Below are 57,671 nucleotides of genomic sequence, written 5' to 3'. Positions count from 1 at the left end.
CACTGACCCTGTAGAAGCCTCCCATCAATCCTCCCATTTCCATTGTGGTTACTCCTCCTTTTGTGCCAAGTGGGCAATGACTTCGATAGCCTCATCATAGTAATCACTAAATATAGGAACTATGGCAATTAAAGGCTCTTCAAGTTCCACTCCTAACTCACGTAGGAATAAGGAGTCATTCTCTAATGGAATCGCATACACATGCTGCTCTCCTGTTTCCTCATTCACATCCTTATAACGGGATGAAATTTGAGAAAAAAATGCCTCATCAATCGCGGCATCTAAAGGAATTAGACCCTCTGAATCAAATGCCATTGACATGAGTTCTTCTCTTAGTATCAAAAGATCCCCTTCATGGGTAGCTAAATCCACTATTAGTCTCTCATACATTCCTGGATGTAGTTCTATGGTCGGTTCCTCTACCATTTCACCCAAGCCATTTCCTACCATCACTTCTATATCATCAGCCAAATCATGGGATAAACCTGAATAAAAAGCGATTTTAATTGTCTCAACCTCGTCCCCACCACATGCCGTCAAACCTAATGCAACAGTAATTAAAGCAAACCATCTCAACACTTGTTTCATAACTCCACCTACTCTTCTTTTTCTCTACTATATGCTACCACAATTATAATACCTTAATAGACGGAAAATCTAGGATTCTTGTCTATTAAGGCATTTTAGAAGAAAGGTTTTTTGGATTACGCTTTAAAGTGAATAAAAGGTTTGACAACGGTTCCCTTTGTTTCACTCATTGCTTGAGGCTTTTTAAAAAAAGGGAGGAGAACCCTCTTACTGGCTCTACTGGCTCTTTAATTGATGCATTTGCATGCTAGCAAGAATAAATGCCCCGACACCATGTAAATCATTTTCACTCGTATCACGAGCAACATAATAGTCATAAGTCCCAATTGAGGTACCAATACAAATACCAGTTAATGATAGACTCCCATCCTCATGCTCTTCAATCTTATGATTGATTATTCCCTCATAACCCTTTTGGGCTGTTTCGACGTATGAGGCATCAATGTACCCTTTATTTACTGCTTTTGCAATGGTATAGACATATAAGCTTGAACATGAGCTTTCGAGCCAATTGTCTTCTAAATGTCCTTTGTTAACTATTTGATACCATAACCCTGACTTTTCATCCTGATAACGGACTAAGTTTTCAACAAGATTTCTAATTACAGAAATTAATTCTGCTCTTTTTGGGTGGTTTTCTGGAAGTAAATCAATAATGTCAACAACTGCTAAGCCATACCAACCAAGAGCCCGCCCCCAAATTTCAGGTGCTGCCCCTGTCTCTGGATTACACCATGGTGTCTTACGGTTTTCATCCCACCCATGGAAATATAATCCAGACTCCTCGTCCTTTGTATTCTTTCTCATTAATGATTCTTGATATAAAACCAAGTCGACTAGCTCAGGCTCGGCAAATTGTTGACCATATTGAACCGTAAATGGACCAGCCATATATAGACCATCAAGCCACATTTGATAAGGATATTTATCCTTGTGCCAGAAACCTTGTTCAGACGTCTTATTAATCGTTTTTAGTAAATTTCTAAGTTTCGTTGCTGCAACCTTGTATCGTTCTTCACCCGTTTCTTGGTAGAGGGGAAGTAGGAGCAAACCTGGTTGGATTGCATCAAGCTCATCTCTAGCAAAATAAAAATTCCCTTCTGCATCTACAAGCTTATCTACATACTCTTTAAAGTAATTAAAATACTCTTCCTTTTTCGTTTCCTGCCAAACGCTATGCATCCCGCATAAAAATACACCTTGATGATAATGCCATCTGTCTGCAGGGGGGAGCTTAATTGGTTCAAATTGACCCATAAGACTTTGACATGCTTTCTCTGCCCATTCTAGTGCAAATCTTCCTTTAACAACTGTTTTCATTTATTACATCTCCCTTATTCAATAGTAAACCAGTCAACATCCGTAAATCCATCACTAGCTTGATGGTCTCTATTCACACAGAACATTCCAACTTGTGCACCAATCCACCTTGCAACCGTTGCTGTGAACTCATCCCCTACTTGCTCGTATGTGTCTCCATCTAGGCTGAAGCTAAAATGACATTTTGGTTCCTTGTTTTTTTCGAACACACTAACTCTAAAATAAATTGTATCTGAATCAATATGTTTCATTTTCTGTTCAGTTTCTTTCGTTGTTTCATTTTCATGCTCTCCGTGAAAATAAACTAATTCTAAGCCTGAACCATTTTTTACTGGTTTAACCAATAATCCAGCGTAGTGGAAGCCAAATACTATAATCCCTGCAGCATCATATGGCGATGCGAAAGAAAAGGACATTTTTGTTGTCGCTGTAAATGTAGGCGCAGGAAATTTCTGAGTTGCTATTTGAGGTGTATCATAAAATGTTTTAATTCCTTCTGGCTGTTGCTTAGCGAAAAGTCTAAGCTGATTCTCTTTTTCGTTAAGAGAGTACCATTCATGCTTAACATTTGCTCGCCATTGCCATTGTAAGCCTAACTTATCACTACTAAACTCATCACTAGTTTGTGGTGCAATAATCTGATCTGAGGTTACTCCTACATTTGGTTTTTTCCAACGGTTCACTGGCTCGCCAATACCATCTTCATTAACATTGTGTCCCATCACAGGCCAATCATTTTCCCAATACATCGGCTGCATATGAACAATTCGACCATATGCATCTTTATCTTGAAAGTGAAGGAACCACGACTCTCCTGACTCAAGCTCAACCCAACCACCTTGATGGGGCCCGTTGACGTCACTGTTCCCTTGATGAAGAACAATTTTATCTTCATAAGGTCCATAGATATTTTTTGAACGAAGAATCGTTTGCCAACCTGTGGCAACCCCACCAGCTGGAGCGAAAATGTAATAGTAACCGTTTCTTTTATACATTTTTGGCCCTTCAATCGTTGGATGTTCCTTCGTTCCATCAAATATATATTGACCTTCATCAAGAAGCTCCGTGCCATCTGGGTTCATCTTACATATGTTGAGAATATGTTTAAAACCAATTCGACTTCTTGCAAAGGCGTTCACAAGATATGCCTGACCATCATCATCCCAAAATGGACAAGTATCGATCCATCCTTTTGCTTCCTTGACTAGATGAAGCGGTGACCATTGACCAAATGGATCCTCCGTATTGCTCATGAAAACCCCTTCATCCGGGGCTCCAAAGAATACCCAAAACTTCCCATCGTGGAAACGGATACTCGGCGCCCAAACTCCTTCACCATGTCGAGGTCTATCAAAATGGGCATACGGGAATGTTTCACAAACATGATTGATGATTTTCCAGTTTACTAAGTCCTTAGAATGTAAAATAGGTAACGCCGGTGACATATTAAAACTTGATGAGACCATGAAAAAATCTTCGCCAACTCGAATCATATCTGGATCCGAATAGTCAGCATGAATAATGGGATTTTGAAACGTCCCATCTCCAAGATCTGCTGACCAAACATGCTTTGCTTTACTCATTTTTCTCCCTCGTTTCTCTCCGCTACTATGTTTCTATTTTTTTAATTGTGTCATCAACCAGTCGTAGGACTCTTCCCCACTGATTTCATGTTTTCCTTTAAAATAATGTGAATCTAAAACATGACTTGCTTCGAAATTCTGGTAGATTTCTCTAAGTGTCTTAACAGCAACCTTAACTTGTTCAATCGGGAAAAGAGGATCGTCTATCCCCGACTCAATAAATAAAGGCCGGGGCGCGATTAATCCGATTAATTCTGGCATCTCTGCAAACGACAATACGCCAGGAATATAATTATCAAGACAATGGTTACGATCAATAATGCTACCTTTAAATGTATTCGTATAGCCACAAATGACTGTTGCCTTTACTCTTTCATCAACAGCGCTTGTATATGCTGCAACGAGACCTCCCCCCGATAGACCGATAATACCGATGTTTTCTGAATCAACCGCGTCTAACTCCGTTAAATAATCTATCACTCTTCTACACTCAGCTACACGTAATCCTGCTAAAGATTTTCCCATTAACAGAAGCTGACTTGCTAAAGCAAAACATGAGTTATGACTTGACGAAGCTTCTGGGATGAAATCTTTTTCTAGCTTCCTATCAGCAAATCCAATTAACTCAGGAGCAATGACAATTACTCCTCGCCGAACAAGTTCCACCGCAAAGTTTTTGTGAATGCCTGGGGGCTCTTCAAGATTGTTCGTTCCATCAACGTTTAAACCAACCACTTCCTTACTACCGTAGCCATGGCCGTGTAAAGCAAGTGCCGCAGGACGTTTTTCTCCACTGTTCTCCTTAGGAAATAATACGTAAACAGGCACTCTTAACGAAGCAAACGTTGTTATTTCGACGCGAATCCGTACAAAATCCTCAAACTCTACTCTCTCAAGTGTTTTTGCATTAAATTCATTGTCTTTATTAGGAAACTCACCAAGCGCCTCATTAAATTGTTTTTTTACCTGAGCCTGCCATTCAAGATTATATTCTTTTTTAGTATCAGGATATGTCTCATGATAGAGCTGTTCCATAAATTGATCTGGTGCCCACATTGGCTTTCCTCCTATGTCCTTTCTATCGGTTCCCCATTTAAGATAATACTGTTACAATCATCTTGAACCTCTACATAATTCTTAGTGTAGGTCATCGCTTGGCGCCCAGTAATAAAGGCATCCGTCGTGTTTTTCAGAGTAATAACCGGTGTATTCTCATGGATGTGTTTCATACTAACACCATCAATTTCAACATCAGATACACTGTCTATGATTAGTGCTGGACCTTGCCTTGTTTCAATGCGAACGCGATGGAATTCAATTCCTTCAACATGCTTACAGTACATTCCTTCGCCAGCCATGATGATTTCTTCCTTCACCATATCTGGCTCGCCACCTTGCTCCTTCAGGTCCTTCGTCATTTCAAAGGTAACATGGCGTAGGTAGACATCCTTTATAGGCATTTCCGGTAAACCATAAATAAATGAAGCAGCTGCCCGACAATTTTTTGCGGTTACATTGCTAATGTGTATATGTTCAATGAGTGGTGTCTTTTCTGAAATGGGTATGGCATTCGGACTCGTCATTGACGTGTCATTTTCATCAACACCATAACGATAGAATGAATTAATTGCAAATGGACAAAATACATCTTCCATATAAATATTGTTAACTAGTAAATTTTTAATGTATGCACCACGCGCGCGGTTCGTTTTAATACGAATACCACGATCCGTCCCAATGAACACACAGTTTGTTACTGTCACGTTTTGAATTCCACCAGAGTTCTCACTTCCCATAACGACCCCGCCATGACCCGCCTTCATCGTACAATTTGAAATTGTGACATGCTCTGTCGGTTTACCAACTCTTCTTCCATCTTCATTAATTCCTGACTTTAGACAAAGACAATCATCACCAACATCAAAGTGACAATCTGAAACTCGAACATACGAACAAGAGTCAATATCAAAGCCATCACCATTCGGTGTGTCGGAAGGGTTTTTAAAAGTAACCCCCCGCGCACTCACATCATCGCAATATACTAGATGAGTATTCCAAAATGGAGAGTTTTGCAAGGTGATTCCTTCTAACTTAACGTGCTCACAACCAATTAATTGCAATAAAGGTGGTCGTAAAAATTGAGAGTCCCACTCTAGCAGATTGGTATTTAGAACGATCTCTTTATTAAGACTTCGAATTTCTTCCGTTCGATCTGATGAATACGGATTTCCATTCTTTAAATCACCAATGGAGTTCCACCAAGCTCTACCTTGGCCATCAAAGGTTCCTTCCCCTTTTATCGTGACGTTTTGTAAATTACGTCCATAAATTAACGGGTGAAACCCATAGCATTCATAGCCCGACCATCTCGTTTCAACAGCAGGATACGCTTCAAAATCATCTTTAAAAAGAACCGTTGCACCAGATTCAACATAGAGGGTAATATCACTTTTTAATGTAATTGGTCCGGTTAGGTACCTTCCTGCTGGAACATAGACCGTTCCTCCACCCTCACTCGCACAGGCCTCAATTGCACTCGCAAACGCTACCGTATTATCAACAATTGAATCTCCTACAGCTCCGTAGTTGGTTAAGTCATAAATTGCCATCTCAGTTCAACTCCTAAAGGATTCGATATTGAAAATGTTTAAATTTTGCTTTTCCTTGCCCAATCGTATCTATCCCAATTCTCAAACTTAAAAACCCACCAAACGTATTATGATGAAACCCTGAGCAATCAATCACTTTATCATATTTCACCCAGTCGCCTTCAGTCTCTTTATAGTAGAACGAGACGATATTATCGATGTTCTTAATCAGAAGCTTAATCGCTTGGCCTTTATAAGACTTAACTGTATATTTTTTGAAGGTTCGAAAGTGTTGAACTCCCTCTTTCGATACGGAAAGTCCAAAATAAGAAGTAGGATCATAGTACAGCATAAACCTTGCGAGCGCTTCGCCTTCAACACTGACATCAACCTCAACTTCATAGGAACGATGAGCCGCCATATAAAGCAGTGGCGATGCTACCTCATCACTCTCTTTACCTTGGATCGTTAAAGCTCCTTCACCAACAGAGAATCGTGATCGATCTGGCTCACCAAACCACTGCCAGTGCAGGCCGATTTCTTCTCCTTCAAAATGATCAACTATTGGAAATCCATGTTTTACTATTTCGCCTTTTGGCTTAGTAAGCGTTTGCTCAGCAGTTACACCATCAGGAATTTTAAACCAGCCATCTTCTGTCCACTCAATAGGGAGTAAAAGCGTTTGTCGACCAACTGTATGAAGTCTATTTTCATATGCATGGAAGACCATCCACCAATCACCATCAGGCGTATCTATTAATGTTCCATGACCTTGTGACCACCATTTTTCATCTTTTGAATTCGTTTTTATAATTGGATTAAAGGGTGAATGCTCCCATGGTCCCCAAGGCGTCCTCGAACGAGAGGTCACCACCATATGGCTTGTAGGTGGCCCTGCGGTTCCTCCGACCGCCACAGTTAAATAATAATAATCATTATGAAATGTTAACTTAGGTCCCTCTGGACTAAACGCCTCAACCTCCCATTCATCTGGGTATTTCCATGGTTCGTGAACGTGACGAACCTCGCCAACTACCGATAACCCATCATCAGCTAGCTGAACCATATTCCCACCTGATAGATGCATATATCGCTTATTATCCGGGCCAACTACATGACCCGGATCGATATGAGATGTATTTAAATTAATCGGTTTACTCCACGGTCCTTTTGGATTGTCTGCTTTTGTCACCCAATTCGTTCTGTCCGCAGGAAAATAAATATAAAAGGTTTGATTATGATATACAAATTCAGGAGCCCAGACATTGCCATTTAGATGCTCTAGAGCCGTTCCAATTGGCTCCCAATTTACCAAATCCCTCGAATGCCAAATAATTAAGCCAGGCACATATTGATAGGAGGTATGAACCATATAATAGTCTTCACCAACCCTAATAATAGAAGGATCTGCATAATTACCTCCCAATATAGGGTTCAAAAATGTTCCATTTCCCAAATCACCTTGTTGCCCACCTAGAGTATTTTCTTCATTCATGAGAATCCCTCCTCCTCTTTACTTTAACAAGTCTTCACGAAGCGGAGTAAATGTATCAAGTAATGCACTCTGCTCTAAAGCAATCACACCATGAATTACATCCCCAGGGATATGCAAACTTTGACCCTTTGAGAGGATAACTGTCTCTTCTCCTACTTTAAATTCTAGCTTTCCCTCCAAACAATACGTAAACTGTTCATGGGGATGGCTATGTTCTGCACCCATGCCTCCTTTTTCAAAATTGACCTCCATCATCATAATATGCGTACCTGGCTGATGTATTTTTCTTGTTACACCTTTGTCTACTACTTCCCATTCTCCAATGTTCGCCATCCTAATCTCCTCCTGTTAATTGTTTTTGAAAATCACTTTTCCTTCGCTAAATACGGAATTGAAAATTGTAAAGCCATTACAAACACAATAATCCAAGGTATTGTTGTGGTATTAATTTCCTGTGAAAAAATCATAAAAATAACAATACCTAACGCGCGTCCAAGATTAATAATTGCTTCACGAAGTACCACCGATTCAACTCGGAAGTTTTCTTGAAGTGGAATGTTATCAATCCATTTAAAATAGTAAGCAGCATAAGTGTTTGCTTGAATGGGTTTAAATAAGGAACTAAACGCCATAAACAAGACAACGGACCAAATCGCAATTTCCCACATAAGAAAGACCGATGAGACAGTCATCCCAATCGCTGCAATAAATAAGTACTTTCTCGTTGAATGTATATTTGCCATTCTTGCAAAAATATAGCTTGCTAGAATTGAAGCTCCTAAGAAAATAACATTCATATAACCAACAAAGCCCTCATCGGGAAAGATATTATAAAGTAAAATAGGCGGGATATACATGAGAATCCCTTGAGGAAACCCTATGATGAACCAGCCTAGAAGCGCATTAAAAAAAGTCGGCTTCTTTTTCAAGATTAACCGTAAGTACTTCATATAATATTCTTTATGGTGTGTTGTCTCTTTTTTAATACGAAGGCTTCCAAGCGTCGCAATTAAAAACATGATAAAGGCTAGTGAGAAGACGATAATATAACCACTTAATTCACTATTCATACTAATAATAACACCTGCAATGGCAGGGCCTATTAAGTTTGCACTAGCCATCGTTATTTGGTTCCAACCAAGATAGCGATGCCTGTTTAGATTCGTTGAAACTTCATGAACCAGTGTGAAGTATCCAAGCCAGTAAGCCGCTTGTGAAATTCCTTTTAAAAGGGCAAACAAGTAAAAATATTGAACAATGTTTTCTTGGGCAATGATAATCCATAGATAGAAAAAGGCCGTTAAAAAAATACCATAGCGATAAATCGCTAAACGACCTTTTTTCTTTGAAAATTCCCCCATTAACATCGTTCCACACGCTTGAGAAACTAACGCTATTAAATTAAACAAACCATTAATCAGTAGACTATTCGTCAACCGCCATAAGTACAAATTGATAAAAATAAGGGATAGTGAATTTCCAAACTGAAAAATGGTCTGGTTTGTCAGCATGATAATCGCTTGTTCTGAAAGTCGTTTTTCTTTCGGAAGTTGAAAGAGTTTCATTAGTAACACTTCTCTCACTAAAAGAATGAATAGAATTCTTTAGCATTTTTTATTGGGCCAACCGGTATACCTACTAACTTATGACATTGAATTCGAATTAATGTTGCTTGTGTACTCGCGTTCATATCACCCTCGACTAAGCCTTCACCTAAGTTAACAGCCTTTGGCATGTCAGGATAATACTCACCCTTTTTAACTTGAGCGACATTTGGTGCAGGTGGTGAATGATCTAGTTCTCTAGAGAATCCCCCATCTTCTCTCTTAAGTTTTCTCATATTTCGAATCGTTGTATCGATTATCTCTTGTAACTCTGCTTGTGGAATCTCAAGACCCATATAGGATAATAAGTCAATTGGGTTTCGAATATAGCACATATCTATCGCTTCTTCTGTTCGAAGACATTTGAGGATACTTTGATAGATACGCTCTGTATTTGGCATCGGAATATTAAATCGACTATAGAATGTATGCAGCTTAAACGTACCTGAAATCCGGACATATAGGCTTCCTTCTCCCCATAATCCAGTTTCGAGATCTTGAATGCTAGCTAGATAACGCACTGCTTCTTCAAGAAAGGACTCTCTTTCTCCATCGGCCATTTGTCCGATATACACACATGAGCTGGCTAATAAATCACAGCCTCTCCAACTATTTCTTAAATCAATACTTTTCCATTTCTCTAAATAACTATCTGTGGATTTTACATAATCAGGCGCTGCGTTTGCTTCAAGCGGCAATGAATACAACGGAGTACTTCCAAGCTTTGCAAGTGAGCCAGCTGTATAATTTATTGCACGGTGAACCATCACTTCATCAAGTTTCATTAATGGATTTTCATCTAGAAAGTAGCCAGTTTCTTTATCTTGCTTATTTTGAAAAAACTGAACCATTTGCTTTCTCATTTGCTCAGGAAGATCTTTTACTAAATCATTTCTTAGCAAAATATTAAGTGCTTGAGCAGTTGATTCTATATCAGGTATTAAGCTGTGGTTTCCGATTGAACTTTTCGCATAATAGAAACCACCGCTGACTGGATCATATTGTCCAGCCAGCCAGTGGAAAAATCCATCAAACAGGTTTTCCATCTCTTCTAAACTTTTGACTACGTTTTCTTTATTATCAGCAATCATTCAGTCACCCGCTTTATAAGATTTTCACTTCTAATAATTATACAAATTAACCTTTCATTGATCCTATTAGTGCACCTTTAGCAAAATACTTTTGTAAGAAAGGATATACCAATAATACTGGAATCGTTGCTACTACAATAACCGCCATTTTAACTGATATTTCTGGTGGTGGAACATTTGTGTATTCAGCCCCGTCATAACTTAATCCACTTGCTAGTACAACAATTTGGCGAAGTAACACTTGCACTGGCCATTTGGCAGAATCACTAAGATAAAGAATAGCATGCATATATGTGTTCCAATATGTTACCGCATAGAACAGGGAAATTGTTGCTATTGCAGGCATTGAACATGGAATAACTATCCGGAATAAAATACCAAAGTCATTACAACCATCAATTTTCGCAGATTCTTCTAATCCATCGGGAAGGTTTTGGAAGAAACTCTTTAGGATAATCATATTAAACGCGTTAATTGATACCGGAATTATAAGCGCCCATAATGAGTTTAATAACCCTGTTTGTTGAACAATTAAGAATGTAGGTATCATCCCCCCATTAAAGAGCATCGTGAAGACGATAAAGAACATAATATAACGTCTACCTACTAAATCACGTCTAGAAAGTCCGTATGCTGTTAATGTAGATAACAGCATGCTCCACACTGTACCACCTACAGTTACAAGAATAGATATCAACATTGATTTCATAATTGTATCTGTTGAAAAAATATAACGATACGCATCTAAACTCCATACTGTTGGAAACAGTAGAAAACGCTTTTCTGCTAATTCTGCACCTGTTGCAAACGATGCGGCAATGACGTGTAGAAATGGCAATACAGTTATTATGGCAATTAGCGCAAGCAAGATAGCGTTAACGCCATTAAAAATACGACTTCCTATTGCTTTATCTCCAATCATTTTTAATTCCTCCTTATGAAAATTAGTAAATACCTTCTTCTCCAGCTTTTTTCGCTAATTTATTAGCACCAATGACTAAAACTAGTCCTACAATCCCTTTAAAAAATCCTACAGCCGTACTGTAACTAAATTGCCCTTGCTTTAAACCAGCTGTATACACATACGTATCAAAAATTTCAGCTACTTCACGGTTTGAAGCGTTTAATAGTAAGTAAACGTGTTCAAAACCAAGCTCAAGTACATCACCAATTTTTAAGATTAATAGAACTACGATTACACTACGAATAGCCGGTAATGTGATATGCCACATTTGACGAAAGCGATTTGCTCCATCCATTTTTGCAGCCTCATATAATTGAGGGTCTACTGCAGCAATAGCAGCAAGGAATATGATTGTCCCCCAACCAGCTTCTCTCCAAATAACTTGTAAAATGTAAATAGGTCTGAACCAATCTGCATTCATTAAGAAGTTCACTTTTTGGAAGCCCAATGCTTCAAGCATTCCATTTATGAAGCCACCATCTAAAGTTAAGATTACATAGCCAATGGAAACGATTACAACCCAAGACATGAAATGAGGAATGTATATCAGTGTTTGTACAGTTCGTTTAAAGAACATATGTCTTACTTCATTAAGCATTAATGAAAAAATAATTGGAATTGGAAAGAATACAATAATTTGAAGCGCAAACAGGACAAGTGTATTCTTAAAAATCATCCAAAACTCAGGACTCGTAAATAAACGTTCAAAATGCTTTAAACCCACCCATTCGCTTCCTGTAATACCCAAGTAAGGCTTATAATCTTGGAATGAAATAATGAGTCCGTACATTGGAACATATTTGTAAATAAAGAAATAAACGAGACCAGGCAAAATCATTAAATAGATTAATTTATTCTTTAATATACGTTTCTTTAACACTGCCCTTTTCTCAGCTTTTGTAATGACTCTTGTCTCTTCGACAGCTACATTACTTTTCATATACTCATCTCCCTCTTACATGCTAATTTGTTTTTACTTTTTTCATATCAACTTCTTGTACTCAGATTATTCTATATCAATAATAACGTCTATAATCATCGTATTATAATGTAGATAAACCCTTGAAATAACAGGCTTTTTCGAGGTAATCTAAGCTGGTGATTATCTAAATCATTGAATCATTCACAAACAGGGTGAAAAGGCTTTCAATTGTGCTTACATTAAAATCAACAGAACCGTGTTTACCTACTCATTTGTGATGATAAGGATGACATAGAGAATAACTTTAGTGGTTAACTAGATTACTATAATTAGAACGATGGTAATTCTTAATCCAAGGATCCACCTCTGCTCCTTGAACTCTGGTATCATGCGGCTTGTTTAATTTAATCGTTATTTTATGGATTTATTCTCGGTTCTGAATGGGAAATTCGTGGTTCTGTCTTTTTATTCGTACTTTTGTAGCAGTTATTCGCATTTCATAACAATCGTTTCCCACCTCGGCTCGGCCCTCTGTGAATTAATTCAAAAAACTCATACCTCCAAAAAAAAAACGAATCTGATTTATAAATCAGATTCGTTCATTTTTTATTAGTTAATTTCATTGTAATGTGCGTTAAACTCAGCCATTACTTCACTACCACCTTGACTTTTCCAACTTTCAATTGCAGCATTAAATCCATCTTTGTCAATTTGTCCAAGGATATATTTGTATGTTGCATCAACCATAATTTGACTTAACGTTTCAGAGTTCTTTACATATGTCTCTGAATCGAGTGTAACAGTTGGATTATGAATAAGGTAATCGTTATTTTCGACAACTAATTCATCGGCTTTTGCTTTTACTTCATAATGGCTATATGCATCATATCGACCACTTGTTTCCGGCTCACCAATTTCAAGGGACATTAATGGACGAACTTCATTATCAATAGCCGTTCTGTTATCTTCAAGAGCTGCTGCACGTCCGTCAATTACTTCATAGTGCTCGCCTTCAACTCCCCATACAGTTAAGTTAGCGACTTCAGTAGTCATAAACTTATCAAATACGCCAAGAATAGCTTTTAACTCTTCTTCAGTTGCAATTGCTGATTTCGGGAATAAGAACACACTTCCATAACCTGGAATAGCCCAAGTTCCATACTCGCCATCAGGACCTTCAATATAGTTTGCTACATCGTATTCTAAGTCAGGGTTTAACTCAACAGCGTCATTATAAAGACTTTGAACATCTGGCATTGAACCAACGTAAACCCCAGCTGTACCATTTTTAATCATTGCTTGTTGGTCTGGCTTACTTGTTACAGGGAAATCTTGATTCATATAACCATTACTGTGAATATCCTTCAAGTAATCTAGTGTTTGCATATACTCATCAAACATGAATTCTGGTTGTAACTCACCATCTTTGATTCCCCACTCATTTGGAGTTCCAAACCAAGATGCAATTGTTTTAAAACCACCATATACTAAATCACTACGGTCTGTAAGTCCGATTGTATCATTTTTTCCATTTCCATCAGGATCATCTTCTGAAAACGCGCGAACCATTTCGTAAAACTCTTCTGTATTAGTTGGTGTTTCTAATCCTAAATTGTCAGCCCAGTCTTTACGATAAATGAAACCTTGACGCGATAACGGACGGCCTTGATATAAAGAATAAATCTTACCATCAACCATCGTATTTTCTAGGATTTCTGGCTTTAACTTGTTTAGATTTTCGAATTCCTCCAAATACGGTCCTATTTCCCAGAACTGGTCATCACGAATTGCCTCTTTAAATTGAACAAACATATTAAAGCCCATTGGTACAACTTGCGGTAATGAGCCTGTTGCAAACGCTGTATTCAATCTATCTTGGTACGTTGAATCTGGTACCCATTGAATCTCAAGCTCAGAGTTTGTTGCTTCTTCAATCATATTTAAAACCTTGTCATTCGGTGTTTCAGGTGTATGAAGATTGGCCATCATTGTAACTTTAACCGGCTCATCCGATGGAGCTTCATCAGCATTATTGCTAGTATCGCTTTCTTTATTATCAGTTGTTGTTGTCTCATCTGAACCTCCACAAGCTGCAAGGATGACGAGAATTAGAGTGAACATACAAAGTAATGATAGAAACTTTTTTGAAATTTTCATGAATTAAACCCTCCATATCTTATTGTGTTGTTAACGCTTTCAAAATGAAGTGAAATGTTGAAATAATACTTTTTCTTAACTTAACTCTGAAAAATTAACCCCTTTTTCGAATTTCGTTTTCTAATGAGAGCGTTTTCTTTTTGGGGGATTACCACCACCTTAGTTTTTTAAAATGTACCAACCTGCCTTATGGCTTAGCTTCACTATACGATCGTCCTACCGATTCTGCCTATAATCTCTATCTCACCTACTAGCCGAAACCCTTTATATTAATGGATTCTTTCACTCTTTTAAACTACAATCTAATAAAATGATTATCATACAGCATTAAGATAACAAAAAAGTAACCACGGAATATTTACTTCACCTTCCATGGTCACTTTTGAAATTTGATTTGAACTATTCTTTTAAAAACTTCTGTCTGTACTGACCAGGTGTCACGTCTTCTTGCTTCTTAAATGACCGAATGAAATTTTGAGAATTTTTATATTGGAGCTTTTCTGCAATTTCCTTAACAGCCATATCCGTTTCAACTAACCATTTCTTTGCAATCTTAAACCGATACATTGCTAAGTATTCACTAAACGTGTAATTGGTTTCTTGCTTAAAAACACTACTTAAATAATTTGCGTTGTAATGCAATGCTGCCGCACATTCTTCCAAAGTAATATCCTTATCATAATTTCTATGGATCATATCAATAATTTTCTCAGAAAGATTATGAAATTGGGAATCACTCCGGTCTTTTAAAATTGATATAATTGGTAAAATCATTCGGTTTTTAAACCACTTTTTAATTTCTTCCTTTGTTTGTAACTGAAGAAGTTCCTCATATAGAGAAGCATGGAAAACCTCAAGTTGCTGAAAACTTATACCACTCTCTTGTTTAACCATCAACAAATTGTTTAATAAGCGCATCATCGATATCTGATACTCTCTAGGAGATTGGGTATTTTTAAAAGCTTTTTCCATCCAGCTATCAAGTAACTGAAGAGCTTTTTCTTCTTCTGCAATCTTTATAGCTACCATCATTTCCTCTTCAGTCCGCTGAGGATAATCAAAAATAACTGAGTGTTTCCCGGAGTTTATGCTACTAAAGTGAATAATAACTCCATTTCCAAGCTTCATTCGATGTTTTAACGCCTCTACCCCTTCTAAATAACCACGATGTGCCTCATTAATATGTTCAAAAGGCAGGCTCACCCCAATGCTCACAGAGATATGGATCCACTTTTCAATATTTGCTTTCAACATTTCTGTCATATCATAGACAAATGTTTTAAGATCAATGTCGCTTTCTTTAGAGATCCCCGTAAGAATAACAAGTGTCTGATCCACCCAAACTGTTGATAATCTATTTTCCTTTGTAATTGTTTCTTCAACAACATTTTTCACTGCAAATGACAACAAGTCGATATCTTTTTCTTGGTATCTAGAGTTCTCTTCCCGATCTATATGCAAGGTCAAAACCGTCATTTGATCCCAGTTATTAACCGTGGCATCAAACTGAAAGTATTCTAGCTTTCCGGGAATGTCACTTTTCTTTATCGTTCCTAGAAAAAGGCGATTTAAGAATAATGACTGTACTTGCTGTGTATGTTCTTTTAGCTCAGTTTCTAAATTTGACTTTGATGAGAAAAGGTCTTGAATATGCTCTTCAATAATTTGTAACTCATTTTTCTTTTCTTTGCTTTGCGCTGGCCAATTTTCATCTATATACTTCATTAAATTATTAACAGGAGAATAAAGCTTTCGACTAACTACCCAAACACTTAAAATACAACCTAAAATAATGATAAATGTAATAAAAAACGTAAGCCAACCAATCTTCTTAGATTCTTCCGTTAAATTTTCAATGGAAGTAAAAGAAAGATACGTCCAATTATTATAATCAGATTTTAAATAGCTTGCCGTATATCTCTTATTGTCAATTCGAGTATCAAATTGACCTGAATTCCCTGTAAATGGATCTAAATTCTTAACATACCCTACTTCAGCTAATGACTTTCCTATAAATGATGGATCGCGATGCACAATAATTCGATAGTTTTCATCCATAATCATCACATCAGAGAATTCATCAATATCAACCATTTCAATTAAACTACAAGCAGGAATGTTTGCAAAGGCAAGTCCATATTTACGACTAATTTTTAGTGGAAGCTTTCTAATAAGACTAATTGTATAATCGCAGTTTAAATTAGATGAAGAATCTTCAAATTTATCATTTTTTAATAACAACCATGATGAATTAAGTTCTAACCCTAGATAAGATAAATACGTTTCCTCATCCGCGTGATTCGAAAGACGATATAATCCTGAGTTATTAATAATCCAATCTTCTTGAAAATTTAAAATAACCAATTCACTAACTTTTGAATCAAATGTTTGAATTTTACTCATTTCCCTGCGTAAATCGCGATACTCTTTAAAATCTTTACCTATAAGAGAACTTCTAATCGCGGTTTCTAACTCAGAGGAATCAATAATATTCGTTAAATTCTGATAAACAGTCGTTAATGTTTGCTCTACATTGGTATTCAACTGCTTTATTGCTTGTAATCTTTCTCTATTAACCTTTTCCTGAATTTGTCCAGAGGATTGAGTGTATGAAAATACGCCTAAAAAAACGACTGGAATAATTGTTAAAACACACCCAAAAATAATTAATTTGGCTAATAAGCTTCTATGACGCATCATGACCACCCTCATTTTCACAATCTATCTCTTTTAAGTTTATATTCATCACCTGAAAGGGCTTACTTCCCTATCCTCCTATTATACACAAATAAAGTAAACAATTCTTCATTGTTATGAATACACCAAAAAATAGTTATCTTTTAATCCATTAATCTCTCCTAACAAATAGAAACCCACTTAACTCTATGGTTAAGCGGGTTTGCTGATTATTGCGCTAAATTTCTACTTGTCTTCCGAGGAGCATTTAATTCATCAATAATTTTTAATCCACCTTCAGCTTTCCATGTTTCTATCGTTCTTTCAAAACCTTGTCGGTCAATTTGACCTAAAATATATTTATACGTTGCATCCTCAATCATCTCTGATAGCCGTTCCCCATCAAGAAGTTGTGTTTCTGAATCAAGGGTTAGGGCAGGATTTGATATAACATACTTTTCATTATCAATATTAAGTTCTTGTGCCTTTATAGCTGGTTCATACTCGTTAAAACGCTCTAATCTACCATTTGTCTCAGGTTCACCTATTTCCATTGACAAATACGGTCGAACTTCTCGTTCAAAACTCCTTCTATCCTCAGATATCTTTGCTTTCCCATTTTGAACCGTATAATGCTCACCTTCAATTCCCCAGATCAGTATATTAGCAATTTCAGGCTTCATAAGATAGTCATAAAAGGATAAGATTATTTTTAATTCTTCTTCAGTTTTTACTGAAGACTTGGGAAAAAGTACAACACTAGCAAACCCTGGAATACCCCAAATTTGATATCGACCATTTGGACCCTCCACATAATTGTGTACGTCAAATTCTATAGATGGGTTGTGCTCTTTCGCTTCAAGATATAGGGATTCCACATCTTCCATGGAGCCGACATACATCCCAGCCACCCCATTTTTAAACATCGAACGCTGATCCGTTTTACTTGTCACTGGAAAGTCATTGTTCATATATCCATTTTCATGAATCTTTTTTACAAAGTCCAATGTTTGCATATATTCTTCAAACATAAACTCTGGAAGAAGCTTTCCGTCTTTCATTCCCCATTCATTAGGCGTCCCAAACCATGAAGAAATTGTTTTGAATGCACCATACATTAAATCACTACGATCTACTAAACCAATTGTATCAGCTTTCCCCGATTGATTCGGATCATCCTCAGTAAAGGCCCTTGCCATCTCTAAAAATTCCTCTGTGGAACGAGGTGCTGTTAGTTTTAAATTGTCAGCCCAATCCTTACGATAAATAATTCCTTGTCTTGATACAGGACGGCCTTGATAAAGCGTATAAAGCTTCTCATCTACTAATGTTGTCGTTAACGTCTTTGAATCAAGCTTCCTTAAGTTCTCGTACTCATTAAGATACGGCCCAATTTCCCAGAATTGTTCGTCTCGGATCATATCCTTATATTGTAAAAATGTTGGAAAGCCCATTAAAACAACATCTGGTAATGTGCCTGTTGCGAAAGCCGTATTTAACCGGTCGTTATAATTATTATCAGGTACCCATTGTATATCCAATTTTGTACCAGTTTTTTCTTCTAGTAATAAACGAATTCTTTCATTCGGTACTTCTGGAGTATGAAGATTAAGCATCATTGAAATTTCAGGTAAGTTCTTTATATGTTGTTGCTCTGGTATCGTTGCTTCCTTTGGATTGCATGCACTTAGCATCCATACCATTGTAAGCAAGCTAGTTATGTTCAAAAACTTTTTCAGTTGCATACTCGTTTCCCCCTAATCGAAGACTTGCTTACTTGCTTACTTTCATCTTAATGTATAATAAGATTTTGTATATAATCTATAGCCCTAGTTTCTTCATTGAATAAGGATTCCTAACGATATGATTATTCTTTTAACTGTTCTAATGTAAGCCTATACATTTTTACTTATCATACCATATAACGAAACTCAAGCTTTACATCTATTTTTTACAGGTATATGATTTTGAAATAGAAAAAGTAAACTACATAATTGAAGGGCAGCCTTTTCTTCAATTAGAAAAGCCCTGCTATGAGTGGTTTACCCATAGCAGGGCGCGTAACGAGCGGACCATTTCTATTTAATCAAGGTACTGAAAATGGATGTTCAATTTAAAATATCTTTAGTTGTTTCAGTTGATATGAAACCTAATTCTGCTTTTGTATTTGACATATCCCATGGCTTTTCGGGGTTATCAGAAACCCCATAATACGTCCCGAACTTCACCTTAGCTTCAATCGCCAGTCGAAATAAATCAACAACATCTGTGTTGGATAATAGTGTTTTTTTTAATCTCTCATTTTCTAAAACGTCTTCATAGGTTACATCCTTTGGAACCGACCCAATTCGAATGTTAATAACCGAAAGCTTACTATGTAGCGAAAAAAGAAAACCTGCTTGTTCAGAAGCTAATTTTAAGAGGCCATATAACCCCTTAGATTTCGGATAATCATTCGTCGTGATTTCACGGTCTAGTAACGATTTTCCATCTTCTTCATAAAAATCCGTTACATGATTACTACTGGCAAAGATTACCTTTGGGATACGCAATTCTTTTGCAGCAGCTAAGATATAATAGGTCGCTTTGAAAAAAACATCCGTCATCCGGTCAAACGTTTCAAGCTCTTCAATTGCATCATTCGTATCTGTTTTTATTAAATTAATTATTGTTCCTGTATCCTTAGGAATGTGATTTACTAAATCTTGAAAGTTTGTGGCATCAACTTGAATTTGGCTTGAATGATTAACGCTATTTTCAATTTCTTTATCCATTATTACGATATGGTATTGGTTCCCAAGTCCTTTTGCTAAAATCTGTCCAATTGTTCCGGCCCCACCAATTATGACCACCTTTTTCATCTATTCACACCATCCTCTATATGTTTTCCTTTTGAAAGTTTCTCCTATAAAAGAAGGAAATATGTTTTAAAGGGAAAAAGGGGGTGTGTCATAAGGTCGTTTCTTGACCTTAAGATACACCCACTAAGCAATGGAATAGCTACGTTTTTAAAAGCAAAGCCATGCGGAGAGGCGAACAGTGCCATTGCCATATACTTTTAGGCTTTTAATCTATTTGATTTGAAAATAATTCTCAGCATTTGTATAAGAAATATCTTGAATCATGTTTCCTAGTAACTGATAATCTCTTGGCGCTTCTCCGCTCTCAACCCAACCACCGACGATGTCACAGAGAATGCGTCTAAAATATTCATGCCTAGTATAAGAGAGGAAACTTCTTGAATCTGTTAACATGCCAACAAAACTACTTAATAGTCCTAAATTAGCAAGGTCTGTCATTTGTCTAATCATCCCATCTTTTTGGTCGTTAAACCACCAACCCGATCCAAATTGGATTTTTCCTCTTGTTCCACTCGCTTGGAAATTTCCAATTGCTGTACCGATTACATAATTGTGTATCGGATTTAGGTTGTATAAAATGGTCTTTGGTAATTCATTTTCATTGTCAAGCTGACTCAAAAAGGCATTTAACGGTCTTGCAAGTTCAAAGTCAAGAATGGAGTCAAATCCTGTATCTGGACCCAATGTTTCGAAACGACGCTTATTATTATTACGAATGGCACCAACATGGATCTGCATTGTCCAATTTAAAGAATGATAGAGTCGACCTAAGAAAAGTAATGTATACGTTTTATACTGTTCCTCCTCTTTTTTCGTCATTGTCTCTCCACTAATTGCTTTTGCAAAAATAGCCGATGCTTCTTCCTTCGTGCAAGGAGTATTCGGAATCGTCTCGATACCATGGTCTGAAATTCTACAACCTGCTTCGTGGAAATAGTTAGCTCTCTCTTCAATCGCTTTTAGTAAGTCATCATAAACATTAATATCTCTTTCAACAACTTTTGCGAGTTTTTTTACATAGTCAGTAAATTGAGGAGCAGATACTTCATACGCCTTGTCAGGTCTAAATGTTGGTAATATTTTCGTTGAAAACGCTTTATTTTCTTTGATGCTTTGATGATATTCTAAAGCGTCAATCGGATCGTCTGTGGTACAAATGACGTTTACATTTGATTTTTCAATAATTTTTTGAGTACGATAATCATCTTGTTGAAGCAATTCATTACACTGATTCCAAACCTCTTCACTTGTATCCTCATTTAACAATACGTCAACATCAAAATAGCGTTTCAATTCCAAATGAGTCCAATGGTACAAAGGATTTCCAATTGTATGTGGAACTACTTTCGCCCATTGTTGAAATTTTGTCTTATCATCTGTGTTACCCGTAATCATACTCTCATCAATGCCCAATGTTCTCATTGCACGCCATTTATAATGATCTCCGTGCAGCCAAATCTCGGATATATTTTTAAATTCACGGTTTTCAGCAATATCCTTAGGGCTTAAATGACAATGATAATCGAAAATAGGCATATCTTTTGCGTAGTCATGATACAAAATTTTTGCAGCCTCACTATTAAGAACAAAGTCTTCATGAATAAATGATTTCATTCTACTTTCCCTCCATCCAGAAATGACAACGTTGTTATTTTTAAAGAAATAAACCAAAAGCAACATTGTACTTATATTATTAATTATAAACCGTAATCATAATAGCTTGCAAGACTTTTATCATTCAAATTGATAAGAAAAGCTACGCTGCCTCTTAGGAGCACTCTCTCCATTTACTCATAAAAGTTTATACTTTCTAAAGATAAAAATAACCCGAATGATAGTCATCCGGGCGTTTACCTTATTTTAAATTTTCCATCTTTACAAAGTCCATATCGGTAAATGTATAGTTTTCACCAGCCATTGCCCAAATAAACGTATAGTTCTTCGTTCCCACACCAGAATGAATTGACCATGGTGGTGAAATGATGGCTTGCTCATTTTTCACGACTAAATGACGTGTTTCGTTTGGTTGCCCCATAAAGTGGAATACTCTTGAATCTTCATCCATATCAAAATATAGATAAACTTCGTTACGACGATCATGAATATGAGCAGGCATTGTATTCCACATATTATTAGGCTCAAGAAGAGTCATACCCATCATTAACTGACAGCTTTGAAGACCTTCAGAATGAATATATTTGTAGATAGTTCTATTGTTGGATTCTGCATCTGCACCAAGCTTTGTCGGTACAGCATCCTTAATAGCAAGAACCTTTGTCGGGTATTCTTTATGAGCTAGTGCCGAAACAATGTACAAACGTGCTGGGTTCTTAGGGTCTTCACTGTGGAATGTAACTTCCTTTTTGCCAAGACCAATGTACAAACAATCACGCTTATTTAATTCAAATTCTTCGCCATCTACTACAACTTTCCCTTTTGGGCCGATGTTAACAATACCAACCTCACGTCTTTCAAGAAAATACTCTGTTCTTAAGAAGTCTCCTGCATCGAGCTTTAGCGGTTTATCTGTAGGAATTGCTCCCCCTACAACTGTACGGTCATAATGTGTGTAGACCATGTTAAGCTCGCCTTCAACAAATAATGATTCAATTAAGAAATCCTTTCTTAATTTTTCTGTTGTATAGTTTTTGAAATCTTCCGGATGTGCAGCATATCTATTTTCCATAAAACAACGCTCCTTTTAGTTTATAGATTTATATAATTTAAGATTTACTTAGAGATACTTGTATAAATTAAGAACCCATCCATCCGCCATCAACACATAAGATATGTCCGTTAACATAACTAGAAGCATCTGAGGCTAAAAATACAACTGGACCTTTTAAATCTTCTGGTGTTCCCCACTCACCTTTTGGAATCCGTGAAGTAATGTATGAATTTCTAGCTTCGTCTGCTCGTAATGCAGCAGTATTGTCTGTTGCCATATAACCTGGTGCAATAGCATTTACATTTACACCTTTACTTGACCATTCATTTGCTAGTGACTTTGTTAATCCCGCTACTGCGTGCTTGCTCGCTGTGTAAGCTGGAACTCTAAGTCCACCTTGAAACGAAAGCATTGATGCGATATTAATAATGCGACCAGAACCATTTTCTAGCATATGGTTTCCGACCTCACGACATAGTGTGAAAACAGAATTAATATTTACATTAAGAACCGCTGCCCAATCTTCATCAGTAAAATCTGCAGCTTCGGCACGACGAATAATCCCTGCATTGTTTACTAAAATATCAATTTTCCCTGTTTGTTCTTTTGCATCTGCAACTAATTGCTTGGCTGCCCCTGATTGTGATAAGTCTGCTTTAATTTCATAAAACTTACGACCAAGTGCCTCAACCTTTTGCTTCGTTTCTGACATATTACTCACGCCAGCTCCAATAACATCTGCGCCTGCCTCTGCAAGACCAACTGCCATACCTTGTCCTAATCCTCTACTTGCTCCTGTTACTAAGGCTACTTTTCCTTCTAACGAGAATCCTTGCATATTCGGAAGACCTCCTTCGCTTTGTTCGTTTAGGTTCATTATAGTTCGATTATAGCACTTAAACGAACGAGTGACAATAATAACAACCCCTGATTCATTTAATTTACTCAATCATGGCATATGTGACTAATTTAGACTTTCTATCCAGGTCTTCCTTAACCAGAGGATCGAGTTTTGAATCTGTAATAATTTCATCAACATCCCCTATTTTTGCAAATTGAATTAAACCTACTTTTTCAAATTTTGTAGAATCGGCTAATAATGTTACGCAATCTGCGCAACGAATGATTTGTTTCTTCCACTCAACATGTAGACTATTTAACACTGTTAAGCCATGTTCCAGAGAGACCCCAGTAGCTCCAAAAAAAAGCCGATTTACTCTAATTCGTTTCAATAATTCTGTCGATTCGGGGCCGAATAAGGAAGATGATGTACCAATTCTTGTCCCTCCTAAAACCATAAGCTGGACTTTTTCCTTTTCCAATAATTCATTTGCGATTTTCAAGTCATTTGTGATGACCGTAACTGGGAATTGACCTAATAACTTTGCGACTGCATGGGTTGTACTCCCCCCATCAATTAAGATCGTCTCATCAGGCTTTATTAATTTAACTGCTTCTATTGCAATGGCCATTTTATTATCACTATGCATCGATTGTCGTTCATTAACTGGAAAGATTCTGCCTTCTTCCTCATGCAAAACAGCTCCTCCATGAATACGTTTTAACAACCCTTTTTTTTCAAGCGTTTCGAAATCGACTCGAATTGTCTTTTCCGTTACGCCTAGATCCTTACTTATTTCTGATACTTTAATAATTTTATATTTACCCAATTGTTCAAGAATTTTTTCGTAGCGTTCGACTGAAAGCATGGCGCTCCTCCAAATATTAGACTAATTATATCTTTATTATCGAACGAAAACGAACATTTGTAAACCTATTAACAAGAAAAGCCGTAGCAACCTTTTTTGAAGCAATGTTTAGAGGTATTACTCTTCTATGACACTCAAAAGTCTCCCTACATTTCTTCAAGTTTTCTTTCTTATATTTTAAACGAGAAAAGGAGCCATCTTTAAGACAGCTCCTTTCACTATTCAGCCTCTTGCTTTTGCTACTTCTTCAACAAAACGCTTAGCACGTTCTGTGATGGTTTGACATACAGCTTCATCCACAGTTGCAACAGATGGAACAAGTGTACTACCAACACCTAATCCAACGGCACCAGCCTTAATAAAGGTTCCGGCGTTATCGACATCAATTCCCCCCGTTGCCATTAACGGTATATGTGGAAGTGGGCCTTTCACATTTTTAATAAAAGCTGGACCAACAACGTTTGCTGGGAATACTTTAATTAAGTCAGCTCCATGTTCATACGCTGTTAGGATTTCAGTTGGTGTCATTGCACCAGGAATACTTATGACTCCATAACGCTTTGACATTTTAATCGTTTCAACGTTAACAGTTGGTGAAAAAACAAAACGCGCACCCGATAAAATTGCCGCTCGCGCAGTTTCAGCATCAAGGACTGTACCTGCACCGACGATAACATCCTCACCATCTAGTTCAGAAACAACCTTTTCGATGATAGACATTGCTTTAGGTGTTTCAACCGTGATTTCTAAGGCTTTAACTCCACCTTCACTTAATGCTTTCGCAATAGAAATAATATTTTCTGGCTTTGATCCTCGAATAACTGCGACAATACCACTCTCGGTAATCTGTTCTAATAAATTCATAGTTCCCTCCACAATCGTTTAAATATTCTCTATTTTCTCAACTAGTATACTTTCATCCTGTTGATTTGAAAAGTCTTTCTTGTTGCAAGACTTAAAGTTATTACGAATTTTGGACCACTCTATCGAGTAATTTCACTTCATTGAAGGCCATTAATAAAGGTGCAACACCATGTCCATTATTCGTGACAATTGGCTCTCCGCTAATATAGTAGTCATAATCGCCTTTTCTTACAACACCTGTTTCCGGATGAGTTCCAAGTCCTGCACTTTTACAAATACCCCCAAGTAAAACCTCGCCATTTTCTTCGCTAACATATTGTTCAACTGTACCGTCAAAGGCTGCTTTACCATACTGAATATACTTATCAGTTAAGTACCCAAGACGTGCTCCCTTTAATAAAGCATATGAAAGCATCAACGTGCCACTTGATTCCAGATAGTTACCCTTATGCCCACTTAACTCAACAACCTGATACCACATGCCACTGTAGTGTTGATATCTTAACATTCCATCTATAGTTTCTTGAAGCATGTACTTTAGGTCAGATACGTCGACATCCTCCCCCTCAAGCAACTCAAGAATATCTACAAGAGCCATGACAACCCATCCGACTGCTCGACCCCATACATGAGGAGAAAGTCCTGTTTCCTTATCAGCCCAGAACATACTACGACTTTCATCATAGGCATGGAAATACAATTGGGTGCTTTCATCAAAAAGTAGTTCTCTTGCCTGTTTAAATTGATTCAACGTATCAGAATAATCCTTGTTTTCAGCAAATTCCTTTATATACTGGGCATAGAAAGGCTGACCCATATAAAGACCGTCCATCCAAATTTGATGTGGATAATTGGTTTTATGCCAGAAATTCTTAGTTTCTGTTCTTGGATAGGTAGCAAGTTGGTTATAGATTAAATCAAGAGCCTTTTTATATCTCAAATCTTTTTCTTTTTTGTAAAGGGTGAAAAGGATAGCTGTCATGCGAATTTGATCAATGCTGTAGTACTCAATATCAATTTGCTCGACATTACCCTCTTCATCGACTAAACGGTCAATAAAATCTTTGACAAACATATACTCTGTTTCATCACCTGTTTGTTCATAGCTGTCCAAATAAGCCTTTAGAATACAGCCTTCAATGTAATGCCATCTTGATGAATACCATTTATCACAACCAGCCAAGTATTGTTTTTTCAGTTTATCAACCAGTTCATAAGACATTAAAACGCCTCCAGTAGGTAGTTTTTCAATCTGAAATTATTAGCTTTTTACATGCGTAATTTGTTTAAGGCTCTCTTTCATACCAAGATCAAGAATATTTGAAACATCGAAAACAACTAATTCTACTAAAGAATCAATTGTAGTTAAATTCATTCCCCAAAGTTCTGATTGAGTAAGAACCTTCTCCACTAATGTTTTAACACTTTCTGGTTTGTTATCAAATTGGCTCCATACCTTACTAAACACCGTGATAGCTTCTTTATTATCACGAATTGTATATTCAATGTCTCCTCTCTTTCCTACTAAGAACTCCCCTTCTTTTCTGTCCGGACGATAATAAACAATTAGTGCAGCAAGTGAAAATATGATAGAACGAGGTAGTTTATTATTTAATTGTTGATAGTCTAATAAGGATGGAATTAAACGTGATTTAAACTTATAAACAGCATTCATTCCAATGTCAGCCAAAAAGTGCCGATTATAGGGATTTAAAAAACGTTCAATTACTGAGTCGACAAAGCTGTTCTTTTCCGCTTCCTCCATTTTGACTGTTGGTAATATTTCCTCATAAAGCCCTTGCTTCACAAATGCAACTAAATCATTGTCTTCCATTGCTTCAAGAACCGTATCCGCTCCAGACAAATAACATGCTGCAAACATCATTGTATGAGGCCCATTTAACAAACGAACCTTTAATTCACGAAACGGTGTAACATCTCCCCATTTTACGTTTAATCCCGCTTTATGAAACGGAATTCGTTCGGCTACTTCTTCACCCGCTTCAATCGCAAACATATGATAGGGCTCACCTGCAGTTAAAAGAATATCTTCATAGCCTAGGAGGTTTTGAAACTCTTCGATGTTATCTTTAGGGTATCCCGTTACGATTCGGTCCACTAATGTGTTACAAAATTGATTTTCACTTTCCACCCATTGAATGAACTCACTAGATAATTCCCAATCATTCGCAATTTTAATGACTAGTTCTTTTAATAAATCCCCATTCCCCTCAACAAGCTCACAAGGAATAATCACCATTCCAGCATCAGGAGAAGCGTTCATTACTTTGTAACGATGGTGTAGGAACGCTGTTACTTTACCAGGAAAAGATAGCGGTGCTGACTCCGTACTATATTCTTCTTTTGAGTACGTTAATCCAGCCTCTGTTGTATTTGAAAACATAAATTGAATATCACTTGACTCTGCAACCTTTAAAACTTCGCTCCAGTCGGTATACGGATTAATCCCTCTAGAAATTGAAGAGATAATTTCGTTAGACTCAACAACCTTCCCATTCCCTATTCCTCTTAGAGCAACTGTATATAGGCTATCTTGCTTGTTTAATTTTGGAACAACCTTTCCATGAGGGGTCGGCTGAATCGCAACGACTTTCCCGTTAAATAAACCTTGTTTATTCATCTCATGAATCATCCAGTCTATAAAGCCTCTTAAAAAGTTACCCTCACCGAATTGGATAACCTTCTCAGGTAACTCTTGGAATTCATATGTGACATGTTGTGAAATGTCTTCTTTTCTCAACGCTTTACTAAGCTGTTTCACCTTCATCACTCCAGACAATTTTATAAAATAACGCCATCCTTAAAAATGGAGATTTCTTTAAATCCGTTCTTCTCATTGTTAGTTTTCACTTCACCAGAAGCCAATTTGATAATGTATTCAAATAATTCATCTGTGACTTCGCCCATCTCTTTCCCCTGAACAAGCTCTCCTGCATTAAAGTCGATCCAATTTTTCTTCTTTTCAGAAAGAGGTGTATTTGTAGACATTTTAACAGTTGGCACGGGTCCCCCAAATGGCGTTCCTCTTCCAGTTGTAAAAATAACAATATGTGCTCCAGAAGCCGATAATGCAGTCACTGACACAAGATCATTTCCTGGACCTTGCAATAAAGTTAAACCAGGCTTTGTTACTCGCCCACCGTATGGTAAAACATCAACAACTGGGGAAAACCCACCCTTTTGAACACAGCCAAGTGACTTCTCCTCAAGTGTCGTAATTCCACCATCTTTGTTTCCTGGAGAAGGATTCTCATAAACTACTTGATCATGTTTAATAAAATATTCTTTAAAATCATTTACTAGATCCACAATCCCAGTGAAGACCTTTTCATCTTTTGCTCTACCCATTAATATCGTTTCGGCACCAAACATTTCTGGCACTTCAGTTAACACGGTTGAACCACCTTGTGAAATTAACTTATCTGAAAATGAACCAACAAGAGGATTAGCTGTAATTCCAGAAAAACCGTCAGATCCACCGCACTTTAAACCAACCTTAAGCTTTGAAATTGGAACTGGCTGGCGTTTAAAAGATTTAGCGTATTCAACTAGCTCTTCAAGAAAATTTAGCCCTTCCTCTAATTCATCAGTTGCCTCTTGTGCACTAAGGAATTTCACTCGTTTTTCATCAAACTCACCAATTATTTTTTTAAATTCAGCAATATGATTATTTTCACACCCTAAACCTAGTACAAGTATGGCCGCAGCATTCGGATGATGGACTAAATTACTGAGTATTTTTTGTGTATTATGGAGGTCATCACCAAGCTGAGAACATCCAAATAAATGTGGATAATGATACACACCATCAAAGCCTTCACTTTGGAATTGCTGGTTTGCTTGTTTAGCCAAAACCTCAGCTGTTTTATTAATACAGCCGACCGTATTAATAATCCAAATTTCGTTTCGAATTCCAACATCTCCGTTCTCTCTCACATAAGCGTTAAACGTACGTTCAGACGGAGTAACTTCTCGTTTAACTGAATCACTCGGCTCATACGTATACTCAAGGGTCCCCTCAAGATTTGTTTTCGTGTTATGTGAATGAACCCATTCTCCCACTGAAACATCCTTAGTGGCATGACCAATAGGAAAACCGTATTTAATAATATTTTCACCTTTATGAATTGGCTTAATAGCAACTTTATGACCAACTGTAATAGCACTTGTTAAAACAATGCTTTCATTCCCAACAGCAAGAGTTTCACCCTCATGATATTCCTTTAAGGTAACGATGACGTTATCTGCATCATGCACTAAAATATAATCCGCTTTCATCTTTGGTCCTCCTTTTGTTGCTTTCTAATAACAACGTTGTTATTTCATTTTATAAAACTATTTACTCTTAGTCAATAATATTTGACTTTTATATTATGAAAATTCATTCATTTAAAGACTTTTTCTTTAGTACACTGTTTCGTATCTTATAACTCTAATAGTGAAATACTTATCTTTTTCTTTTGACTTTGTTATAATTAATTTTAACAACGTTGTAATACTTTTTTCTAATTATTTGGAGGACTGTCATGGGAATCACGATTAAAGATATAGCAAAACAAGCGGGTGTCAGTTACTCTACTGTTTCAAAAGCTTTAAGAAACAGCCCTCTTGTAAAAGAGCCAACAAAGAAGAAAATTATCAGAATTGCTGAACAGTTAGGATATCAGCCTAATATTGTGGCCAGAAGTTTAGTGCAAAAGAAATCGTATACAGTTGGCGTGGTGTGGCCGACTATAGAGAGAGTTGCACCATCTAAATTAATTACCATTATTAATGAACAATTAGAAGAACATTCATATACTACACTACTTTCTATCAATAAATTAGAATCGGCAATTAAGACATTTAATCGATTACAAGTTGATGCCATTTTAGTCTTTGGGGAAAATAAAGATGAAATTGACAAATCAAAGCATATAAATTCAACTGTGCCTATTTTATATTACGGCATTAAAGAAGACTCCGTTTACCCCACAATTGATGTGAATCGAAGACTTGCTATTAAGTTAGCTGTCGATTATCTTTTTAAAATTGGTCATAGGAATATTGCATTCTTTGGTGATTTATCTGAAACAGAGTCTTTGCAAAAACAAAAATATCTAGGTTATAAAGAAGCTATGGAGGAACGAAATCTCTCTATTAATAATCAGTTAATTATCCCCACTAATGGGTTAGAGCTATACGACGGGTATCTAGCAGCAAAGTCTTTCTTCTCGAACAAGAAAATACCAGCTACTGCAATTATAAGTGGAAGTTATGACTTAACTCGAGGTATTCTCCGGGCAACAACAGAACTAAAGGTGCAAATACCCGAAAAGATTTCACTTATTAGTTACGACAACATTCAGCAGTTCGAGAATATTGAGATTCAACCTACGACTGTTGGTGTCCCCATTAATCGTATAGCAAAGAGAATAACAGAAACACTACTTGAAATTATCTCAAGTGAAGAATTAAATAATTCTATCATTTTGGATCCTGAATTAAGTTTATTCGATTCATGCAAGGAAAATACTGAAGAGTCTCAAGTCTAAGAGATGAAATATAGAAAGAAGGGTATTCAAAAAGGTTAGAACGACCTTTTTGAATACCCTTCTTTTACATAGACTTTCCAACTGACAAATTAAGGTTTTCTTTATGCTTTTTTTCTTCTCTATCAAAATAACTCCGAGCGATTTTCCCAGAAAGTGAAGCCAAAAACTGTTGAAAGATAATTGTGATGACAACAGGGAACGCAACTGCAGCTGGGAAATAGGTAATTGCTAATGCTGCCCCCACCCCATTATTTCTCATGCCGCAATTAAACATTAAACTAATTGCAACACTCTGATCCCATTTTAATATTCTAGCTACAAAGAGACCGCTAAAATAACCAAAGCAAGCCACTGCAAAGACAAGAATTCCAAGAAGAATAATTTTAAAATTCATGTCTCGAAAATATGGAGCTACAACAGCACTATTAATTATAATAACAACCATAACACCCAGTTTTGAAAAAGGAGCCAAAGTAGCCGCCAATTCTTTGGTTTTTTCTTTTGTGATTTTGTTAAAGAAAAGCCCTAGAAGAGAAGGAATCACGATCATCCATAGTAAACCGTTCATTAGACCGACACTATCCATGGAAACCTTAGCACCAACTAAAAGTTTTAATGTAAAGGGCACTAAAATAGGTGATAAAATGGTATTAATTAAGACAATAGCAAGTGTCACTGCCCTATTTCCTCCAAACACCGCTACCCACATTAATGAAATGACTCCGGTTGGAATCGTAAAGGCTAATACCAAACCAGTAATCGTATAAATATCTCCACTGAAAAAGAGGTTTCCAACTCCATACGCAATAATTGGTATCAGAATTTGTAACAGGAACAAACATACCAAAATTGGCATTGGGCGAGCCAATGTCTGACGTAAATCTTGAACTTTCAATCCTATGCAGCTAGCAAAGCTAATAAATGCAAAAATCCACTTCACTAAAAATGATAGTGAGCTAAACTCTGATAATATCGTAACACCTAACAAGACGCTAATAGGTGTAAGAAAAGGCATCCAATTTTGCAAAACTAAATTAATTCGTTGTAGCAACTCTTTCCCCTCCTCTGTACGATCTGGGAAGACCTTCAATATATAAAAAACGGCAGAACAAAAGGAAATAATTTAATAGAAAAGGTGCCGCAACCCTAACTCATTTGCGGCACCTTTCCTCGATAAATACCCACTATTAATCCTTATCGATTTATATCCTCTTCCTCACTTGAATTTGTAAAGCTTGCAATTTCCTCGCGTGTTGGAAGACCTTCAAAATCTCCTGGAACCATCGTTGCCATCGCACCGACTGCATTACCTCGTTCAACGGCTTCGAGTAACGGCAAACCATCTAGCAACCCAGAAATCACTCCAGCTGCAAATCCATCTCCTGCCCCAACTGGATCGATAACTTGTTCTACCGGAAACCCTGGTACTAATACATGCTCCTTCTCTGTAAAGTAATAAGCACCTTTAGCCCCCACTTTTAAAACAACAAGCTCTGCTCCTAATTCCAAGAATAGCTCCCCTAATTTTAATGGGTCTTTTTCTCCGAACATGAAATCACCCTCAGAAACCCCTGGCAAAATAATATCTGACTTTGCAGCAATTTCGAGTAAGACTTCTCTTGCACGTTCCTCACTCCAAAGCTTTTTTCTTAAGTTGGGGTCAAAGACAATTTTCACCCCGTTTTCCTTTGCTATCGCAATCGCTTTCATAATGGTTTCATAGCAATTCTCACTAAGTGCCGGTGTAATCCCTGTAATATGTAAATATTTTGCCCTTGCAATGTAAGCTGAATCTAAATCATCCACGGAAAGCGTGCTTGCTGCAGATCCTTTTCTATAATACTGTACTTGAACATTATTCGCATGTCTTACTTCTTTAAAATAAAGACCTGTTGGTGCAATATCAGATTTAGTAACTTGTGATACATCAACACCTTCTCCGCGGATAAATGATAGCATACCTTTTCCAAGCTCATCGTTCCCTACCTTGCTAATCCAACCAACTTCATGTCCAAGACGAGTTAAACCAATTGCCACATTTGATTCAGCTCCACCAAATTTCCGAGAATATGTAGCAGAATATCTCATTAATGGTGATGATTCAGGCGTAAATAATACCATCGTTTCGCCAATCGTTACAACATCCATCATTATCCTCCTCTGTTCTATGAAAACTCACTTTTTCAATAACCTTGTGAGTTATTTAACAACGTTGTTTATAATTTTAATTGTTGAAGACTAAATGCGTCAAGTATTTCTCGAAGGTTCTTAAAGTAATAGCTAATTAACTATTCACTTGAAAGATGTAAATCTCTATATTTTTTTGGAGTGATTCCTTCTTTTTTTCTAAATGTTGCCACAAAATGGCTCACATCATTAAATCCGACCTGTTTGGATACTTCTTTTAACGAGATTACCGGGTCTGATACCATTATTCTTTTCGATTCTCTTATCCGAAGTTGTATCAAAAAGGAATAAGGACTTACCCTAAACGTATCATGAAAAAGAGTATTCAAATGTTGAGCGCTCATCATAGCCTTTTGAGCCATTTCAGGTAAACCGATATCTTGGTAATACATTTCTTCAAGCCATGTAACGACAGGTCTGAGTTTATCATAATTTTGTGATAAAGATACCTGATTAATTGATTTTCCATATTTTTTTAAAGTAATTAGAAAATGGTATAAGTCACTTGAAAGGTCAAGTCTTGAAAATTCAGACTCTCTTTCAATTTTAGTTAACATCTCAAATGCAATACCAGAAATCGGCGAATTTTCTATTTCAGTAAAGTAAGCTGAACGGTTTAATTCTAATGCATCAAGTATTTGATTAACTGCTACCCCACCAAATGTAATATAAATAGTCGACCACTTCTCACTTGCTGCGGAATATGTGTGCGGGGTAAAAGGTGTAACTAACACCGCATTGCCGTTTGTTAAAAATTCAGTCTTTCCAGATTCATAATTAAATTTCCCTTTTCCATCAAGTGTTTGTAGCCAGTGAAAGTAGGGATATCCATCTGGTCTAGAGAAATCATGTTCTAGTGGATTGTACCCTATACTTTCTACAAACAATGGCAGATTCCGTTCTAATGATGAAAAAACATATCGTTTCTTGTTCATATCATTTTCTCACCTACTACTTTCTCAATGACAAAGCTACTTTTATCGTAAATTTCTACTTCATTATTATATTATATTCCTACCAAAAAAGGCTCCAGAATTAATATTCTGGAGCCTTTTTTTGTCTTATTTTCTTGTTAGTTCTTGTTCAAAAAGGTTATTCACAAGAAAAGCTTTTAAGCAAGCGGCAATAGATCCGACCGTCGCGCGCCCCTTTTTCAGGGACCTTTCTAATTCGCCTTGCGTTTTAACAAACGTACTTCATATTGAGTAAGCGTTAATTCACTTGCAACTGGTTCTGCATTTAGTAAATCTACATAGTAGGCGTCTGTCAGAGATACCTTTTGTTCTCTTTCACCAAAATTCGATAAAAATACATACTCATTCTCTCCATCTGATCTCATTTGTGCAGTTACGCCTTCTGGGAGATCAGTATTAATAACCCTTTTTATACCTTCTTGCTTTATTACCTGAGATAGAAAGTCAGTATGGAAAGGCTCTTGATTTCTCGATGCAATATAATAAGCTTTACCTTTCCCTAAATAATTGACCGTTAACGCAGGTTGGTTTGCATAAAAGTCCTCTTGATAATATGCTAGGGCTTCTGCCCCTTCCAAATGGATAAGGTCACATAATTCAATAGCTTCATAGGTTCCTTCTAATCCTAAAGTATTTCCCTTGGTCATGGTGACACCGTTTGTTTGACCATCATGGAGTCCATCTATTTCTTCTGACCAGATACCAAGTGTTTTACGTAAGGGGCCTGGAAAACCACCTAAGAAGCAAAGATCATTTTCATCAACAATTCCCGACCAATATGTTGTAATAAACGTGCCACCATTTTCAACGAAGCGTTCAATCTTTTCTCCTACCCCTGGTCGTACCATATAGAGCATTGGGGCGATAAGCACTTTATATTTAGAGAAATCGCATTCCATATCAATGACATCAACAGGGACACCTTGATCCCATAATGGACGATAGTGACGACGAATCGTTTCTTCATAATGGATACCGACATTACGTGGTCCTTGTGAATCTTTTATGGCCCAGCGGTTTTCAGTATCAAAGATTAAGGCAACTTCTGGTTCTACTGTCGTTCCAACCAATGCATCTAATTTACTTAAAGCTTCACCTAAATTAGCTACATCGCGAAAAACACGTGTGTCTTCTTTCCCATAATGATCAACAACAGCGCCATGAAGCTTTTCACTTGAACCTCTACTCTTACGCCATTGAAAATATTGAACCGTGTCGGAACCATGGGCCACAGCCTGTAACGAAGAGAGAAAATGCATGCCCGGTTTTTTCAGTTTACTGACCTTTTGCCAGTTTGTAGAGCTTGGTGTGCTTTCCATTAACATAAAAGGTTTACCATTTTTAAGTGATCGTTTCATATCATGAATTAGCCCTACCCAAGCCGCCTGCTCACTATTATCATCAAACTCATGCCAAGTTGGATAAGAATCCCATGAGACAACATCAAGGACATCTTTAAATTTCCAATAATTAAGTCCTTCAAATGCTTCCATAAAATTAGTCGTAACAGGTAAATTAGAACCCATTTTTCTAATCGGACCAATTTCATGCTTAAAAAAATCTACTGTTTGATCAGTAACAAAACGCTTCCAATCAAGATTCATCCCGTGTACAGACATTTCACCATGTCTTGCAGGTGATTCTACTTGAGACCAATCTGTAATCGTATGGCTCCAAAACGTCGTCCACCATGCATGGTTTAAGTCTTCTAATGTGGTATATTTTTGTTTTACCCAATCACGAAACGCCTCTTGGCAGTAGTGGCAGTGACAGTTTCCACTATATTCATTCGAGATATGCCAACCAATAACAGCAGGATGATCAGCATAACGTTCTACCAATTTAGTATTGATAATTTCCACTTTTTCACGATATACAGGAGAGGTAAAACAATGATTATGGCGAGCTCCATGTAAATTCCTTACTCGGTTCTCACTAACTCTGAGAACCTCTGGATACTTTTGTGACATCCAAGTAGGTCTCGCTCCACTTGGAGTAGCTAAAAAGACATAAATTTCATTCTTAGCAAAGGTATCCAGTACATCATCTAACCACTTAAAGGTAAAGACTCCCTCTTTTGGTTCAAGTGTTGCCCATGAGAATATTCCCACAGACATAACATTGCAGTTTGCAAGCTTCATTAAACGGATATCTTCCTCCAATACATGTGGGTATCTATACCACTGTTCTGGATTATAATCAGCTCCATGTAGTATTTTGGGGATCTTATCGCTAATAGGTAAGAATTTTTTCATTTTAAAATCAACCTCTCTAAAATGTGATATCTACTATATTTCAGTCATTACTTCCTTAACAACTTATCTTGTAATACTTAGCTATTTACAATCAACATCTCGCTTCAAGATTAGTATAAAGCGTTCTCATTAGATTATATATATAATATAGTTCTGAACAAAAATATAAGAAAATGAAACTACTCTATTCGTCTCGAATATATAGTTAATGTATTAATTAAGTAAACTAGTATAGGCTTCTACTAATTTTGAAGGCAGTGTCAGTAGCACTGAACTGAAAAAGACTGCTTGAAACCTATTGCTTGTATTTGCGTATATAAAATTGAAAAGGTGGGAGATAAAACATGGCTAAAAAATAATTAGTATGATGATTATGTTCGCATTCTTTTTTATTCCAACACAAATATTTGCCGCTGATTACAATATTGGGGTTATTTTCTTCAAATGCTTCAAATTGAAGCATTTCGGTGCCTTTTTCGAAATTAACTCACGAATAATTCCACCAAATTCACCACTAAACTGATAAATATGTTGTTCTTGAACCAAAACATCTCCATCAGCTTGTAAATACGCGTTAATTTTCACATTTGCATAGAATTGAGAAACTTAGGTAATTGAGTTCACTTTATTAAGAAACCTATTGATAAAGCTAGATCTAAAAACAGGTCAACTTGGCATTAGTTGACCTGTTTCTTTGTCGTAAATTGTTGCTATTAGATTATATCGACAATTCATCTGACCACTTCTTGATGCTTGTTGTTAATAAAGCTACGTAAAAAGGTACAAATAGCAGATTTAATACTATTGATGTCCCAGCAATTGCTAAATAACTATCTGTAATACTCATCACCCCATACGAAATGACAAAGCTAATAACTATTTCAATCATTCCTAAGAAAAATATGACAAAAAAGAAACGAAAGAATCGCTTTTTCCCAATATGAATTGCTGTTGAGAGCGTTTTACGAATTGGCTTTTGTCGAATAATAGATAAGTACGGAACAGAAAATAAGAGTATAAATACGATGATACCAGGTATCACCAACAAAACGATCCCTAGTAAGAATACAACCGTAAAGAGAATAGCGAAAACATAGATAGCAAGTCCACGGTCAAATAAGGCAACATACGCCCTCTTTAATACGTGCTCCTCTCCTTCTAACTCACTATTAAAAAACTCAATAAAAGGTATTTGAACAATAAGAAAGAAAAAGACCATTAAAAAAGCATTCGCTAAATCTGCTAGGAACGACGTAGAATAAAATTGAGCAATTGCATATAAATAATTTGTTAAATAGAGATGCAGAATAAGAAATGGTAAAATCACCGTCACACATAATATTAATAGCTTTGCAATATTTCTTGTATATAAACTAAACGATTGAGATAGAATGTTCATCATCCATCCCCTTTGCTAATTGATTAGTTGTTATCATTTTATTAAAAATTGCGTTCTTGAACAGACCAAGATAGTTTCTCCAAAAATGAAAGTTTCGGTCCATATCCTTCATCGCTAATATTGCGGCTACTTTCATCAATGAGAGAATCCATAAAAAAAGCTTCGTAACGTGCTGAGGCATGAACTTCGATCTGATGATTAGAATTAAAGAATATAATTTTCCCATTCAGTGTTTCTCCGCCATTTGCCAATATGACATCTCTCGCTGCTTGTTGGGCATTTGTGAGAGCTCCAGTCATTTTATTCCTTAAAATGGGACTAAGTTGAAGATTAAGAACGCTTAGTTCCGAAGACAATACGTCATTTATTGCTATTCTTTCTTTTTCGGAGTCAGAAATCGGTCTCATTATTGACTGTTTCCGGTCTTGAATTTTATCTCGCAACGTTTCAGCTAACAAATCATCCAACGTTAATTGCGCATCATACTCATCAATTGCTTCATTAATAGCTTTATACATTTCCGCAGAAGCAGCGATACTAGCCTGCTCAGCACTGTTTGTTGCCTTTCCTTTCACTAAAAATGCATTCGCCATACTAAATATAATCAGAAACATCACAATCATTCCCCCCATAGAGGCAAGGGTTACAATTGTTATATTACCTTTTTCTGAATGAATGCTCTTCATTCTAATCGTCTTCCTTTCACGTCGCGAGTAATCGGAATTGTCGTCGGATATCCAAGTATTTCGTCAGGTAGAAATAGTATTTTTAAATTTACATTCACCTGTGACGTAAAAGCTTCACTACCTGATGGAGAAATCGAGGAATAGCTCCCACTTGGGGCATATAAATTTGAATTAGCTATTAACACATCACGGGCCGCCGTTTCGGCTTTCACCATATCATTTGTCGCCGCATACACCTTTGCTGACTCATTGGCAGCTGATTGAACGGAGAACACAGCAAACCCGGCCACAAAAAACTGCAAAACAATCATAAGAAGCATAAAGACGAAGGGAACCATCCCAATAAATTCAATTGTCGCCGATCCGCGTTGGTTATGTTTAATCAAATTAATGAGTCGGATTTTCTGTTGTTTCATTTAACCATTCCTCTTTGATTCTAAGGATTTCTTAATAACTTGACATGATTTTCATATCTAACTCGTTCAATTTCTTTTATTTTTTTAATATATTCATTAACCCTATTTTCAAAATCTACACTTGTAAGTGGTGAAACTTTATTTTCGAAATTTTGCACAGATCTTTTTAATGTTGCTAAGACTACACTTTTTAATGAATGCTCTAGTAGACTCTCCGCCTCTTTCATTTTTTCGATAACCTCTGGTGATAAATTCTCTTGTTGCTTTTCAGTAATCCAATTTAATATATTTTTACGATTTTCAACTGTCATATGCATAGATAGTGCCTGCCTGTATACATGTTCATCAAAACTATTTTCTAAATCATTAGCCTTTTGTGCTTCTAATGATGTGAGCAGATTATTTCTTCTAACCTGCTCAATATCTAAATGGTCAATATTCTTTCCAATTTCATCAAGTATTTCTTGGCCGTCAATATGTTCTTTATATGCTTTTATTACCTGTTCAATATCTAGCTTCAGTTGGGCAGGAACAATGTTTATGTTTTGTAAATTCATTAATACTACTGTCATTTCTTTAGGCAATTCTTCTTCTTTCGCTCTCATCTGATCAAGCCTAAGGGAATTGATCATACAACTATTATAAACAAGGACAGTCTTAGCAATCTTTTGAGCAGTAACTACATCCGTTACATTTCCTTGTTCATCCAACACTAATCCATCTGTAGGTTTATTAAACCGTGAATACTGAACAAAATGATAGTTTTTTCCATTTTCTTCAATTGAATAACTATATAGGTGGTACGTTTCCAACCATTTTTTATATTTTGTTATAATACGTTCAAACATTATTAACCTCCAAAGAACGATGTAACTTTATTAAACATGTTTCCTAAGCCTTTTTTCGCACCATCAAGAGCTTTAGCACCTGAGTTTATTATTTTCTTGCCATCACTAATGATTTTTTCTCTGTTTCTCCACATTTTTACCGCCCCAGCTCCAACGGAAAGAAGAGCTCCTGTTGCTACTAGACCAGCTCCAATTGCCTGACCACCAGGAAATGCTAAAGCGACTACCCCAGCCCCCATTAATGTATCTCCAAGGCTTCCTACGCCACTTAGGGCATCGCCCTTACTAAAATTTTGAACAGTATCAACAGCAGAGAAAACTGTTCCTATTGCAGCCCCAGCTGCCCCTAAACGACTGACTGCTTTAAAGGCTGGGGCTGTTTGTCCCGCAAGTCTAGATACCTCAGTAGCCCCTCTAACTGCTCTTTCAGCACCTAAATAATTCATTAATTCATTTGCTCTTTTTGTACCTTCAACTAGGTTCTTTCCATTTGATATAAGGTTAAATGCACCGGAAACTGCTTCATTGTTTTGCTTTGTTGCCATTTTCATTGATGAGAATAGTAAACTGCGACCAATTTGTCCATTTGTAAAACCATTTTCAGAGTCTACAACACTTATAACTCCACCTAGCATATCTTTCCCTAGAAACTTTTGCCACTCATAGACGGTACTCGGTTTGCCTAATTCATAATAACCGACATCGGAAAACGGTGCCGTAAATTCATTTGAATTAAACGCATTTCCTGAAAAACTTGAACCCGAACCCGAGCTAATTTCCCATGGGTTTCCTGGACCAAAACTTCCCGACCAGGGGTTTCCACTTACTCCAGCTGGATACTGCCAAGGGTAACCAGTTCCATAGTTACCATCCCACGGATTTCCCGTTCCATAAGTTCCATTCCACTGGTTTCCTTGCCAGTTTGGATTATTCCACCCGTTGCCTGAGAATGAACTGCCTGACCATGATTGTCCGTTGCCTCCAGGAATATTACTCCAAGGATTCCAATTAGGGTTGTTCCACTGGCTTCCTTGCCAAGGATTGTTGTTCCATTGACTTCCCTGCCATGAATCATTTGACCATTGATTAGCTGTCCATTGGCCTCCTTGCCCTCCCTCATTAGACCACGGTTCACTCGTCCAAGAGTCACTCTCCCAAGCTGTTCCTTCCCAACTGTTTCCTTGCCAAGATTGACCTTTCCAAGGTGTCCCTTCCCATGTGTTTCCTTGCCAAGATTGACCTTCCCATGTGTTTCCGGACCAAGGTGATGCAGCAATGACTGTTATTGGTCCAATGATGTTAATTAAAATAAAAAAAGAGGCTAGTAGTAGTGCGATTCTAGAGCGGATTTTTTTTCCTTTCATCCTTTTTCTCCTCTCAATCCTTAAATAGTGTATTGAGTCACAAGGATGCTTCTATTCATAGTTAGTTTCTTTTCTGATCCTCATACATTTTGTCAATCTCTTCTCTTAAACTCTCAAATGTTTCTGTATTACTTTCCGTCATTCGATTAAAGAGAGTATCTCCTATTTCATGAATTGCATCTCTTCTATCTATTAAAATTTCGCCCATTATATTAGACTGTTCGAGACTAATTTTTTTGTCCTTCTTCCATAAGAGATTTACAGAGGTTACTACGTTATTCCACTCTCTATTCGCTGTACTTTTCCATAAAAAACTTTCATCATTTATCTCTTTCTTTTGTTCATATTGTGAGGTGAATATTTCCTGTTTAGAGTCTCCCCACCATTTAAACCACATTTGCGCCATTTCATTTGTTCTATTTAATTCTTCTCTTAGTTGATCTTGGTTTTTTGCTAATGTGTACACGCCATTTGCTGCTGCAGCCATATCCTTTAATTGCTGCTGTTCATCGCTTGGCACATCAAAACCAATGATGTTTACGATTGGCATAATATCGGATTCCCCTAGCTCCTTGGCGACTTGAACTGGATCTCCGTGACACGACTCGATTCCATCACTGACTAGAAAAATGACGTTTGTGTTGTTTTCACCTTTCAACTCCGCAAAATCCTTCTTAGTTTCTTCAAGGGCATGAGCAATCGGTGTCCATCCGTTCGGGAAAAACTCTTCTAATGTTTCTGAGAATGCAGCTTCGTTGTATGGTTGCAAATCATAGACTCTATCCGCTCTCTTACACGAAACTTCCTCGCTTTGGCCAATATGGCCATATACTCTTAAGGCAACTTTTGCTTCTTCAGGCAATTGATTCGCAAACTCTAAAATTGCTTCCTTCGCTAAATCAAGCTTTTGCTGACCACCAATGTCTTCTTTCATGCTTCCACTAGAATCTAAAATAATCTCCACATTAAAGTTCTCTTTTATTTCGTACCGAGGGTCTTCCACTTCTGGGGAACCAAAGGAAAGTTGTTCCCAGCGATTCACTAATACGTTTGGATCTGGATATTCCTCTGCATAAAACTGGAGAATGTTATACAAATATTGTTCTATTTCTTCTTCACTCGCATCTTCCCCAAGTGCAGGTAATGGTGCGAGTGCCTCCTGAAACTGTTCATCTTCCTCATCAAACTCAAGACCAGCAAAGGGACCCGCTGAAAAGTTTAGTACGTCCTCTAAGGTTGTTGGGACGATGTCTCCCTCTATCTCAGCTAAAGCTGTTAAAGTGGGTTCTTCGACAACTTTCTCAACAGACTTCTCTGCTTTTATTTCTTCATCAGGTATTTCCTCTATTTCTTTTACTAGTTCACTATTTTCCTTTGAGCACCCAGTGATAATAGCTATCGCTAAAATGAAAAGGACTAGATTCTTATATTGTAGTCTTCTACCTAAGTTCATCATTAACGTCCTCCTATAGGCATTGAATTATGTACTTTATCGATGAGAGAAGAATAGTAATCTAACTCTCATCGATAACCTATCCGATTTTACTGACAAAGTCTTTCAGCTTATTCAAAATAGCTGTTGCAAAAGTATTATCTCCCGCAAAAACTGTCGAAATCGTCCCTACTAAAATTACAATTACTGCGGCAATCCCAATCCATTCCAATGATTGTGATCCTCTTTCATTTTGTGGATAGCTTACAACCTTTGTGTAAAAACCGATTATTTTTTTCATAGTTATATCCTCCTAATTAATGTTTTTATAGTTAAAAAGAAACGAGTAGTCTCTCTTTACTTTTTATTTACAGCAAATCTAAAATACTATTATCACCAAAGAACATATTCAAAATCATCAATCCGGCAATCATCATAATGACAGTTGGTGCGACGATGAATGTGGTGATTAGTGTGATTTTTGGTGCTGCTTTTGCTGCTTTTTCTTTTGCTTGCTCCTTGCGAAGTGCCCGTAAATCCTCTGCCTGTAATTTAAACGTTGTCGCAATGGGAACCCCTAAATTCATTCCTTGAATTAACGCCTTAATAAGCATCTGAAACTCTTCATTATCATTGCGTTTAAGCAAGTCGCGATAGGCTTGCTCTCGGGGAACGCCTAATTCGATTTCTTGATTAAAACGTGAAAACTCCTCACGCAATGGTCCATCAAAATACTTAATAACTTCACGTAATGTTTGGTCTAAACCACCACCTGTTTGAACCGTGACGCTCACGGTATCTAAGAAATCGGGCAGATCATAACGTAGCTGCTCTTGCCGAGACTTCGCTGCACTTTTCAACCAAAGGATTGTTCCTATATAACCAAAAATCGGTAGAAAGATGACTAAGTACTGAGAGAAGGGAAATCCAATCATGAAAAGAATGACTCCAGTGAACAGTCCTGCAAAGGTAAAGAACATTTTCAGACCCTGAAACTTCTCAATCGTTGTATGTTTTGACCAACCTGCTTTTTGGATCAGATTTTCAATTTCATGAGGTTCACTGAAAAAATTAATTCGCTGTCCTAGTCCTGTGAAATCGTCAGCATAGCTGCTAATTCGTTCAAACATTTTCTCTGACAGTTTTTTTCTTTGCTTCGTAACCGTAAATGCTTCTCCGGTTAGTTCTTGGACATGTGTGACTACTTTTTTTCTCTCCATCCAATAACTATACAAATCCTTTAGGCCTAGTCCTAAAAGGAACAATGCTAGAAATACGCTGATAATTGCTAATGCATCCATATCGCTACACCCTTATGTTCGTTACTTTTTTAATTAAAAAATAAGTGATGATTGTACTCGTAGCGAAAATCGCCAAAAGAAAGGCACCTACTAGACTGAACAGTGGATCAATGAATCCTTCCATAATTGAATTCATAATGAAGATTAGAAGAATCGGCATTAGTGGAAGAATCCATGCGATATAACGTTGCTCTGCGGTCATCGTCTGAATTGTTTGCTGAAGAATTTTTCTTTCTTCAAGCGTAATCGACATCTCTTCTAGAACTTCAGATAAATTCCCACCAGCACGCTTTTGAATTTGCAGTGTAGCAATAAACAATTTGAAATCTCTTGAATCCACTCGTTCTTGGAGCTGTATCATCGCACGTTCAAAACTTACACCTAATCTCATTTCTTGAGAAAGTCTTTTAAATTCTTCACTCGCAGGATATGCCATTTCTTTCGCAACTAAATCAATTCCCTGTTGAATGGTCATACCCGAACGTGTCGCATTCGCTAGCATTCTACAAATCTCAGAAAGTTGTCTGTTCAACTGCTCTTGATATTTATTACTACGAACGATAAACAAAAGAATCTGAATCCCTTGCACTGCTAAAAGCGAGAGGGAAAATGAAACCATGATCCCCATATTTAACACGTTGCTGATAATAAGTGTAAGGGCCATTGCTCCAACAAAAAGAAGTCCATAAAATTCTGAAGGGGTAAGGCCAATGTTTGACTTTTTTAGCTTACTCTCCATTTTTGCAGCAAATGGTGTTTGGTCAAAGCGATCTCCTAAAACAACGATAAAGCTTTTTCGCTTCTGGCCGTATGTATACCAGCTCTCAACCTTGCGTCTCCATACCTTTTTGGTGGCGCGGTATTCTAAAAAGTAATAAATTCCGATAAAGCCAGTAAAGATTGCAACCGTCATGAGTATGGCTTCACTCATTTGCCTCACTCCTCGGTTCAAAAATAGCTTCATTCATTTCAATACCAAATGCCCTTAAACGTGGAAGGCAATTTGGTTTAAACCCCGTCGCTGTGTGATAGCCTAAAACTGCACCGTTCTCTCCGACGCCTGTTCGCCTGTAAGTAAAGATTTCATTGACCTCTACTTGACCATTTTCAGCTGTTTTAATCTCACTTATTGATAAAATTTTTCGCTTACCATCTGACAACCGGTCTCCTTGGACAATAAAATCAACGGCCCCGACGATGTATTCACGAATCACAGAGGATGGTAAGTCCATTCCTGCCATTATCACCATTCCTTCGACCCTTCCAAGTGCATCTCTCGGTGAATTCGCATGCACTGTCGTCATTGAACCTTCATGACCAGTATTCATCGCCTGGAGCATATCAAAGGCTTCAGAACCACGCACTTCTCCGACGATAATTCGATCTGGACGCATTCGTAATGCATTTTTCACAAGCTGCCGGATTGAGATTTCCCCACGGCCCTCGACATTTGGCGGTCGTGCTTCCATCCCAACTACATTCGGCCGGTCAAGCTTCAATTCGGCAGAATCCTCGATCGTAATAACCCTCTCATCTCCAGGAATAGCTGCAGCTAACGCATTTAGTAATGTCGTCTTCCCACTCCCCGTACCCCCTGATATCAAGACATTTGTCTTTGCTTGGATGATGGATTTTAAAAAGATTGCCATGTCAGAAGTCATTGATTCAAATTCAATCAATTCATCAATCTTGAAAGGGTCCTTTCGAAATTTCCGAATCGAAATTAGCGTACCGTTTAAACTTATTGGCGGAATGACCGCATTAACCCGACTTCCATCCGCTAACCGGGCATCAACCATTGGCGAACTTTCATCAATACGTCTGCCAAGCGGAGCAACCACTCGGTCAATAATATGACGGAGATGCTCTTCATTTCGAAATTTCATATCAATTTGTTGAAGCTGACCTTGTTTTTCAATATGTACTTGATTAGGTCCATTTATTAATATTTCCGTTATATTTTCATCATATAGAAGGGATTCAAGTGGCCCATAACCTACCGATTCATCAATCAGCTTTGTTAGAAGCTGTTCTTTTTTATGACGAGTAAGAATAACCTTCTCTTCACTCATAAACTTGGAAATAAAACGTTCGATTGATAACCGCATCTCTCGTTGGTTTAAACTTGTTAATTGCTCTAAATTAGCTTCCGTTAACAAACGATTTTTATAGTGGTCAACCAGTTGATTGAGATATGGGTCTTCCTGTTGATAAGAAACCTCTTCCTGACGTATAGCGCTTCCTTCTTCTAGTTGTTCTTGTTTGCGTTTAAAAAGAGACATCTTTTTCACCTCATTAGTTTTAATCACGACTTATAAAGGAGGACAGCAAAAAATGTCGAGTGCCGAAGTTTACGAATCTTCACCCGAGGTTAATGACTTGCCTTTAAACACTTGTTTACTTTAAGAAAGCACGAATCCATTTACGAAGGTCCTTTGCTGGTAAAGGGAGCTTTTTATCATCTACTGACTTATGCATAGGTTCACCTACATTCACCGCAGACTGAACACCTTTAATATCCTTCCTAACTTCTAAAGCAACTGGGAAATTCACTAAACTCTTTAAATCAACTGGTTTAATTTCATTGTCTTTGTTTACCTTATTAACAATAAACTCAAGTCTGTCTTCTGTTTGAACAGTCAAACGTTGGAACAACTCTTCAATTCGTTGAAATAGTTTAAAGGATGGTGTATCAAGAGTTAGGACATAATAGATTTTGTCTGACTCTTCTATTGCTGTATATGTATTAACATTCATTGAATGAGGTAAATCAATAATGACGAAATCGTAAAAGCGGCGGCATGTTCGGATAAGCTTAGAAATAAACACTTCATTCATTTCTTCTGCTGCCTCTGCGTCACACGGACTTAGCAACAATTCCAGCCTAGAATGTTTTTCAAATTCAAGGGCATTCCGAATATGCATTTCATTTAACTCATTCATAACAGGAATAAGATCGGCAAGTGAACGGTGACTCTCAATCCCCAAAAATGTTTCCGCTCCACCATATTGCAAATTCAAATCAATAAATAGAACATTCGCCGTTGATTCAAGCTTTAATGTTTGAGCAAAGGATAGAGACATAAGTGTTGTTCCGCTACCACCTTTTCCACTAAAAAAGGAATAGACCTTTCCTTTTCCTCGACGAAAAGCCTTCACTCCACCATCATCACTTTGACTGACAGCCGTTTCAGCTATTGAACTGAATTTCTGTGCGAAAATATCGAGTTCCTCAGGTAAAACAAAGTAATCATTTGCTCCTGCTCGAATCACATCTCTTAAAGCCACAAAATCCTGGTTGTGACTGAAATAAATCAAATACGTTGCCTCGTACTCTGCTTGAATCGTTTGGATGATTTCTATCCCTTTTGCATCGTCCTCTTCAATAACGAAGACTAAATCTGGAGAAATCCGGTCAATTTCAGGCCCTACATCTTTCTTCGATACAACCGTTACCTTATGTTCTTCTGGTAACTTTGAACGAATGAGGGAACTGAACTCTTCCTCCTCACACACGATTAGTATATTTAGTACGCTCATCCTACCTTACTCCTGTCTTTTGTTATCATCGTTTTTTTCTTCAGACTCTTCCTTTATAGGCGCTGGCTCATCCTTCTTTGGCTTTTCTTCTTTAGGCGTTTCCTCGGACTTTTCTTTCTCCACGCTTTCCTTTGATTCAGTCACCGGCTCATCTTCAACCGATTCTTCATTATTTTCTCGACCAATATTAGATTTTAAAAGTCTCATCTGATCAGCATAGTTTTGACGATGAATAAAAGGCTGTGCCTGTTCTACCGACATTTCGAGTTGAACTCCTTGAAATTCTCCTCCAGAACTTGCTACTCTTGCGACAAGAACATCCCTCATAAATAGAGTAGTGTTTGGTTTTCCATCAAAATTTTCAGATACGATAATATCTACCCTATCCATTGCTTCTAATTGTTGATCAAACACAACACTCGTTCCTGCCATAACAGTAATCAATCGATTTTCTTCATTCTGCAATTGCGCATAGTCCTTCAGCATATTTTTTGTAATTAAATCCCCTTCTGATAGAGGAACAATCGACACTTTATTCTGAAGGTCTTGGTAATCAACAATATGAGACTCTGTTACGAATCGATTCGGGATGCTCATCACCATCACGTCCTCAGGAGAAATAAGAGCTCTTGAGTAAACTTCTTTGTTTGCAACAAAAACCTCTGTCATTCCTCCGAGCTCTGAATTAATTGCACTGACTTTCTGTAAAAAAACAAAACCAGCGACAACGGCTAATAAGAAAGCGAGCACTAAAAATATAATTGCTCTCCGTTTTGACTCCAGCATACGACGCCCTCTCTTTCTCTAAAGCTGAGACATTATTATGATGTAAAATAATTACATAGGTTTCACAAGTATTTTATATAACTGAGAGCACCTGTCAAATCTTACTAAATTATCAATGTCCTTTACTTACTTTTCTTTATTGAAAAAGGTCTAGTGACTAGTGTATAAAGTCACAATTACATTGAAATAACAAAAAAATAAAAGCAGTCCGACTCTCCAAACCGCTAGTTAGAAACTATTTAATTTGTAAGCTCAGCTTCACTCTTTTTATTTTAAGTTACCAATTGCCAGCTCTTTCAAGACACTTTTTATTTATAAACAACTATAAACAGTAGGCCTTTTCTCCCGTTTTTAAATTAGGACATATCCTTTAAATAAGCATGTAAACTAAGCGACAAAAAACGACAATCTTCATCGCGATTTGTTCAATCCTTGGTTACACAACGGATTATTCTAAATTATTCGACCTGCTTCGTGAAAGGGCTTACTATTTAAATTAGGTCGAAAGCCTGTCCATAACTGATTAACTATTACCGCAAATAAAAATAGCTTAATTAGTAAGAGAAATTACTAACTAAGCTATCGATATTAATTTAAGGTGTCTTAACTAATTTAAGGATTTCTAGTAACTTATCATACGAATAGGTTTTTCATTGTCTTGAGGAACTAAAGGCGTTTTTAAGTTTTTAAACGAACCACTTCTGAATACACATTAACAAAAAAAGTAGATAGCTGTGCTTCTGCTCTTGATATAATCATTTATCTTAATTAACTTCTTGCTGCTACCTAAGCTTTTCAAATGAGGGTAAGGTAGAATTAATTCAGGTTTGCCGTCTAGTTCATATTCACCATACTTACTCATACGGAAGGCTTGGAATAATTGCCCAGCTAGAACCTTCAATTGCTTCCACCAAAGTACTGCCTCTTCCTTGCTGACAGAAATCGATGGAACCATTCTTGGCTTAGTAATTTGCTGGAAAACGTTCCAATATATCAATTGCTGGTAATGTAACACCCTTCTAACACTTGAAAGCTTGAACCACTATAAATCAGCTGAAAGAATGGGTTTTCTTCCACTTTTAAATGAGCAATAAAGACCTTACCATGCTTTTGGCACCACACACCAACAGCCTAATAAAAGCCCTCGATAATCGCATCGGTTAGCATCTCCAAAAAACCTGTACGAATAAACCTCTCAGGAAAACTCGCTTGCCAAGGAATTGCTCTGCTCCTGATTGAAATGTCACACGCCATCTAAAAAGGTTACTTCATCACTGGAAAATCCTTTTTTTACAGTCAAATTCTTCCGGCTCAAAACCTTTTCGATACGCTTCAAGTGTTAACTCAATAAACAGTGACGTTGCTCTTGCATCTAAAGAATAGACGTTGTTTTTTGACCTGAGAAAAATAGAATAAGTATTATTTGAATCATTAAATGACTATAGCTTTTCTGACTTATTGAGCCAAAGAGGCATATTAATGTTAGTAAGACTTTCAGGAGGTATGAATAAAGAAATTATAATGAGGCAGTAAAATACAGCTCATTATAAAGAAAGCATTTTTTAAACCTTTTTAACACATTGCAACGGAAATTTTCTTTAATAAAGTAATTTAAATAATCCTCTTCTCTTTGAATATAGTCCCCTTTATCATAATAATTCATAAACCAATTACCAATCGGGGATTTATCAAAAAAGCAAGGTTCAATTAAGACGATTCTTCCATCTGGTTTTAACATTCTTTTAAATTCCTTAACATAGCAGTGGATGGTTTCTGGAGGAATGTGATGTAGCACAGCAATGATTAAAATGAAATCAAAGCTATTATCGTCTACTGGAAGTTCGTTCCCCGTAAAAACTTCAAACTGATAATGGGGATACATACCTTTTGCAAAATTAATTCTGTGAGAATCGGGGTCAAGCCCTAAATAGTAAGAAGGCGAACATAACGTGCAATTAGCACCGGTACCGGCTCCAAAATCGAGAATTTTTTTATTTGTGAAATTAAAGTGCTGTCGAATATGATTATGAATATATTTTTCAGTTGTCCATTTTGGTCTAATAAATGAGTGGTATATTTTAGGCGATAATTGCAAATAGAAGCACCTGCTCTTTCAAAATTTTATTAATTAGGATAGTGTAACGACTATTGTTTAATAATACGTTTTATTATGTTTCAAATAATTAATCTAATACGTTGCAATCATAAAACTGTAACGAGTTCATTTCTTGTGCAGAATGTTTCTATTTTAAATGAAGTTCGGTCACATAGTCCCAACATAGAAGGGAGATAAATCTAAGAATATGTTTCCTTTATCACAATATATAAAAAAATACTAATGGTTTTCTAACCATCTTCTAATAAATACGCTAGTATCTTCATACAGTTGTCCAATCATAAATTGTTAATTTGAATATATTATATTAAGTCTATTTCGAAAGGAGGGAGACAATGAGTGGAGTATGGAGAAACCCAGACGTATTCGGTAATAGAAGCGGTTCAAGGAATAATGCTGACAGTAATGTACGCAGTAACGTTGATGTAGATACGGAACTAGACTCTAGACTTGATAATGATCTTGATAATGAAAATGATATTAGTTTAAAAGACAAAAACACAAGTATCGCCCGAGCTAAAGTTTTTAATAGTGGAAACTCTAGGTTGGATGTAGATATAACTGTTGATAGTGACTCACGAGCCAGAGTACGTGCAAGATCAGATGCTGATTCAGACCAAGAACAAGATCAAGAACTAGACATTTAAGAAACATCTAATAAGGGATACTAGCTTTCTAGTATCCCTTTCCAATATTAGGAGGATAAAATATGCAGGGACCTGAAGAAAACAAAATTAATACAATGGTGGGGCATAGTGGAAACTCAGAAGTTGACCTTACAGTAAAAGTAGACATTGATACAAAAGCAATTGCTTATGGCATAATATGTAGTTTATATGCACGGGGTGATTTAAATGAAGAAGAACTAGAAAAGGCTATTCAAAAGCTTGATTCTTTAATAGATAGAGATAAGGAAAAACGGAACTCAACTAATAACAATATCGCTGTAAGTAAGCCTAAGCTATTCGATTATCCCCAACTAAATTCAAGAAGAAAATGGTTTTAACTTTTTTCTTCTTTACATAAAAATTTGTCAGTTGCAGAGGGTATTTAGTTATAGGATGATAATAAGTACAACTTTCTGTCTAATGACTTGAGACCTGATAAAGCTTCGTATTAAACCCACTTCTTTAATATGCTGGCTTTCGCTTCTCAACATTCACTTCTTTTCGGAAATCATTTGGTGTCTTTCCTGTATACTTTTTGAACACTGTACTGAAATATTGCCGACTGTTTATCCCTACATAATCAGATATTTCAATAATTGGAATATCTGTATTCATTAAAAGCATCTTTGCCCTGGACATCCTTAGCTCAGTTAAGTATTCCATAATTGTCTGCCCTACATTTGCTTTGAAAATACGATGTAAATAGCCCGAGTGTAAATTAACCGCAGCCGCGATATCCTTAACTTGAATCTCACAATCGTAATTTTGATGAATGTAATCAATTGTTTTTTTGACATATAAATCAGATGGCTGTTGAATCATCTTTTCTTTTTCATCTACCAAACGTGCAATACGAATTAATAATTCAGCAAGCAATAGTTGGATCATCATCTGTTGATTTGATTGTCTGCGGTCGAGTTCAAGAACTAAACTTTTCAACGTGACGAAAATATCATTTGTATCCTTTGTTACGAAGTAAGTTAATTGAGGACCAAATAATGTAGCAATCTCACCAGCCTCTTTCGCTAATTCACGTATAGAGGGAAATGCAGATTCCCTATTGGTAAAAATAAATTCTACATTTAACATTCGGCATGGGGAGTTTTTTTCAACATGTAGCCGGTGAGGAATGGTCGCATCTAAGATAACAAGGTCGCCTTTTTTCATTTCAAATGATTCCTCGTTAATCGTCACTTTACTTGTCCCACAAATGACATACATGATTTCAATTCCATCATGAGTATGGTTATCCATCTGAAAGTCCAGCCATTGCTTAAAATAATACGCCATAACAGTTGGATGAAGGTCCCTATCAAGTAATTCACCTTGAACTACATTACTCATAATTTATCATTCCTCTCATCCTCTTAATCTGGTATATATAGCGCTTACAATAATAATCTCTTCTTTACATACCTATCATAAACCTTCAAAATTATGAATTTAACTTAAAAAGAAGTTGCCTCTATTTAAAAACAAACAGAAACAACTTCGAATTGATTCCTCACTTTATCGCAAACTGGGCACGGTATAATTTACGATATGCACCATCCCTTGCGAGCAGCTCTTCATGACTACCTTGCTCGCTAATACCTTCCTTTGTAACAACAACAATTTTATCTGCATCCTTAATCGTTGCAAGACGATGTGCAATAACAAGAGTTGTCCGTCCTTCAGATAATTCTCGAAGTGATTGCTGAATAGCTAGCTCCGTTTCAGTATCAAGGGCAGATGTCGCTTCATCCAAAATGAGAATCGGAGGGTTTTTAAGAAACATCCTGGCAATCGCCAGCCGCTGTTTCTGCCCACCAGAAAGCTTTACTCCTCGCTCGCCAATTACGGTATCAAGACCCTCTGGTTGTGACAATATTAATTCCTCAAGCTGTGCTTGCTTCGCTGCTTCCCAAATTTCACCCTCACTGGCCCCTAGTTTTCCGTATGCGATATTCTCTCGCAAAGTCCCTGAAAAGAGAAAGACATCTTGCTGTACAATGCCAATTTGTTTGCGCAGAGACGACATCTTAAGTTTACGAATATCCATTCCATCCACGCTAATACTACCACCAGTTACCTCGTAAAACCTTGGTAACAGACTGCATAACGTTGTTTTACCAGCACCGGATGGACCTACAAAAGCAATGGTCTCTCCTGCATTAATGCTAAGGTGAATATTATCTAATATGGAGCTCTCATTTTCATAGCCAAACGAAACCTTATCATAGTGAATATCCCCCTTTAGGTGTTCAACTTCAACAGCATCAGGTGCATCGGCAACATCGGGTTCAATGTCAATTAATTCTGTATAGCGCTTAAAACCAGCAATCCCCTTCGGATAGCTTTCAATAACAGCGTTAATTTTTTCAATAGGGCGAAATAAAACTGTTGTTAATAGGACAAATCCGATAAATTCACCGTAGGATAATTCACCTTGAATGACAAAATACGTGCCACACACGAGTACAAACAGAGAAACAAGTCTCATCAGCATATAGCTAAATGATGAACTTTGCGCCATGATTTTATAAGAAAATAATTTCGTTAAACGGAAACGTTGGTTATTCACTGCAAATTGAGCTTTTTCATATTCTTCATTTCCAAATGCTTGGACCACTCGAATGCCCCCAACATTATTTTCAACCCTTGCATTAAAATCAGCAATATCCGTAAATAGTTTCCGGAAAGCGCCCGTCATTTTCTTATTAAAATAAACCGCCAACCAAATCAAAAATGGAATAACGAAAAATGTTAACAAGGCCATCTTCCAGTTAATATAAAGCATCACAAAGAACGCACCAAACAAAGTCATAAATGCTAGAAATACATCTTCTGGACCATGATGGGCAACCTCACCAATTTCCATTAAATCATTTGTTAGCCTCGACATAAGATGCCCCGTTTTATGGTTATCAAAATACCGAAAAGAGAGCTTTTGAACATGGTCAAATAGCTTCTTGCGCATATCTGTTTCAATATTAATACCAAGCATATGTCCCCAATATGTCACCACATACTGTAGACCAGCATTCACCATATACAGAACAAGTAGGCCAATACACGCCCATGTAATAAGCGTCCAATTTTCACTCGGTAAGAGCCGGTCAATAAAAATATTAACCACAAGTGGAAAACCTAGTTCCAAAAGTCCCGCGACAACCGCACAAGAAAAATCCAAATAAAATAACCCTTTATAGGGCTTGTAGTATGAAAAGAAACGCCGAATCATGATTTATTCCTTCTTTCTATCTGTCACAAACAATAATGATAATCATTTTTATTATATACGTAGGGCAAAGTGATTCTCAACTTTTTTTCTTATTAAATGTTATTTATCTAAAGGTATATATTAGATACCTATATTATTCGTTATATAATCTACCGCACTCACTTACAGTGATTTTAAAGCATGTTATTATTTAATTAACCAATAGAAACCAAGTAGGAGGGCATTCACATGACAAATAAAAAGCTGAAAAACCCAGGTATTCTATCAATGATGTTCTTAACATACCATGTGTTATTTAAATAATTAATTAGAAGTGAGCGATACAAATCCAACCCTATAAGAATAAGGCAACCTGCTTCTAAGCAAGTTGCCTTTTTTTATTAATTACTATATTATCTATTTTCGCTTAATAATTTATTTCCAATCTCTTCGGCAGTCTCTTTGCCATTTTTAATACATGCTCCTATTCCAACTCCATGATAAGAAGAACCTGATAAAGTTACATTAGGGAAAAGAGAAGACATTTTTTTACTTAAGGAGCGAATCGCCTTATTATGCTCTAGATGGTAATTTGGCATCAAATTATCCCAATTTGTTACTTGAACAGCACGGGGTTTTCCTTCTATCCCTAAACTTTTTTCAATATCCATTAAAGCAACTTGAATAAATTCGTTCTGGTCCATATCCTTCAATGAAGCAAAGGATGGATTTGAACTTTTATAAAACAGTCTGACTAATAAATTACCCTTATCTGAGGTATGTGCCCATTTTCTGCTCGTCCATGTGCAAGCGTCACAATGAATATGATTATTTTTTGAAACAATGAAACCAGTGCCATCAGCAGGAAGCTGTTCATCTGGAATATCAAATCCAAGATAAATGCTAATCATTGAAGAGTTTGTTAATTTATTAAAGTCTTTATCCAATTCTCTATCTTTTAATAAGCTCTGAGAAATATGATGTGGAGTGGATAAAACCACGTAATCTGCTTGGATTGGGCGATGTTTTGAAAGTAAAATCTCATACTTATCATTACTTTTGCTAATATCTGTAATCGTAACGCCTTTTACTATGGAAGACTCTTTCAGATTTTCTTCGATCTTCGTAATAATTGTTGATAATCCGTTAGTAAACGACAGAAATTTTTTATTGTTTGCAGCTTGAAATTTTTCTATGTTTAAAGATAATCCTTTCATTATGCTACCGTATTTATTTTTATACTCAAGCAAATATGGAAGTGTAGAAGCAAGTGTGAGTTTGTCTAGCCCACCTGAATAGACCCCTGAGATAACAGGTGCTATTTGCTTTTCAACTAATTCTTCACCCAGAAAACATTCCAAAAATTCTCCAATAGAACTTTCCTTGGTAAAATACTTATTTTCTGTTTCAAAATCTTTTAATGCAACACGTTTCCCTTCTTCAGAGATTAACGTACTACTAAACAAAGATTCTTTACTTGTTGGAATTCCAAAAAAGGTATCCTTCGGAATAGGATGCAATTTGTCGTTTGAATAAATATATGAAATACCTGTGGCATTAAAAGTAACCTCATCTTCTAAGCCTAAATCATTCACTAGGGGCATGACACTTTCATTTCGTGCAACGATTGAATCCGCTCCAGTTTCCATGATGAATTCTCCATGCTTAACCGTGTGTATTTTCCCACCTAAGTAATCATTTTTCTCTAAAAGGATTAACTCGATATCTAGATTATGCTCTGCTTTTATCTTTTGTAAATAGTGCATCGTAGTTAATCCTGTAATGCCTCCGCCGATTATTACAATGGTTTTCAATGTTTTCACTCCTAACTAACTGATTCCTCAATTATAACCTAAAAAGGAAAGGACAGTTATCAAGCATAAGCTTTCATGCGGATAGCTGTCCTTTCTGATGTTATAGTGGCCATATTCTTATGGTCATAGTAATTTTTATACCTATTGTTCAAAATTTCTTTAAGCCATATATACGTTTTTAGACAAATAAAAAAATCGCTCAAATTAAGCGATTTGTTGTCATTACTGACTTTCAAATACCGGTGGCCGGGGTCGAACCGGCACTCCAGAAGGAACACGATTTTGAGTCGTGCGCGTCTGCCAATTCCGCCACACCGGCAAAAAATGGCGCGCCCTGAGAGATTCGAACTCCCGACCTTTTGATTCGTAGTCAAACACTCTATCCAGCTGAGCTAAGGGCGCAATATTAAAATAATGGTGCCGAGGGCCGGACTTGAACCGGCACGATAGTCACCTACCGCAGGATTTTAAGTCCTGTGTGTCTGCCAATTCCACCACCCCGGCACGGCAAAAAAATAATGGAGGCGGCACCCGGATTTGAACCGGGGATAAGGGTTTTGCAGACCCGTGCCTTACCACTTGGCTATGCCGCCATTATAACAGACAAAAAAATGGAGCGGAAGACGAGATTCGAACTCGCGACCCCCACCTTGGCAAGGTGGTGTTCTACCACTGAACTACTTCCGCTTATAAAGCTGGGCTAGCTGGATTCGAACCAACGCATGACGGAATCAAAATCCGTTGCCTTACCGCTTGGCGATAGCCCAATAATTAAAATGGGGCGACTGATGGGAATTGAACCCACGAATGCCGGAATCACAATCCGGTGCGTTAACCACTTCGCCACAATCGCCATAATATAATTGGCAGGGGTAGTAGGAATTGAACCCACACCGAAGGTTTTGGAGACCTTTGTTCTACCTTTAAACTATACCCCTAAGTACAAATGGTGGAGGGGGACGGATTCGAACCGCCGAACCCAAAGGAGCGGATTTACAGTCCGCCGCGTTTAGCCACTTCGCTACCCCTCCAAAGGAACAATACTTATAATACACAATATGAAACTTTTAGTCAATAGGTAACTTTTGGTTTCAAGGTATAAGTACGATGCCGGCCAGAGGACTTGAACCCCCAACCTACTGATTACAAGTCAGTTGCTCTACCAATTGAGCTAGACCGGCATAAGATGGTGGCTTGGGACGGAATCGAACCGCCGACACATGGATTTTCAGTCCATTGCTCTACCGACTGAGCTACCAAGCCATAATACTAAAACTATATATTTTAAAAATGGCGGTCCGGACGGGACTCGAACCCGCGACCTCCTGCGTGACAGGCAGGCATTCTAACCAACTGAACTACCGGACCAATTTAATTGCGGGGGAAGGATTTGAACCTACGACCTTCGGGTTATGAGCCCGACGAGCTACCAGACTGCTCCACCCCGCGACGTTATTGAATAGATATGGTGGAGGATGACGGGTTCGAACCGCCGACCCCCTGCTTGTAAGGCAGGTGCTCTCCCAGCTGAGCTAATCCTCCATACTTATTTTTGAAAAAATGGTGACCCGTACGGGAATCGAACCCGTGATACCGCCGTGAAAGGGCGGTGTCTTAACCGCTTGACCAACGGGCCATTTTTTAAAAAAGGACTCTGGCGGAGAGCGAGGGATTCGAACCCTCGAGACGGTTTTACGCCGCCTACACGATTTCCAATCGTGCTCCTTCGGCCAGCTCGGACAGCTCTCCGTATTGGCTCCACAGGTAGGACTCGAACCTACGACCGATCGGTTAACAGCCGATAGCTCTACCACTGAGCTACTGTGGAATAAATAAAATTTCGCCTGGCAACGTCCTACTCTCGCAGGGGGAAGCCCCCAACTACCATTGGCGCTGAAGAGCTTAACGACCGTGTTCGGCATGGGAACGGGTGTGACCTCTTCGCTATCGCCACCAAGCTTACGACCTGATTATACTTCCTTGCTAGCTTGCGACGAGTAGCGCAGCACGCAGGAGCAGACCAAGTAGCTTTGTCTTG

49 protein-coding genes, 17 tRNA genes and 1 rRNA gene (1 of these 67 only partly in view) are annotated in these 57,671 nt (G+C 37.3%); 3 read left to right on the top strand and 64 right to left on the bottom strand.

What is annotated here, in order from left to right; translation table 11 throughout:
• The 24 genes from CEF19_RS13180 to CEF19_RS13065 all read right to left on the bottom strand — a co-directional run.
• Positions 1-43, bottom strand: the beginning of a protein-coding gene (locus tag CEF19_RS13180) for a YesL family protein (protein WP_100406469.1). The gene continues 590 nt to the left of window position 1, outside the view; the window shows 43 of its 633 coding nt (coding positions 1-43); it begins with the start codon at positions 41-43; its stop codon lies off the left edge, out of view.
• A 5-nt stretch (positions 44-48) separates the two neighbouring features.
• Positions 49-588 carry a lipoprotein gene (locus tag CEF19_RS13175; protein ID WP_100406468.1) on the bottom strand — a complete coding sequence of 180 codons (540 nt, stop codon included), beginning with the start codon at positions 586-588 and terminating at the stop codon, positions 49-51.
• 216 nt (positions 589-804) lie between these two features.
• Complete coding sequence (locus CEF19_RS13170) at positions 805-1,908, bottom strand: glycoside hydrolase family 88/105 protein (RefSeq protein ID WP_100406467.1); 1,104 nt, start codon at positions 1,906-1,908, stop codon at positions 805-807.
• A gap of 14 nt (positions 1,909-1,922) precedes the next feature.
• On the bottom strand, positions 1,923-3,491 hold the full coding sequence (locus CEF19_RS13165) for a glycoside hydrolase family 43 protein (RefSeq protein ID WP_100406466.1): 1,569 nt from the start codon (positions 3,489-3,491) through the stop codon (positions 1,923-1,925).
• Positions 3,492-3,524: 33 nt separating this feature from the next.
• Positions 3,525-4,547, bottom strand: coding sequence for a dienelactone hydrolase family protein (locus CEF19_RS13160; protein ID WP_100406465.1), 1,023 nt, complete (start codon positions 4,545-4,547; stop codon positions 3,525-3,527).
• Between the two features lie 11 nt (positions 4,548-4,558).
• Entirely contained in the window at positions 4,559-6,100 is a 1,542-nt protein-coding gene (locus CEF19_RS13155) for a glycoside hydrolase family 28 protein (protein ID WP_100406464.1), read from the bottom strand.
• Positions 6,101-6,113: 13 nt separating this feature from the next.
• Positions 6,114-7,574: a family 43 glycosylhydrolase gene (locus CEF19_RS13150; RefSeq protein WP_100406463.1), complete on the bottom strand. Its 1,461-nt coding sequence runs from the start codon at positions 7,572-7,574 to the stop codon at positions 6,114-6,116.
• 18 nt (positions 7,575-7,592) lie between these two features.
• A complete protein-coding gene (locus tag CEF19_RS13145; protein WP_100406462.1) occupies positions 7,593-7,907 on the bottom strand; it encodes a cupin domain-containing protein in 315 nt (104 codons plus the stop codon).
• A gap of 32 nt (positions 7,908-7,939) precedes the next feature.
• Positions 7,940-9,139: an MFS transporter gene (locus CEF19_RS13140; protein WP_100406461.1), complete on the bottom strand. Its 1,200-nt coding sequence runs from the start codon at positions 9,137-9,139 to the stop codon at positions 7,940-7,942.
• Between the two features lie 17 nt (positions 9,140-9,156).
• A complete protein-coding gene (locus tag CEF19_RS13135) occupies positions 9,157-10,269 on the bottom strand; it encodes a prenyltransferase/squalene oxidase repeat-containing protein (RefSeq protein WP_100406460.1) in 1,113 nt (370 codons plus the stop codon).
• A 46-nt stretch (positions 10,270-10,315) separates the two neighbouring features.
• On the bottom strand, positions 10,316-11,191 hold the full coding sequence (locus CEF19_RS13130; RefSeq protein ID WP_100406459.1) for a carbohydrate ABC transporter permease: 876 nt from the start codon (positions 11,189-11,191) through the stop codon (positions 10,316-10,318).
• Positions 11,192-11,213: 22 nt separating this feature from the next.
• Complete coding sequence (locus CEF19_RS13125; protein WP_100406458.1) at positions 11,214-12,173, bottom strand: ABC transporter permease; 960 nt, start codon at positions 12,171-12,173, stop codon at positions 11,214-11,216.
• A 591-nt stretch (positions 12,174-12,764) separates the two neighbouring features.
• The gene (locus CEF19_RS13120) at positions 12,765-14,312 is read right to left on the bottom strand and encodes an extracellular solute-binding protein (RefSeq protein ID WP_100406457.1); all 1,548 of its coding nucleotides are present in this window, start codon (positions 14,310-14,312) and stop codon (positions 12,765-12,767) included.
• Positions 14,313-14,711: 399 nt separating this feature from the next.
• The gene (locus CEF19_RS13115) at positions 14,712-17,012 is read right to left on the bottom strand and encodes a helix-turn-helix domain-containing protein (protein WP_198510286.1); all 2,301 of its coding nucleotides are present in this window, start codon (positions 17,010-17,012) and stop codon (positions 14,712-14,714) included.
• 206 nt (positions 17,013-17,218) lie between these two features.
• The gene (locus CEF19_RS13110) at positions 17,219-18,733 is read right to left on the bottom strand and encodes an extracellular solute-binding protein (RefSeq protein WP_100406455.1); all 1,515 of its coding nucleotides are present in this window, start codon (positions 18,731-18,733) and stop codon (positions 17,219-17,221) included.
• Between the two features lie 363 nt (positions 18,734-19,096).
• The gene (locus tag CEF19_RS13105; RefSeq protein WP_100406454.1) at positions 19,097-19,849 is read right to left on the bottom strand and encodes an NAD-dependent epimerase/dehydratase family protein; all 753 of its coding nucleotides are present in this window, start codon (positions 19,847-19,849) and stop codon (positions 19,097-19,099) included.
• Between the two features lie 210 nt (positions 19,850-20,059).
• Positions 20,060-21,463, bottom strand: coding sequence for a glucuronate isomerase (uxaC, locus tag CEF19_RS13100; RefSeq protein ID WP_100406453.1), 1,404 nt, complete (start codon positions 21,461-21,463; stop codon positions 20,060-20,062).
• 241 nt (positions 21,464-21,704) lie between these two features.
• Complete coding sequence (kduI, locus tag CEF19_RS13095; protein WP_100406452.1) at positions 21,705-22,535, bottom strand: 5-dehydro-4-deoxy-D-glucuronate isomerase; 831 nt, start codon at positions 22,533-22,535, stop codon at positions 21,705-21,707.
• A gap of 67 nt (positions 22,536-22,602) precedes the next feature.
• The gene (gene kduD / locus CEF19_RS13090; RefSeq protein ID WP_100406451.1) at positions 22,603-23,355 is read right to left on the bottom strand and encodes a 2-dehydro-3-deoxy-D-gluconate 5-dehydrogenase KduD; all 753 of its coding nucleotides are present in this window, start codon (positions 23,353-23,355) and stop codon (positions 22,603-22,605) included.
• A gap of 103 nt (positions 23,356-23,458) precedes the next feature.
• Positions 23,459-24,226, bottom strand: a complete 768-nt coding sequence (locus CEF19_RS13085; protein WP_100406450.1) for a DeoR/GlpR family DNA-binding transcription regulator — start codon at positions 24,224-24,226, stop codon at positions 23,459-23,461.
• Positions 24,227-24,448: 222 nt separating this feature from the next.
• Positions 24,449-25,090, bottom strand: coding sequence for a bifunctional 4-hydroxy-2-oxoglutarate aldolase/2-dehydro-3-deoxy-phosphogluconate aldolase (locus tag CEF19_RS13080; protein WP_100406449.1), 642 nt, complete (start codon positions 25,088-25,090; stop codon positions 24,449-24,451).
• A 100-nt stretch (positions 25,091-25,190) separates the two neighbouring features.
• Complete coding sequence (locus tag CEF19_RS13075) at positions 25,191-26,312, bottom strand: glycoside hydrolase family 88/105 protein (RefSeq protein ID WP_100406448.1); 1,122 nt, start codon at positions 26,310-26,312, stop codon at positions 25,191-25,193.
• A gap of 39 nt (positions 26,313-26,351) precedes the next feature.
• A complete protein-coding gene (locus tag CEF19_RS13070; protein WP_227521982.1) occupies positions 26,352-27,872 on the bottom strand; it encodes a tagaturonate reductase in 1,521 nt (506 codons plus the stop codon).
• 20 nt (positions 27,873-27,892) lie between these two features.
• On the bottom strand, positions 27,893-29,389 hold the full coding sequence (locus CEF19_RS13065) for a UxaA family hydrolase (RefSeq protein ID WP_100406447.1): 1,497 nt from the start codon (positions 29,387-29,389) through the stop codon (positions 27,893-27,895).
• A gap of 248 nt (positions 29,390-29,637) precedes the next feature.
• On the opposite strand from CEF19_RS13065, the gene CEF19_RS13060 reads away from it, so the two are divergent.
• Positions 29,638-30,645 (top strand): LacI family DNA-binding transcriptional regulator, encoded by a 1,008-nt coding sequence (locus tag CEF19_RS13060; protein WP_100406446.1) that lies wholly within the window; start codon positions 29,638-29,640, stop codon positions 30,643-30,645.
• Between the two features lie 64 nt (positions 30,646-30,709).
• Here CEF19_RS13060 and CEF19_RS13055 read toward each other — a convergent pair whose 3' ends face one another.
• The 19 genes from CEF19_RS13055 to CEF19_RS12970 form a co-directional block, all read right to left on the bottom strand.
• Complete coding sequence (locus tag CEF19_RS13055; RefSeq protein ID WP_100406445.1) at positions 30,710-31,696, bottom strand: bile acid:sodium symporter family protein; 987 nt, start codon at positions 31,694-31,696, stop codon at positions 30,710-30,712.
• Between the two features lie 143 nt (positions 31,697-31,839).
• Entirely contained in the window at positions 31,840-32,793 is a 954-nt protein-coding gene (locus tag CEF19_RS13050; protein ID WP_100406444.1) for a sugar kinase, read from the bottom strand.
• A 140-nt stretch (positions 32,794-32,933) separates the two neighbouring features.
• Positions 32,934-33,767: an AraC family transcriptional regulator gene (locus tag CEF19_RS13045; protein WP_100406443.1), complete on the bottom strand. Its 834-nt coding sequence runs from the start codon at positions 33,765-33,767 to the stop codon at positions 32,934-32,936.
• A gap of 230 nt (positions 33,768-33,997) precedes the next feature.
• Positions 33,998-36,061: a beta-galactosidase gene (locus tag CEF19_RS13040; protein WP_100406442.1), complete on the bottom strand. Its 2,064-nt coding sequence runs from the start codon at positions 36,059-36,061 to the stop codon at positions 33,998-34,000.
• A 417-nt stretch (positions 36,062-36,478) separates the two neighbouring features.
• Positions 36,479-36,646 (bottom strand): DUF2207 domain-containing protein, encoded by a 168-nt coding sequence (locus tag CEF19_RS24280; protein WP_406565357.1) that lies wholly within the window; start codon positions 36,644-36,646, stop codon positions 36,479-36,481.
• Between the two features lie 133 nt (positions 36,647-36,779).
• On the bottom strand, positions 36,780-37,463 hold the full coding sequence (locus CEF19_RS13035; RefSeq protein ID WP_198510285.1) for a hypothetical protein: 684 nt from the start codon (positions 37,461-37,463) through the stop codon (positions 36,780-36,782).
• A gap of 38 nt (positions 37,464-37,501) precedes the next feature.
• On the bottom strand, positions 37,502-38,146 hold the full coding sequence (locus CEF19_RS13030; protein WP_100406440.1) for a pilus assembly protein TadG-related protein: 645 nt from the start codon (positions 38,144-38,146) through the stop codon (positions 37,502-37,504).
• Positions 38,143-38,562, bottom strand: coding sequence for a TadE/TadG family type IV pilus assembly protein (locus CEF19_RS13025; RefSeq protein ID WP_100406439.1), 420 nt, complete (start codon positions 38,560-38,562; stop codon positions 38,143-38,145). The genes CEF19_RS13030 and CEF19_RS13025 overlap by 4 nt, the downstream gene beginning before the upstream one ends.
• 20 nt (positions 38,563-38,582) lie before the next feature.
• On the bottom strand, positions 38,583-39,410 hold the full coding sequence (locus tag CEF19_RS13020; RefSeq protein ID WP_100406438.1) for a hypothetical protein: 828 nt from the start codon (positions 39,408-39,410) through the stop codon (positions 38,583-38,585).
• 2 nt (positions 39,411-39,412) lie between these two features.
• Entirely contained in the window at positions 39,413-40,774 is a 1,362-nt protein-coding gene (locus CEF19_RS13015) for a hypothetical protein (protein WP_100406437.1), read from the bottom strand.
• 61 nt (positions 40,775-40,835) lie between these two features.
• Entirely contained in the window at positions 40,836-42,230 is a 1,395-nt protein-coding gene (locus CEF19_RS13010) for a VWA domain-containing protein (RefSeq protein ID WP_100406436.1), read from the bottom strand.
• A gap of 76 nt (positions 42,231-42,306) precedes the next feature.
• A complete protein-coding gene (locus tag CEF19_RS13005; protein ID WP_100406435.1) occupies positions 42,307-42,507 on the bottom strand; it encodes a hypothetical protein in 201 nt (66 codons plus the stop codon).
• Positions 42,508-42,574: 67 nt separating this feature from the next.
• Positions 42,575-43,507 carry a type II secretion system F family protein gene (locus CEF19_RS13000; RefSeq protein WP_100406434.1) on the bottom strand — a complete coding sequence of 311 codons (933 nt, stop codon included), beginning with the start codon at positions 43,505-43,507 and terminating at the stop codon, positions 42,575-42,577.
• Between the two features lie 4 nt (positions 43,508-43,511).
• Complete coding sequence (locus CEF19_RS12995; RefSeq protein WP_100406433.1) at positions 43,512-44,438, bottom strand: type II secretion system F family protein; 927 nt, start codon at positions 44,436-44,438, stop codon at positions 43,512-43,514.
• Positions 44,431-45,789 (bottom strand): TadA family conjugal transfer-associated ATPase, encoded by a 1,359-nt coding sequence (locus CEF19_RS12990; RefSeq protein WP_100406432.1) that lies wholly within the window; start codon positions 45,787-45,789, stop codon positions 44,431-44,433. The genes CEF19_RS12995 and CEF19_RS12990 overlap by 8 nt, the downstream gene beginning before the upstream one ends.
• Positions 45,790-45,904: 115 nt before the next feature.
• A complete protein-coding gene (locus CEF19_RS12985; protein WP_100406431.1) occupies positions 45,905-47,047 on the bottom strand; it encodes a CpaE/TadZ family protein in 1,143 nt (380 codons plus the stop codon).
• 6 nt (positions 47,048-47,053) lie between these two features.
• Positions 47,054-47,833 (bottom strand): CpaB family protein, encoded by a 780-nt coding sequence (locus CEF19_RS12980; RefSeq protein WP_100406430.1) that lies wholly within the window; start codon positions 47,831-47,833, stop codon positions 47,054-47,056.
• 712 nt (positions 47,834-48,545) lie between these two features.
• Positions 48,546-48,848: a hypothetical protein gene (locus CEF19_RS12975; RefSeq protein WP_100406429.1), complete on the bottom strand. Its 303-nt coding sequence runs from the start codon at positions 48,846-48,848 to the stop codon at positions 48,546-48,548.
• 501 nt (positions 48,849-49,349) lie between these two features.
• Entirely contained in the window at positions 49,350-49,928 is a 579-nt protein-coding gene (locus tag CEF19_RS12970) for a class I SAM-dependent methyltransferase (RefSeq protein WP_100406428.1), read from the bottom strand.
• 356 nt (positions 49,929-50,284) lie between these two features.
• Here CEF19_RS12970 and CEF19_RS12965 point away from each other — a divergent pair, with 356 nt between their 5' ends.
• Both CEF19_RS12965 and CEF19_RS12960 read left to right on the top strand, forming a co-directional pair.
• Positions 50,285-50,596: a hypothetical protein gene (locus CEF19_RS12965; protein ID WP_100406427.1), complete on the top strand. Its 312-nt coding sequence runs from the start codon at positions 50,285-50,287 to the stop codon at positions 50,594-50,596.
• 62 nt (positions 50,597-50,658) lie between these two features.
• Entirely contained in the window at positions 50,659-50,955 is a 297-nt protein-coding gene (locus CEF19_RS12960; protein WP_100406426.1) for a hypothetical protein, read from the top strand.
• A gap of 124 nt (positions 50,956-51,079) precedes the next feature.
• Here CEF19_RS12960 and CEF19_RS12955 read toward each other — a convergent pair whose 3' ends face one another.
• The 21 genes from CEF19_RS12955 to rrf form a co-directional block, all read right to left on the bottom strand.
• Complete coding sequence (locus CEF19_RS12955) at positions 51,080-51,961, bottom strand: AraC family transcriptional regulator (RefSeq protein WP_100406425.1); 882 nt, start codon at positions 51,959-51,961, stop codon at positions 51,080-51,082.
• Positions 51,962-52,121: 160 nt separating this feature from the next.
• Positions 52,122-53,840 carry an ABC transporter ATP-binding protein gene (locus CEF19_RS12950; RefSeq protein ID WP_100406424.1) on the bottom strand — a complete coding sequence of 573 codons (1,719 nt, stop codon included), beginning with the start codon at positions 53,838-53,840 and terminating at the stop codon, positions 52,122-52,124.
• Positions 53,841-54,232: 392 nt separating this feature from the next.
• The gene (locus CEF19_RS12945) at positions 54,233-55,633 is read right to left on the bottom strand and encodes a protoporphyrinogen oxidase (protein WP_100406423.1); all 1,401 of its coding nucleotides are present in this window, start codon (positions 55,631-55,633) and stop codon (positions 54,233-54,235) included.
• Positions 55,634-55,870: 237 nt separating this feature from the next.
• A tRNA-Leu gene (locus tag CEF19_RS12940) sits at positions 55,871-55,952 on the bottom strand.
• A gap of 6 nt (positions 55,953-55,958) precedes the next feature.
• A tRNA-Arg gene (locus tag CEF19_RS12935) sits at positions 55,959-56,035 on the bottom strand.
• Between the two features lie 13 nt (positions 56,036-56,048).
• Positions 56,049-56,137: transfer RNA gene (locus CEF19_RS12930), tRNA-Leu, on the bottom strand.
• A gap of 15 nt (positions 56,138-56,152) precedes the next feature.
• A tRNA-Cys gene (locus tag CEF19_RS12925) sits at positions 56,153-56,226 on the bottom strand.
• Positions 56,227-56,245: 19 nt separating this feature from the next.
• A tRNA-Gly gene (locus tag CEF19_RS12920) sits at positions 56,246-56,320 on the bottom strand.
• An 8-nt stretch (positions 56,321-56,328) separates the two neighbouring features.
• Positions 56,329-56,400 (bottom strand) — tRNA-Gln (locus CEF19_RS12915).
• Positions 56,401-56,410: 10 nt separating this feature from the next.
• Positions 56,411-56,486, bottom strand: a tRNA-His gene (locus tag CEF19_RS12910).
• An 11-nt stretch (positions 56,487-56,497) separates the two neighbouring features.
• Positions 56,498-56,571 (bottom strand) — tRNA-Trp (locus tag CEF19_RS12905).
• A 9-nt stretch (positions 56,572-56,580) separates the two neighbouring features.
• Positions 56,581-56,664, bottom strand: a tRNA-Tyr gene (locus tag CEF19_RS12900).
• A 77-nt stretch (positions 56,665-56,741) separates the two neighbouring features.
• A tRNA-Thr gene (locus CEF19_RS12895) sits at positions 56,742-56,814 on the bottom strand.
• 6 nt (positions 56,815-56,820) lie between these two features.
• Positions 56,821-56,896 (bottom strand) — tRNA-Phe (locus CEF19_RS12890).
• Between the two features lie 28 nt (positions 56,897-56,924).
• Positions 56,925-57,001 (bottom strand) — tRNA-Asp (locus CEF19_RS12885).
• A gap of 7 nt (positions 57,002-57,008) precedes the next feature.
• A tRNA-Met gene (locus CEF19_RS12880) sits at positions 57,009-57,082 on the bottom strand.
• 17 nt (positions 57,083-57,099) lie between these two features.
• Positions 57,100-57,175 (bottom strand) — tRNA-Val (locus CEF19_RS12875).
• A 19-nt stretch (positions 57,176-57,194) separates the two neighbouring features.
• A tRNA-Glu gene (locus CEF19_RS12870) sits at positions 57,195-57,269 on the bottom strand.
• A 19-nt stretch (positions 57,270-57,288) separates the two neighbouring features.
• Positions 57,289-57,382 (bottom strand) — tRNA-Ser (locus CEF19_RS12865).
• Between the two features lie 4 nt (positions 57,383-57,386).
• Positions 57,387-57,461, bottom strand: a tRNA-Asn gene (locus CEF19_RS12860).
• A gap of 14 nt (positions 57,462-57,475) precedes the next feature.
• Positions 57,476-57,591 (bottom strand): 5S ribosomal RNA (gene rrf, locus CEF19_RS12855).
• Between the last annotated feature and the right edge of the window lie 80 nt (positions 57,592-57,671).

This window comes from Bacillus solitudinis, from assembly GCF_002797395.1.
GTDB classification, from domain to species: Bacteria; Bacillota; Bacilli; order Bacillales; family Bacillaceae_D; genus Halalkalibacter_A; species Halalkalibacter_A solitudinis.
This window is presented reverse-complemented; position numbering and strand designations above follow the sequence as displayed.

Coding starts and splice junctions, on each gene's coding strand:
- CEF19_RS12960 (WP_100406426.1), top strand. CDS start 50,659: ATGCAGGGACCTGAAGAAAACAAAATTAATACAATGGTGGGGCATAGT.
- CEF19_RS13040 (WP_100406442.1), bottom strand. CDS start 36,061: ATGAAAAAATTCTTACCTATTAGCGATAAGATCCCCAAAATACTACAT.
- CEF19_RS13085 (WP_100406450.1), bottom strand. CDS start 24,226: ATGCTTTCAGTCGAACGCTACGAAAAAATTCTTGAACAATTGGGTAAA.
- CEF19_RS13020 (WP_100406438.1), bottom strand. CDS start 39,410: ATGTTTGAACGTATTATAACAAAATATAAAAAATGGTTGGAAACGTAC.
- kduI (WP_100406452.1), bottom strand. CDS start 22,535: ATGGAAAATAGATATGCTGCACATCCGGAAGATTTCAAAAACTATACA.
- CEF19_RS13145 (WP_100406462.1), bottom strand. CDS start 7,907: ATGGCGAACATTGGAGAATGGGAAGTAGTAGACAAAGGTGTAACAAGA.
- kduD (WP_100406451.1), bottom strand. CDS start 23,355: ATGCAAGGATTCTCGTTAGAAGGAAAAGTAGCCTTAGTAACAGGAGCA.
- CEF19_RS13155 (WP_100406464.1), bottom strand. CDS start 6,100: ATGGCAATTTATGACTTAACCAACTACGGAGCTGTAGGAGATTCAATT.
- CEF19_RS13065 (WP_100406447.1), bottom strand. CDS start 29,389: ATGAAAGCGGATTATATTTTAGTGCATGATGCAGATAACGTCATCGTT.
- CEF19_RS13060 (WP_100406446.1), top strand. CDS start 29,638: ATGGGAATCACGATTAAAGATATAGCAAAACAAGCGGGTGTCAGTTAC.
- CEF19_RS13075 (WP_100406448.1), bottom strand. CDS start 26,312: ATGTCTTATGAACTGGTTGATAAACTGAAAAAACAATACTTGGCTGGT.
- CEF19_RS13110 (WP_100406455.1), bottom strand. CDS start 18,733: ATGCAACTGAAAAAGTTTTTGAACATAACTAGCTTGCTTACAATGGTA.
- CEF19_RS13125 (WP_100406458.1), bottom strand. CDS start 12,173: ATGAAAAGTAATGTAGCTGTCGAAGAGACAAGAGTCATTACAAAAGCT.
- CEF19_RS13140 (WP_100406461.1), bottom strand. CDS start 9,139: ATGAAACTCTTTCAACTTCCGAAAGAAAAACGACTTTCAGAACAAGCG.
- CEF19_RS13080 (WP_100406449.1), bottom strand. CDS start 25,090: ATGAATTTATTAGAACAGATTACCGAGAGTGGTATTGTCGCAGTTATT.
- CEF19_RS13150 (WP_100406463.1), bottom strand. CDS start 7,574: ATGAATGAAGAAAATACTCTAGGTGGGCAACAAGGTGATTTGGGAAAT.
- CEF19_RS13175 (WP_100406468.1), bottom strand. CDS start 588: ATGAAACAAGTGTTGAGATGGTTTGCTTTAATTACTGTTGCATTAGGT.
- CEF19_RS13105 (WP_100406454.1), bottom strand. CDS start 19,849: ATGAAAAAGGTGGTCATAATTGGTGGGGCCGGAACAATTGGACAGATT.
- CEF19_RS13050 (WP_100406444.1), bottom strand. CDS start 32,793: ATGGATGTTGTAACGATTGGCGAAACGATGGTATTATTTACGCCTGAA.
- CEF19_RS13120 (WP_100406457.1), bottom strand. CDS start 14,312: ATGAAAATTTCAAAAAAGTTTCTATCATTACTTTGTATGTTCACTCTA.
- CEF19_RS13170 (WP_100406467.1), bottom strand. CDS start 1,908: ATGAAAACAGTTGTTAAAGGAAGATTTGCACTAGAATGGGCAGAGAAA.
- CEF19_RS13035 (WP_198510285.1), bottom strand. CDS start 37,463: ATGATGAACATTCTATCTCAATCGTTTAGTTTATATACAAGAAATATT.
- CEF19_RS13025 (WP_100406439.1), bottom strand. CDS start 38,562: ATGAAACAACAGAAAATCCGACTCATTAATTTGATTAAACATAACCAA.
- CEF19_RS12995 (WP_100406433.1), bottom strand. CDS start 44,438: ATGAGTGAAGCCATACTCATGACGGTTGCAATCTTTACTGGCTTTATC.
- CEF19_RS12980 (WP_100406430.1), bottom strand. CDS start 47,833: ATGCTGGAGTCAAAACGGAGAGCAATTATATTTTTAGTGCTCGCTTTC.
- CEF19_RS13015 (WP_100406437.1), bottom strand. CDS start 40,774: ATGAAAGGAAAAAAAATCCGCTCTAGAATCGCACTACTACTAGCCTCT.
- CEF19_RS13130 (WP_100406459.1), bottom strand. CDS start 11,191: ATGATTGGAGATAAAGCAATAGGAAGTCGTATTTTTAATGGCGTTAAC.
- CEF19_RS13165 (WP_100406466.1), bottom strand. CDS start 3,491: ATGAGTAAAGCAAAGCATGTTTGGTCAGCAGATCTTGGAGATGGGACG.
- CEF19_RS13010 (WP_100406436.1), bottom strand. CDS start 42,230: ATGATGAACTTAGGTAGAAGACTACAATATAAGAATCTAGTCCTTTTC.
- uxaC (WP_100406453.1), bottom strand. CDS start 21,463: ATGAAATCATTTATTCATGAAGACTTTGTTCTTAATAGTGAGGCTGCA.
- CEF19_RS12950 (WP_100406424.1), bottom strand. CDS start 53,840: ATGATTCGGCGTTTCTTTTCATACTACAAGCCCTATAAAGGGTTATTT.
- CEF19_RS13030 (WP_100406440.1), bottom strand. CDS start 38,146: ATGAAGAGCATTCATTCAGAAAAAGGTAATATAACAATTGTAACCCTT.
- CEF19_RS12985 (WP_100406431.1), bottom strand. CDS start 47,047: ATGAGCGTACTAAATATACTAATCGTGTGTGAGGAGGAAGAGTTCAGT.
- CEF19_RS12955 (WP_100406425.1), bottom strand. CDS start 51,961: ATGAGTAATGTAGTTCAAGGTGAATTACTTGATAGGGACCTTCATCCA.
- CEF19_RS13115 (WP_198510286.1), bottom strand. CDS start 17,012: ATGATGCGTCATAGAAGCTTATTAGCCAAATTAATTATTTTTGGGTGT.
- CEF19_RS13045 (WP_100406443.1), bottom strand. CDS start 33,767: ATGAACAAGAAACGATATGTTTTTTCATCATTAGAACGGAATCTGCCA.
- CEF19_RS13160 (WP_100406465.1), bottom strand. CDS start 4,547: ATGTGGGCACCAGATCAATTTATGGAACAGCTCTATCATGAGACATAT.
- CEF19_RS13135 (WP_100406460.1), bottom strand. CDS start 10,269: ATGATTGCTGATAATAAAGAAAACGTAGTCAAAAGTTTAGAAGAGATG.
- CEF19_RS12990 (WP_100406432.1), bottom strand. CDS start 45,789: ATGTCTCTTTTTAAACGCAAACAAGAACAACTAGAAGAAGGAAGCGCT.
- CEF19_RS13005 (WP_100406435.1), bottom strand. CDS start 42,507: ATGAAAAAAATAATCGGTTTTTACACAAAGGTTGTAAGCTATCCACAA.
- CEF19_RS12965 (WP_100406427.1), top strand. CDS start 50,285: ATGAGTGGAGTATGGAGAAACCCAGACGTATTCGGTAATAGAAGCGGT.
- CEF19_RS13000 (WP_100406434.1), bottom strand. CDS start 43,507: ATGGATGCATTAGCAATTATCAGCGTATTTCTAGCATTGTTCCTTTTA.